General features: G+C 38.3%; 62 protein-coding genes, 1 tRNA gene and 3 pseudogenes (1 of these 66 cut by a window edge). 28 read left to right on the top strand and 38 right to left on the bottom strand.

What is annotated here, in order from left to right; translation table 11 throughout:
• The 13 genes from ACFIKQ_RS02005 to ACFIKQ_RS01945 all read right to left on the bottom strand — a co-directional run.
• A protein-coding gene (locus tag ACFIKQ_RS02005) for a type IV secretion protein VblB7 (protein ID WP_375632018.1) crosses the window boundary here: on the bottom strand, positions 1-15 show its 5' portion. The gene continues 273 nt to the left of window position 1, outside the view; only the first 15 of its 288 coding nucleotides appear in the window; the start codon lies at positions 13-15; the stop codon falls past the left edge of the window.
• Between the two features lie 6 nt (positions 16-21).
• A complete protein-coding gene (locus tag ACFIKQ_RS02000; RefSeq protein WP_375655748.1) occupies positions 22-957 on the bottom strand; it encodes a type IV secretion system protein in 936 nt (311 codons plus the stop codon).
• A 26-nt stretch (positions 958-983) separates the two neighbouring features.
• Positions 984-1,388 carry an EexN family lipoprotein gene (locus ACFIKQ_RS01995; protein ID WP_375655746.1) on the bottom strand — a complete coding sequence of 135 codons (405 nt, stop codon included), beginning with the start codon at positions 1,386-1,388 and terminating at the stop codon, positions 984-986.
• 65 nt (positions 1,389-1,453) lie between these two features.
• Positions 1,454-1,657 carry a hypothetical protein gene (locus tag ACFIKQ_RS01990; RefSeq protein ID WP_375655744.1) on the bottom strand — a complete coding sequence of 68 codons (204 nt, stop codon included), beginning with the start codon at positions 1,655-1,657 and terminating at the stop codon, positions 1,454-1,456.
• 26 nt (positions 1,658-1,683) lie between these two features.
• Positions 1,684-2,046, bottom strand: coding sequence for an EexN family lipoprotein (locus ACFIKQ_RS01985; RefSeq protein ID WP_375655742.1), 363 nt, complete (start codon positions 2,044-2,046; stop codon positions 1,684-1,686).
• Positions 2,047-2,048: 2 nt separating this feature from the next.
• Complete coding sequence (locus ACFIKQ_RS01980) at positions 2,049-2,441, bottom strand: EexN family lipoprotein (RefSeq protein ID WP_375644472.1); 393 nt, start codon at positions 2,439-2,441, stop codon at positions 2,049-2,051.
• A 2-nt stretch (positions 2,442-2,443) separates the two neighbouring features.
• On the bottom strand, positions 2,444-2,719 hold the full coding sequence (locus ACFIKQ_RS01975; RefSeq protein WP_375655740.1) for an EexN family lipoprotein: 276 nt from the start codon (positions 2,717-2,719) through the stop codon (positions 2,444-2,446).
• A 2-nt stretch (positions 2,720-2,721) separates the two neighbouring features.
• Entirely contained in the window at positions 2,722-3,096 is a 375-nt protein-coding gene (locus ACFIKQ_RS01970; protein WP_375655738.1) for an EexN family lipoprotein, read from the bottom strand.
• Positions 3,093-3,362, bottom strand: coding sequence for an EexN family lipoprotein (locus ACFIKQ_RS01965; RefSeq protein ID WP_375655736.1), 270 nt, complete (start codon positions 3,360-3,362; stop codon positions 3,093-3,095). The genes ACFIKQ_RS01970 and ACFIKQ_RS01965 overlap by 4 nt, the downstream gene beginning before the upstream one ends.
• 24 nt (positions 3,363-3,386) lie before the next feature.
• A complete protein-coding gene (locus tag ACFIKQ_RS01960; protein ID WP_375652739.1) occupies positions 3,387-4,160 on the bottom strand; it encodes a type IV secretion system protein in 774 nt (257 codons plus the stop codon).
• The gene (locus ACFIKQ_RS01955; RefSeq protein ID WP_375655734.1) at positions 4,157-6,517 is read right to left on the bottom strand and encodes a VirB4 family type IV secretion/conjugal transfer ATPase; all 2,361 of its coding nucleotides are present in this window, start codon (positions 6,515-6,517) and stop codon (positions 4,157-4,159) included. The genes ACFIKQ_RS01960 and ACFIKQ_RS01955 overlap by 4 nt, the downstream gene beginning before the upstream one ends.
• Complete coding sequence (locus ACFIKQ_RS01950) at positions 6,517-6,840, bottom strand: type IV secretion system protein VirB3 (protein WP_375644477.1); 324 nt, start codon at positions 6,838-6,840, stop codon at positions 6,517-6,519. Before ACFIKQ_RS01950 ends, ACFIKQ_RS01955 begins: the two co-directional genes overlap by 1 nt.
• Positions 6,841-6,867: 27 nt before the next feature.
• Entirely contained in the window at positions 6,868-7,218 is a 351-nt protein-coding gene (locus ACFIKQ_RS01945; protein ID WP_375635557.1) for a TrbC/VirB2 family protein, read from the bottom strand.
• Between the two features lie 158 nt (positions 7,219-7,376).
• Between ACFIKQ_RS01945 and ACFIKQ_RS01940 the strand changes: the two genes are divergently transcribed.
• Together ACFIKQ_RS01940 and ACFIKQ_RS01935 are read left to right on the top strand one after the other, a co-directional pair.
• On the top strand, positions 7,377-8,120 hold the full coding sequence (locus ACFIKQ_RS01940; protein WP_375655732.1) for a nuclease: 744 nt from the start codon (positions 7,377-7,379) through the stop codon (positions 8,118-8,120).
• A gap of 151 nt (positions 8,121-8,271) precedes the next feature.
• On the top strand, positions 8,272-8,679 hold the full coding sequence (locus ACFIKQ_RS01935) for a hypothetical protein (RefSeq protein WP_375635559.1): 408 nt from the start codon (positions 8,272-8,274) through the stop codon (positions 8,677-8,679).
• A gap of 19 nt (positions 8,680-8,698) precedes the next feature.
• Here the strand turns inward: ACFIKQ_RS01935 and ACFIKQ_RS01930 are convergent, their stop codons facing one another.
• Both ACFIKQ_RS01930 and ACFIKQ_RS01925 read right to left on the bottom strand, forming a co-directional pair.
• Positions 8,699-9,142, bottom strand: coding sequence for a hypothetical protein (locus tag ACFIKQ_RS01930; RefSeq protein WP_375635560.1), 444 nt, complete (start codon positions 9,140-9,142; stop codon positions 8,699-8,701).
• A 3-nt stretch (positions 9,143-9,145) separates the two neighbouring features.
• Positions 9,146-9,475 carry a YqjD family protein gene (locus tag ACFIKQ_RS01925; protein ID WP_273787730.1) on the bottom strand — a complete coding sequence of 110 codons (330 nt, stop codon included), beginning with the start codon at positions 9,473-9,475 and terminating at the stop codon, positions 9,146-9,148.
• Between the two features lie 1,003 nt (positions 9,476-10,478).
• Between ACFIKQ_RS01925 and ACFIKQ_RS01920 the strand changes: the two genes are divergently transcribed.
• Together ACFIKQ_RS01920 and ACFIKQ_RS01915 are read left to right on the top strand one after the other, a co-directional pair.
• Positions 10,479-11,363: a MotA/TolQ/ExbB proton channel family protein gene (locus ACFIKQ_RS01920; protein WP_375635561.1), complete on the top strand. Its 885-nt coding sequence runs from the start codon at positions 10,479-10,481 to the stop codon at positions 11,361-11,363.
• Positions 11,360-11,941: a biopolymer transporter ExbD gene (locus tag ACFIKQ_RS01915; RefSeq protein WP_375655730.1), complete on the top strand. Its 582-nt coding sequence runs from the start codon at positions 11,360-11,362 to the stop codon at positions 11,939-11,941. Before ACFIKQ_RS01920 ends, ACFIKQ_RS01915 begins: the two co-directional genes overlap by 4 nt.
• A gap of 838 nt (positions 11,942-12,779) precedes the next feature.
• On the opposite strand, the pseudogene dut (ACFIKQ_RS01910) reads toward ACFIKQ_RS01915, so the two are convergent.
• From dut (ACFIKQ_RS01910) to ACFIKQ_RS01900, 3 genes and pseudogenes are all read right to left on the bottom strand, one after another.
• Positions 12,780-13,245: pseudogene (dut, locus tag ACFIKQ_RS01910) on the bottom strand (dUTP diphosphatase).
• Between the two features lie 182 nt (positions 13,246-13,427).
• The gene (gene dut, locus ACFIKQ_RS01905; protein WP_375655728.1) at positions 13,428-13,958 is read right to left on the bottom strand and encodes a dUTP diphosphatase; all 531 of its coding nucleotides are present in this window, start codon (positions 13,956-13,958) and stop codon (positions 13,428-13,430) included.
• A gap of 245 nt (positions 13,959-14,203) precedes the next feature.
• Complete coding sequence (locus tag ACFIKQ_RS01900; RefSeq protein WP_375635564.1) at positions 14,204-15,013, bottom strand: VIT1/CCC1 transporter family protein; 810 nt, start codon at positions 15,011-15,013, stop codon at positions 14,204-14,206.
• A gap of 1,066 nt (positions 15,014-16,079) precedes the next feature.
• On the opposite strand from ACFIKQ_RS01900, the gene ACFIKQ_RS01895 reads away from it, so the two are divergent.
• A complete protein-coding gene (locus ACFIKQ_RS01895; RefSeq protein ID WP_375655726.1) occupies positions 16,080-16,586 on the top strand; it encodes a hypothetical protein in 507 nt (168 codons plus the stop codon).
• Between the two features lie 761 nt (positions 16,587-17,347).
• On the opposite strand, the gene ACFIKQ_RS01890 is transcribed toward ACFIKQ_RS01895, so the two are convergent.
• On the bottom strand, positions 17,348-17,716 hold the full coding sequence (locus tag ACFIKQ_RS01890; RefSeq protein ID WP_375655724.1) for a hypothetical protein: 369 nt from the start codon (positions 17,714-17,716) through the stop codon (positions 17,348-17,350).
• Positions 17,717-18,980: 1,264 nt separating this feature from the next.
• Positions 18,981-19,505, bottom strand: a complete 525-nt coding sequence (locus tag ACFIKQ_RS01885) for a type II toxin-antitoxin system PemK/MazF family toxin (protein ID WP_375635568.1) — start codon at positions 19,503-19,505, stop codon at positions 18,981-18,983.
• Positions 19,506-19,669: 164 nt separating this feature from the next.
• Between ACFIKQ_RS01885 and ACFIKQ_RS01880 the strand changes: the two genes are divergently transcribed.
• A complete protein-coding gene (locus tag ACFIKQ_RS01880; RefSeq protein WP_375652749.1) occupies positions 19,670-19,822 on the top strand; it encodes a hypothetical protein in 153 nt (50 codons plus the stop codon).
• On the opposite strand, the gene ACFIKQ_RS01875 is transcribed toward ACFIKQ_RS01880, so the two are convergent.
• Together ACFIKQ_RS01875 and ACFIKQ_RS01870 are read right to left on the bottom strand one after the other, a co-directional pair.
• Positions 19,819-20,391 (bottom strand): disulfide bond formation protein B, encoded by a 573-nt coding sequence (locus ACFIKQ_RS01875; protein WP_015856908.1) that lies wholly within the window; start codon positions 20,389-20,391, stop codon positions 19,819-19,821. The two genes, ACFIKQ_RS01880 and ACFIKQ_RS01875, sit on opposite strands and share 4 nt — an antisense overlap.
• A gap of 12 nt (positions 20,392-20,403) precedes the next feature.
• The gene (locus ACFIKQ_RS01870) at positions 20,404-21,009 is read right to left on the bottom strand and encodes a YqaA family protein (protein ID WP_015856907.1); all 606 of its coding nucleotides are present in this window, start codon (positions 21,007-21,009) and stop codon (positions 20,404-20,406) included.
• Positions 21,010-21,230: 221 nt separating this feature from the next.
• Between ACFIKQ_RS01870 and ACFIKQ_RS01865 the strand changes: the two genes are divergently transcribed.
• Positions 21,231-21,315, top strand: a tRNA-Leu gene (locus ACFIKQ_RS01865).
• Between the two features lie 1,419 nt (positions 21,316-22,734).
• Here ACFIKQ_RS01865 and ACFIKQ_RS01860 read toward each other — a convergent pair.
• From ACFIKQ_RS01860 to fumC (ACFIKQ_RS01845), 4 genes and pseudogenes are all read right to left on the bottom strand, one after another.
• Positions 22,735-23,625: an outer membrane protein gene (locus tag ACFIKQ_RS01860; RefSeq protein ID WP_375635570.1), complete on the bottom strand. Its 891-nt coding sequence runs from the start codon at positions 23,623-23,625 to the stop codon at positions 22,735-22,737.
• A 642-nt stretch (positions 23,626-24,267) separates the two neighbouring features.
• A pseudogene (gene fumC, locus ACFIKQ_RS01855) lies at positions 24,268-24,486 on the bottom strand (class II fumarate hydratase); the annotation flags it as partial.
• Positions 24,487-24,607: 121 nt separating this feature from the next.
• Positions 24,608-24,739 (bottom strand): hypothetical protein, encoded by a 132-nt coding sequence (locus ACFIKQ_RS01850; protein WP_375635571.1) that lies wholly within the window; start codon positions 24,737-24,739, stop codon positions 24,608-24,610.
• Between the two features lie 319 nt (positions 24,740-25,058).
• The gene (gene fumC / locus ACFIKQ_RS01845) at positions 25,059-26,447 is read right to left on the bottom strand and encodes a class II fumarate hydratase (protein ID WP_375635572.1); all 1,389 of its coding nucleotides are present in this window, start codon (positions 26,445-26,447) and stop codon (positions 25,059-25,061) included.
• Between the two features lie 226 nt (positions 26,448-26,673).
• Between fumC (ACFIKQ_RS01845) and groES the strand changes: the two genes are divergently transcribed.
• The 3 genes and pseudogenes from groES to groEL form a co-directional block, all read left to right on the top strand.
• On the top strand, positions 26,674-26,970 hold the full coding sequence (gene groES / locus ACFIKQ_RS01840; protein WP_005774667.1) for a co-chaperone GroES: 297 nt from the start codon (positions 26,674-26,676) through the stop codon (positions 26,968-26,970).
• Between the two features lie 58 nt (positions 26,971-27,028).
• Entirely contained in the window at positions 27,029-28,672 is a 1,644-nt protein-coding gene (gene groL / locus ACFIKQ_RS01835; protein WP_015856904.1) for a chaperonin GroEL, read from the top strand.
• A gap of 75 nt (positions 28,673-28,747) precedes the next feature.
• A pseudogene (gene groEL, locus ACFIKQ_RS09115) lies at positions 28,748-28,951 on the top strand (chaperonin GroEL); the annotation flags it as partial.
• 1,941 nt (positions 28,952-30,892) lie between these two features.
• On the opposite strand, the gene ACFIKQ_RS01830 reads toward groEL, so the two are convergent.
• Genes ACFIKQ_RS01830 through ACFIKQ_RS01815 form a run of 4 tightly spaced genes read right to left on the bottom strand, consistent with a single transcriptional unit; the run spans position 30,893 to position 32,129 of the window.
• Complete coding sequence (locus ACFIKQ_RS01830; RefSeq protein ID WP_375635573.1) at positions 30,893-31,105, bottom strand: hypothetical protein; 213 nt, start codon at positions 31,103-31,105, stop codon at positions 30,893-30,895.
• A complete protein-coding gene (locus tag ACFIKQ_RS01825) occupies positions 31,098-31,310 on the bottom strand; it encodes a hypothetical protein (protein ID WP_273788509.1) in 213 nt (70 codons plus the stop codon). The genes ACFIKQ_RS01830 and ACFIKQ_RS01825 overlap by 8 nt, the downstream gene beginning before the upstream one ends.
• Complete coding sequence (locus tag ACFIKQ_RS01820) at positions 31,234-31,467, bottom strand: hypothetical protein (RefSeq protein ID WP_375652752.1); 234 nt, start codon at positions 31,465-31,467, stop codon at positions 31,234-31,236. Before ACFIKQ_RS01820 ends, ACFIKQ_RS01825 begins: the two co-directional genes overlap by 77 nt.
• A complete protein-coding gene (locus ACFIKQ_RS01815) occupies positions 31,467-32,129 on the bottom strand; it encodes a lysozyme (protein WP_375635574.1) in 663 nt (220 codons plus the stop codon). The genes ACFIKQ_RS01820 and ACFIKQ_RS01815 overlap by 1 nt, the downstream gene beginning before the upstream one ends.
• Before the next feature lie 187 nt (positions 32,130-32,316).
• Here ACFIKQ_RS01815 and ACFIKQ_RS01810 point away from each other — a divergent pair, with 187 nt between their 5' ends.
• Complete coding sequence (locus ACFIKQ_RS01810) at positions 32,317-32,496, top strand: hypothetical protein (protein ID WP_375655723.1); 180 nt, start codon at positions 32,317-32,319, stop codon at positions 32,494-32,496.
• Positions 32,497-32,970: 474 nt separating this feature from the next.
• Here ACFIKQ_RS01810 and ACFIKQ_RS01805 read toward each other — a convergent pair whose 3' ends face one another.
• Together ACFIKQ_RS01805 and ACFIKQ_RS01800 are read right to left on the bottom strand one after the other, a co-directional pair.
• On the bottom strand, positions 32,971-33,900 hold the full coding sequence (locus ACFIKQ_RS01805) for a YopJ/AvrA family T3SS effector serine/threonine acetyltransferase (protein WP_026500412.1): 930 nt from the start codon (positions 33,898-33,900) through the stop codon (positions 32,971-32,973).
• A 374-nt stretch (positions 33,901-34,274) separates the two neighbouring features.
• Entirely contained in the window at positions 34,275-35,195 is a 921-nt protein-coding gene (locus tag ACFIKQ_RS01800) for a YopJ/AvrA family T3SS effector serine/threonine acetyltransferase (protein WP_375644489.1), read from the bottom strand.
• Positions 35,196-35,884: 689 nt separating this feature from the next.
• Here ACFIKQ_RS01800 and ACFIKQ_RS01795 point away from each other — a divergent pair.
• Positions 35,885-36,136, top strand: a complete 252-nt coding sequence (locus ACFIKQ_RS01795; RefSeq protein WP_375635576.1) for a hypothetical protein — start codon at positions 35,885-35,887, stop codon at positions 36,134-36,136.
• Positions 36,137-36,692: 556 nt separating this feature from the next.
• On the opposite strand, the gene ACFIKQ_RS01790 is transcribed toward ACFIKQ_RS01795, so the two are convergent.
• Positions 36,693-37,262, bottom strand: coding sequence for a hypothetical protein (locus tag ACFIKQ_RS01790; RefSeq protein WP_375655721.1), 570 nt, complete (start codon positions 37,260-37,262; stop codon positions 36,693-36,695).
• A gap of 2,214 nt (positions 37,263-39,476) precedes the next feature.
• Between ACFIKQ_RS01790 and ACFIKQ_RS01785 the strand changes: the two genes are divergently transcribed.
• The 11 genes from ACFIKQ_RS01785 to ACFIKQ_RS01735 all read left to right on the top strand — a co-directional run bounded on the left by ACFIKQ_RS01785 (position 39,477) and on the right by ACFIKQ_RS01735 (position 46,444).
• On the top strand, positions 39,477-39,983 hold the full coding sequence (locus ACFIKQ_RS01785) for a hypothetical protein (protein WP_375655719.1): 507 nt from the start codon (positions 39,477-39,479) through the stop codon (positions 39,981-39,983).
• Between the two features lie 8 nt (positions 39,984-39,991).
• Positions 39,992-40,543 (top strand): hypothetical protein, encoded by a 552-nt coding sequence (locus tag ACFIKQ_RS01780; protein WP_375635581.1) that lies wholly within the window; start codon positions 39,992-39,994, stop codon positions 40,541-40,543.
• Positions 40,544-40,591: 48 nt separating this feature from the next.
• Positions 40,592-41,161 (top strand): hypothetical protein, encoded by a 570-nt coding sequence (locus ACFIKQ_RS01775; RefSeq protein WP_375652754.1) that lies wholly within the window; start codon positions 40,592-40,594, stop codon positions 41,159-41,161.
• A 198-nt stretch (positions 41,162-41,359) separates the two neighbouring features.
• Positions 41,360-41,713 carry a hypothetical protein gene (locus tag ACFIKQ_RS01770; RefSeq protein ID WP_375652755.1) on the top strand — a complete coding sequence of 118 codons (354 nt, stop codon included), beginning with the start codon at positions 41,360-41,362 and terminating at the stop codon, positions 41,711-41,713.
• A gap of 802 nt (positions 41,714-42,515) precedes the next feature.
• On the top strand, positions 42,516-42,803 hold the full coding sequence (locus ACFIKQ_RS01765) for a hypothetical protein (protein ID WP_375655717.1): 288 nt from the start codon (positions 42,516-42,518) through the stop codon (positions 42,801-42,803).
• 279 nt (positions 42,804-43,082) lie between these two features.
• Positions 43,083-43,439: a hypothetical protein gene (locus ACFIKQ_RS01760; protein ID WP_375644495.1), complete on the top strand. Its 357-nt coding sequence runs from the start codon at positions 43,083-43,085 to the stop codon at positions 43,437-43,439.
• Between the two features lie 227 nt (positions 43,440-43,666).
• A complete protein-coding gene (locus ACFIKQ_RS01755) occupies positions 43,667-44,014 on the top strand; it encodes a hypothetical protein (RefSeq protein WP_375644496.1) in 348 nt (115 codons plus the stop codon).
• 12 nt (positions 44,015-44,026) lie between these two features.
• On the top strand, positions 44,027-45,178 hold the full coding sequence (locus tag ACFIKQ_RS01750; RefSeq protein WP_375644497.1) for a DUF6990 domain-containing protein: 1,152 nt from the start codon (positions 44,027-44,029) through the stop codon (positions 45,176-45,178).
• 88 nt (positions 45,179-45,266) lie between these two features.
• Positions 45,267-45,641, top strand: coding sequence for a hypothetical protein (locus tag ACFIKQ_RS01745; RefSeq protein WP_375644498.1), 375 nt, complete (start codon positions 45,267-45,269; stop codon positions 45,639-45,641).
• Between the two features lie 10 nt (positions 45,642-45,651).
• A complete protein-coding gene (locus tag ACFIKQ_RS01740) occupies positions 45,652-46,221 on the top strand; it encodes a hypothetical protein (protein WP_375644499.1) in 570 nt (189 codons plus the stop codon).
• A 46-nt stretch (positions 46,222-46,267) separates the two neighbouring features.
• Positions 46,268-46,444, top strand: coding sequence for a hypothetical protein (locus ACFIKQ_RS01735; protein ID WP_375628829.1), 177 nt, complete (start codon positions 46,268-46,270; stop codon positions 46,442-46,444).
• Between the two features lie 34 nt (positions 46,445-46,478).
• Here ACFIKQ_RS01735 and ACFIKQ_RS01730 read toward each other — a convergent pair whose 3' ends face one another.
• The 4 genes from ACFIKQ_RS01730 to ACFIKQ_RS01715 form a co-directional block, all read right to left on the bottom strand.
• Entirely contained in the window at positions 46,479-46,763 is a 285-nt protein-coding gene (locus tag ACFIKQ_RS01730; protein WP_375644500.1) for a hypothetical protein, read from the bottom strand.
• A complete protein-coding gene (locus tag ACFIKQ_RS01725; RefSeq protein ID WP_375655715.1) occupies positions 46,760-47,011 on the bottom strand; it encodes a hypothetical protein in 252 nt (83 codons plus the stop codon). The genes ACFIKQ_RS01730 and ACFIKQ_RS01725 overlap by 4 nt, the downstream gene beginning before the upstream one ends.
• A gap of 1,137 nt (positions 47,012-48,148) precedes the next feature.
• Entirely contained in the window at positions 48,149-48,664 is a 516-nt protein-coding gene (locus tag ACFIKQ_RS01720; RefSeq protein ID WP_375655713.1) for a short-chain dehydrogenase, read from the bottom strand.
• Positions 48,665-48,682: 18 nt separating this feature from the next.
• On the bottom strand, positions 48,683-49,246 hold the full coding sequence (locus ACFIKQ_RS01715; RefSeq protein ID WP_375644503.1) for an NADPH-dependent FMN reductase: 564 nt from the start codon (positions 49,244-49,246) through the stop codon (positions 48,683-48,685).
• A gap of 662 nt (positions 49,247-49,908) precedes the next feature.
• On the opposite strand from ACFIKQ_RS01715, the gene ACFIKQ_RS01710 reads away from it, so the two are divergent.
• The 5 genes from ACFIKQ_RS01710 to ACFIKQ_RS01690 all read left to right on the top strand — a co-directional run bounded on the left by ACFIKQ_RS01710 (position 49,909) and on the right by ACFIKQ_RS01690 (position 53,840).
• Entirely contained in the window at positions 49,909-50,139 is a 231-nt protein-coding gene (locus tag ACFIKQ_RS01710) for a hypothetical protein (protein ID WP_375635592.1), read from the top strand.
• A gap of 59 nt (positions 50,140-50,198) precedes the next feature.
• Positions 50,199-50,756: a hypothetical protein gene (locus ACFIKQ_RS01705; protein WP_375655711.1), complete on the top strand. Its 558-nt coding sequence runs from the start codon at positions 50,199-50,201 to the stop codon at positions 50,754-50,756.
• A gap of 552 nt (positions 50,757-51,308) precedes the next feature.
• On the top strand, positions 51,309-51,593 hold the full coding sequence (locus tag ACFIKQ_RS01700) for a hypothetical protein (RefSeq protein ID WP_375635594.1): 285 nt from the start codon (positions 51,309-51,311) through the stop codon (positions 51,591-51,593).
• Between the two features lie 695 nt (positions 51,594-52,288).
• On the top strand, positions 52,289-52,666 hold the full coding sequence (locus ACFIKQ_RS01695) for a hypothetical protein (RefSeq protein WP_375655709.1): 378 nt from the start codon (positions 52,289-52,291) through the stop codon (positions 52,664-52,666).
• Between the two features lie 10 nt (positions 52,667-52,676).
• Positions 52,677-53,840, top strand: coding sequence for a DUF6990 domain-containing protein (locus ACFIKQ_RS01690; protein ID WP_375652763.1), 1,164 nt, complete (start codon positions 52,677-52,679; stop codon positions 53,838-53,840).
• A 530-nt stretch (positions 53,841-54,370) separates the two neighbouring features.
• Here ACFIKQ_RS01690 and ACFIKQ_RS01685 read toward each other — a convergent pair.
• Positions 54,371-54,694, bottom strand: a complete 324-nt coding sequence (locus ACFIKQ_RS01685; RefSeq protein ID WP_375635597.1) for a hypothetical protein — start codon at positions 54,692-54,694, stop codon at positions 54,371-54,373.
• Between the last annotated feature and the right edge of the window lie 491 nt (positions 54,695-55,185).

The following is a 55,185-nucleotide window of genomic DNA, read 5'->3' as shown; positions in this document are numbered from 1 at the left end:
TTTAAATTCCCGCATTTGAACTTAGACCTTTTTTAATAGTGATGCTAGTTTTTTAACGCCCTTTGCTATCGTGTTGGCTGTTGCTTTAGCAGCTTTACCTGTTAGTTGAGCCGTTGTTTTAGCGACTGGTCCTGATCCTGTAAGAGAAGCTCCCCCAGAGGCTAAAGCTGATGCGATATCAGGGAGTCTGAGGAAAAGGTGAATACCACCAATACCAACAACCAAGAACTGAATTAAAGTAGTGAAGATATTTTTAATACCTTCTGAAAAAACGTCCATTGAAATCTTGACATATAAACCACCAAGCAGCACGACTAACACATATAAAATGATGAAGTTTGCAACTTGCCCTAACCATGCTTCTGTGAATTTTCTGGTTGAGGAAAATATATAGAGGCTTATGAAGAGTGGTCCTATTGATATGACAAGAAACAAACCCAATTTAGCAAATAATGAAACAACAAAACCGACTAGACAAAATAAGATAGCAGCAACTAGGCAGATAAAACCAGCAATCCATGTCGCAATAAACATCCCCATTTGAGTCAGACCTGTGTACTGGTTTGCTGCGTCCAAAACCTGTGCTCCAGCTTTGTTTATCATATTGTCCCATACATTTCGATCCACATGTGCTCCTTGTGTGACATTTGAAATGGCATTCGGCAGATCATGGAAAAATATACCACTGACCCACTCATTATAAAGAGCAGCATTTGTGGCAAGTGAAACAACGATGCCGAGTTTGAAAGTTGTTACTATAAATTCCCATAAGGGCATGGAAGAGCGCCCATAGATGATATTGTAGCCCATAAATATAATGTAAATTGTACAAGATAGCTTAAGCGGAGCACCTAAGCTTGATGAGAGGTTGTTAATGACTTTATCCATTGTCTCTGTGAGGGGCTCCATCAACATATTGTCGATATAAGAAAATATGCCTTTGCTTTCTACTGCCATTGAGATGCTCCGCTCTTCATTATGTCTTAATTATTATTCTGTTGTTCTTCTGCCGCGCGCTCTTTTGCTCTTCGTTCTTCTTCAGCGCGTTCTTTTGCTTTTTGTTCAGCTCGGAATTTTTCATTCTCAGCTCTCATTTTTTTAATTCTGGCTCTCATTTCAGCTTCGGAATCTCTAATCATTTTTTGAAACTTTTCATCATCTTCACGCTCTCTTTCTGCTGCTTTTGCTTCATATTCTTTCTGAAGTTCTAAAAATGCTAACCGCATGTTTTCACAATTTTTTGAAGTTCCTGCAAATCCACATTTCGCATCCCACTCGAAGCGTAAATTTTTATCTTTTTTAAATTCTGCAACGCTATAGGTTTTTTCACATCCAGCAGCGATAAGCCCTGTGCAAAGTAGCAATGTTGTTATGAGAACTTTATTCATCAATATTTCCCCTTTTTCCTTTCAGTTTTACAAGGTTTGAGCACAATCTTTAAATTATGCTTGTGTTATCGGTTTTTATAACCGGTGATGATAAATCTAGGGCAGAGACATAATGTTGCCATAAATATATTATAGAGTGTACAAAACTCTTTAAGTTGAGCAGCTAAAGCGCAATAGCGATGTGTAATGGTGCTATCTATTGCCTCTGCAAGGGGATCCATCAACATATCATCTATGTCAGTAAATACGCCTTTCGTTATTATTGCCATTTAGATGCTCCGCTCTTCATTATGTTTTAATGGTTATTTTGTTGTTGTTCAGCTTCTCTTTTAGCGCGTTCTCTTGCTTCTCGTTTAGCTCTCATTTTTTCAATCCAAGCGTCTTGTTCAGCTTTCAATTTTTCCATTGATTTGCGATTTTCTTCTTCAATTTTACGACTTCTTTCTGCTGCTTTTGCTTCATACTCTTTCTGAAGTTCTAAAAATGCTAACCGCATGTTTTCACAATTTTTTGAAGTTCCTGCAAATCCACATTTCGCATCCCATTCTAGGCGTAATTTTTCATCTTTTTTAAATTCAGCGACGCTGTAGGTTTTTTCACATCCAGCTGTGATAAGCCCTGTACAAAGTAGCAATGTTGTTATGAGAACTTTATTCATGATTAATGGGTGTCCTGTTGTTGTTTAGCTTTAGCGCGCTCTTCTGCTTTTCGTTCTTTCTCTTGTTGTTCAGCTTGCCTTCTTTCATATTCAGCTTGATTTCTTTGAATCTCCTCTCTCAATCTAATTCTGGTTTTTTCAAATGCTTTATCAAGGTTCTCTTGAGCTTTACGAGCTCTTTCTTCAGCTTTCGCTTCATATTCCTTTTCAAGTTCAAGTTGTGCTAATCTTAGGTTTTCACAATTTTTTGCAGTTCCTGCGAATCCACATTTAGCATTCCACTCTTCCATCAATTTTTTATCTTTTTTAAATTCTGCAACGCTATAGGTTTTTTCACATCCAGCTGTGATAAGCCCTGTACAAAGTAGCAATGTTGTTATGAGAACTTTATTCATGATTAATGGGTGTCCTGTTGTTTTTCGGACTCTTTTTGTTCTTGATTATCTTCAAGAAGTTCATTTGCAAGGTTATGGTAATATTCCTTTTGAAGTTCAAGTTGTGCTAATCTTAGGTTTTCACAATTTTTGGCAGTTCCTGCGAATCCACATTTAGCATTCCACTCTTCCATCAATTTTTTATCTTTTTTAAATTCTGCGACGCTATAGGTTTTTTCACAACCAGCTGTGATGAGCCCTGTGCAAAGCAGCAATGTTGTTATGAGAACTTTATTCATGATTAATGACTGTCCTGTTGTTGTTTAGCGCGCTCTTCTGCTTCTCGTTCGGCTTGTTCTTTTGCTTTTTGTTCAGCTCGGAATTTTTCATTCTCAGCTCTCATTTTTTCAAGTTTAGCCTTCATTTTAGCTTTAAATTCTTCATCTAGTTTGCGATTATGTTCTTCAGCTTTTTTCCGGCGTTCCTTTTCAAGTTCTAAAGCTGCTACTCTTAGGTTTTCACAATTTTTTGAAGTTCCTGACCATCCACATCTTGCTCCCCATTCTTCCATCAATTTTTCATTTTTTTTAAATTCTGCGACGCTATAAGTTTTTTCACAACCAGCCGTGATGAGCCCTGTGCAAAGTAGCAATGTTGTTATGAGAACTTTATTCATGATTTATTGTCCTGTTTCTTTTCAGATTCTTGTTTATCGTCATTTGTCGAGCCAAAGCCTCTCCATTTTTTACGGGTTTCAAATTCAGCTTGCTCTGCATTTTTACAATTTTTCGAATTCAAATCCCCTGACGTCAAACATTTCACTAATACTTCTTCCATCAGTTTTTTATTTTTTTTAAGTTCTTCTACGCTGTAGGTTTTTTCACAACCAGCCGTGATCAGCCCTGTGCAAAGTAGCAATGTTGTTATGATGATCTTGTTCATATTCAAGCCCCTCTTTTTTCCTGTTTATTGACCACGCATTTTTTGGGCCAAAGCTTTGGTTCGTGCTTTAAATTCTTCTATTTCACGTCTTTCTGCAGCTTTTTCTTCTGCTTGTTGAATCATCATGGCAGCTTGCATTTGTAGTATTTTTGCTTGGAGGTCTGCTTGTACCGCTGCTAATTGTGCTTGAATGCCTTGAATTTTACCCGCATCTTCAGTACTTCCAAGTTCGTCAAGGAGCTTGGTAATATTTTTTTGTGTTTCACTGGCTTCTTCGTAGACGTCTTGTCCTTTGGCTGCTTGTCCTACTACGCGCTGTTCGGCTTTTTTCACTTCTTGTGCGTAAAAAGCATCTACTGCCTCTTTTGAGTCTGCGCCCCCCGCGGGCTCTTTGTATTTAAGTTCTTCTTGCCATTTTTGCGTGTTTTTGCTGCCGCCACCGCCACCGCCACCGCCGCCACTGCCCATCGATTGTTGAAAGTGGTTAAAATCTGAAGGAAGGGCGCCACTGCTCCCTTGCTTGTTAAACATGTCTTTCAATCCCGAGATGTCAGGCTTGACATTCAAGGAGTTATATAATTGTTTCGCTTGATCGAGTTGGCTCTTTAATTGCTCAAGCTGTTGTGCACCTTGTTGAACTTGCTGTTTTGCTTTATCAACTTGTTGCTTCAATTGTTCAAGTTGCTTTCCCCCTTGCGTAAAAGATTGTAAATCGAATGTAGGCATTTGTGCAAAGGCATTTGTTTGAAAGCCAAATGAAGCTGCGCAAAGAGCTGTTGCCAATAAAAGTTTTTTCATTGTTTTGACCTTTCTTGAAAAATAGGAAGCCATTTTTCTGGAGATTCACCAACTTCATCCATAATGGTCTCTAGGAGTTCAATATTCTTGGTGGTGCCACTTAAAATGGCTATTTCATCATCAAAGCCGCGTAAATTCAGTTCTGCTACAACAGAACTTTGTCCTTGTTTGATGAGAAAACGCCGTGACTCACGGCTTAATTCTGATTGTATCAGGTTAAATTCTCTGTCCGATAATTTAAAACCTTCTACATAATCCCCATGATTGCCCTTTTGATTGGGAAAATAAATCTGTGTGGGGCATTGCTCTATAATGGTGTGAGCAATGGTTGAATTGATCGCATCTTTGGGAGATTGCGTTGCAAACAACATCAAACCATTTTGTTTACGAATAGTTTTCAGCCTGTCTTGCGCAAAGGCTTTAAAGGAATCATCCTCTAAGGCTTTCCAAAACTCATCAATGACAATGATAATACGACGTCCATCAATCAGAGACAAAATCCTATGAAAAAGATACATCATTAAAGGTGGACGAATTTCATCATTGTCTAAAAAATCCGTCATGTCATAACCAATAAATTTTGCATCAATGCCAATGTCGTCATCAGGATTGTCAAAAACCCACCCTAAGGCATTGCCTTTACACCATCTTTCTAAACGACCCGATATCCCCTCCCTATGCGTGGTGTCAAAAAACATTTGTAAGGCAGAGATCGTCCGTTGTTCTTTTGGCAACAAGGCAAGCTGCTCAACAGCCGCCGTAATGTCTTGTCTTTCTGATTCACTGATCTTTTGATCTTCAGAAGAAACAAGCTTTATAATCCATTGGCGTAAAAAAACTCTATCTGCTGGATTGTTATAGTCTAAGCCTTTTAGCGGTGCTATGCCTGTCGGTCTACCATTCTTCAAGGGCATATAAGTGCCGCCACCCGCTCTGACAAAAAGTTCTGCACCCCGATCTTTGTCAAAAAAGACCATATTGGGATCATGCTTTTGAAGTTGTGCTAAAAGAAAATTGACAATAACCGTTTTCCCAGAACCAGAGGGACCACAAACAAACGTATTGCCTAAATCACCAAAGTGAAAATTAAAATAAAACGGTGAACCAGCAGAGGTTTTCATCAAGGCTACCGCTGGTCCCCACACATTGCCATCTATTTTTCCAACCGGAAAAGAATGAAAAGGAGAAAGCGCTGCATAGTTGCGGCTTGTTATTGCACCAGAGCGGGTGCGATAAGCATAATTGCCAGGCAATTGTGCCCACCAAGCCGCCGCTAACCCTAAATCTTCCCGCGCAATCACAGCTCCACCATCTGTAAGACGAGAACGCGCTTTGGCAAGATTATCCGCTAACTCTTGCGGCGTATCAGCAAAAACTGCCAATGATAAATGATGCTCCCCTAAAACAAAACGATTGGATTCAAGATCATCAAGCGCATCATCTAGCTCCATAATTTGTGAGCCCGCACGGTCTCCTGCATTGACCATTTGGTTTTGTTTGCGCCCCATAATCTGCTTGGCAATGTTTTTGCTCTTGAAAACAAAAGATTGGGTGAAAATAAACTCAAAGGGAAGCGTGAGCAAACCATCCGCCATGCCTACCCTGGTTTTTGCTGGATATTCTTTCCAACCAAACATGCCCGCAAACCGTTGTTCCGCCTCATAGCGTATTTCTATGATCTCTTTCCCAAAAATGAGACGGTCTGAATAAACAGTTGAAGCTATCGTCCCCCATGTGAGGGGGATACGTTCACGACGACCTCCCACCAATTGGTGGATAAACTCACTTTGCTGCGAATAAATATTACCTTCATGTTCATAAAGGCTCAGTCTTTTTGCACCATAGCGCTCTAAATTTTGAATAAGATCTGTTGTAATATCTTCAAGCTTGCGAACGGACTCTGCATCAACTTCTGTCTTTTCTTGCTTGGCTTTGCCTAAACGTTTGAAAAACTCCACTAATTTATCCGTTTGATCAACGTGTGGATTCCACAAAATTGAAAGATAAAGATCATTGCGATAAAGTTCCTGTGAAACCATCCGCTCGCGATATTTATCATCTAATTGCTTGGCAAATGCCGATCTGAAAGTCCCATCCGGATAAACAGTTTCACGCTTTCTGATAATATGGCTATAAAGCGCTATCCGTTCATCCGCTATGTTTTTAAACAGATTATTGAGCTGTTCGTGAAGCACATTCAGATCAATAATATCCGCTGTCTCAAAGTTAATCCCTTCAAGTTTAATAACGCTCATGAGAGCGCGTGAATCCAGCGCAATGATGTGTTTATTGACATGGCGCACGTAAGGAATGATCGCCTCTGGCTGCTTTTCACGTTTGCGCTCTGTTCTATTCATTATAATTCCTCATAATTACGAATTAATCGTAATGGAGAAATACTTCCCCCACCCCATAGACTCGAATTTCTGGCAAAAATAGATGTCTTTTGCCATGTCAGAAGAATACGAAATTTGTTATGGTCATGCTTTAGGATTTCCTTGAATATGAAATGCGTCGTCACACCAAAGGTGATAAGAAAAATATTGCCTGTCATAATGAACAACATCATCGTTCCTATCGCATTTAAGCCCATAGCTTCCACCGTCACGCCCGCAATCATTGCAGGGCGTGTACAAGCAAGAAATAACGTATCTTCTGTTAGCTTGTCGTGCTCTTTCATGGCTTTGAAAGGCTAGAGTCAAGCGAATTAAGACATAAACATTGATGCGATTTGTGGTGCACCAAAAACAATGCCGATGCCAACACAAACAAAGAAAGCTTTACGCATTTCAACATAACCAGCAATCCATGCAAGCCCAATACCAGCAACCGCAATGGTTGCAATCGATTTTGCAATGTTTCCTGTTAAAGCTTTGACTAATTTATCAAGAGCAGTTTCAACTTTTCCAAAGTCACCTGCGGCAAATGCTGGCTCACTCAGTGCGATGAAGGCAATAAACAGCATCAATGCTGCTGTTAACCATTTCTTTTGTGTGTTGGATAGAGTAGTTTTTGGTAAGGTATGTTCATTAATGAACAAATTATTCATGTTTTTCATGAAAATTTCCCCGCTTTATGTTTAAGTTGATAATAAGATTAATATTCAAAATATTAATCAGGAATTATATAAATGAAAAAAATAAATTTTTCTATCGATAAATTAACAATATTTAATCTTTTCTTAATTAATAAACAAAAAATATACTAATATTCAAAATGATAATTTTAAAATATCTTAAAGCATCGCCTAAATATATTGTCTTAATTTATATTATTATTTTGGGATACTTTTATTTCAGTCAACATACTGAAAAACTTATGCAATCTTCTTTTTTTAAAGTGCCAGAAAAGACAATAGAAAACCTTGTTCAAAATCCGAAGTCACAATTGATAGATTATGCAAACCAACAAGATGCAAACCAACAAAATGTGGTGTTACATCCAGAACCACTCGCATCACAATTTTATGAAGAAAATGTGCCGGTTTATTCAGGTGCTATACAGGTTACAAGTGGTGTGACCTTTAAAATGATTACGCTTGTGGATGATGGATGGAGAAAAAAGATTATCCGTGATATCCGCTTATATGGTGTGGAAAGCTGTGAAATGAGGCAATTTGCTTCACGCAATGGAGTTAAGTGGCCGTGCGGTGCTTTTGTTACTGCGTGGCTTGTCTCAAAAACAATCGATAAAAAGGTTACTTGTCGGCAAGCACGTGTCATTCAACAGGTTCATTATGCACAATGTTTTGTGGATGGGGTTGATCTGGCACGTTTGGGGCTTGCAGAAGGGTTAATGGTGTTAACAAAAGATCAGCATAATTTTCCATCTCCAGCAGACTATAAAACTCTACAATCTGCTGCTCAAAAAGCACAAAATGGCTTATGGTCGAGCAAATTTCAACAACCAGAAGATTGGCGAAGAGATCACGGGAGCTATAATCCTATTGACCATTATTGATAAAACGTCCTCTCAAGCGCTATTTAAAAATCAAGACAATATTCCACTACGAACTTTATCAGAAAAAAGTTAATCATAGTCCACACAGTCCTTGGTGGACAACTCTCTTCAGTAAAAATTGTTGTGTTTAAAGCTCGTGTATGCATATAGGTTGCTTACTACAGCGCTATGTAAGAGCGCGTTTCCTTCCCCTAAACAGAATAGTCATTGTAACAAACATGAGTGTTCAGAAAAATATGAACACATTCAAATAGATGACGTGACCTTCGGTCATGAAAAAAAGGCTTATGAAAAAATAGAGAAAAGCAGAAACGAACTATCTCTATCTTCAAAAAATACTACATTGCTTCAAATCAAACCAGAATTTTTAATGCAAGCATTGCCTCATGTTGCTATGTTCATGAAACATGGATTGCAATCTGAAAGAGATTTAATCGGATCCATGGAATTTTTAGCGAAAATGAAAGGGATTTCCTTTCAGGCACTTGAAGAAGCTAAAGAGACTATAAGAAAAGATGTGCTTTCTTTTGCTATAAAAGAAAGCACATTGGGGGATTAGAGTGACAGCTTTACATATTTTACTTTGAAAAGCGGTCTTTTTTACCTTTTTTCCACAAAAAATAAGTTACAAGTCCCAGAATGGGAACTCTCAATTTGGCAAAAGGGAAATGTTGACTGAGAGCTGCAAGGCTGGAAACGGTTGCATCTGTCATTAGTTTTTGGCGTTGTTCTTCTGTCTTTTTTTGTTGGTCATAGCGTTGATAAGCCTTGAAAACCCGACTGATGATAAGACCTAATCCTGCAAGAGAAAGACAAATTAAAAACATGATACTCGCAGCGGCAAGAGGCTTCATAACAGAACATAACGCAATAAAAACGATGATACATAAAAAAAGCAAAGACATGAAGAATGAAATGCCAATAAACCCATAGCAAATTGCTTGAAGGCGTACTTGCTTGACAGTGCTTTTAAGCCCTCCACCGACAAGATGGTTTAAAAGAGGAGCGATAAACTTATGCATTGCTTAACGACGCAGTAATTGAGAAAGAATAAAACCAACCCCTGCGGCAAACAAAACGCTTTTGCCAGGATTTTTGCGAACGCATTGATTCATGGTTTGTTCAAGATCACTGATTTTGTCTTTTGCTTGAGACATCATGTCTTCACCACTTTCTTTCGCTGAATGATATAGTTTTTCCGCTTTGTCTTTGGCGGCGTTAAATTTGTTTGCACCAAGATCTGTCAGGGTTGAGGTAATCCCTGAAATTTCAGTGCGTAACTTTTCTAATTGTCCTTGTAGGTCTTTTTCTTCTACGGCTGTTTTATTGTGCTGTGTTGTTTTGTTCTGAGCCATGATATTCTTTCCCTCTCTTGATTTATTATATTTGTATTGGTGTGTTCATAGTGATCATTTGCATTGGAGTGAAAATTTTCACTGGTTGAGTAACGCCAAAAGTTTTTTTTGGTTCCTTTCATTTTGTCGAATTTAAAACTGTTTTTGATAAAATAAATCTTTCCTATACGATAGGCAATACCCGTAAAGGATTGCATCCGTTGAAAATTGTCTTATGCTTTTGCAGGAAGTTAGCACCATTCTTTAGTTTCTTGTGGCGCAGTTTTTTATAAAAGTTTTTTTAAAAGCGTGTTAAGATTTATTTTTGGGCTTGTGACAGATAACAAACATAGTTTTTGCGATTTTACGGCAGAAGTAATGTCATTTTTATGCTTTTGCAGAAGAAAAAGAAAATAATATTGTTGTTCGTTGCTCTCTATGTATTTGGGGGCTAAACGAGCACTCCCATTATACTTGTGGTCAGTTTAAGATATTGCGATAGTTCTTTTTTTTAAATGTAAGGTATATTTTTATTTTGGGATAGGTGGTACTTCAGTGCACTGGTTGTTAGAGATGTGCATATCCTTTTCTTCAAGAGTTTTATGATCTTTTTGCTGCTTATTCTCTGCAAGTAAATATTTTGTTGGGTTTAAAAGAGCTGCTGAAATGAGAGAAGCTTTGCGATATGAGGGATTCATTCAACAGAAACGATGATAAATTATTCTTATAAATTAAAATATTATATGCAATACTCCTTGCAAGTCTATCATTTTGCCAAATTTATGTAATAAATTGATTGGCTAAGATCAACTTGTTGAATTGTTAGAGAAAAATTTCTTGAGTGATTTCTTTAGAATAAGAGAGAGCTTGTGGAATAAAACTATACTTGATTTATCAAGTTTTCTTTCTTAAGAGGAATGCGAAAATGACGTTAAAAGGGTAGTGGCATTGTGGAACAGCGATGCTGTGCGGGGTGACGATCCAGCTCATAAAAAAGATAAGACCATAAGAATGTGAGATAGAAATGGAATCTGAAACAGTACCTTTAGATAATATGTCTGCTGTATTGACAGCGCATGATTTTTCTCCTTTTTCTATGTTTATGGCTGCTGATTGGGTGGTGAAAGCCGTTATCATTATTTTGTTACTTGCTTCTCTTATGTCTTGGACAATTGCTTTTGTGAAAATTATTGAGATCACTTTGGCAAAACGAAGAGTACGTCATGAACTTCAATTGGTTCTTAATGCTCAGACTCTTACACGTTTGGCAGCTAGCTTGAAAGAAAGCAAAGGGGCTGGTGTGTTTTTTCTCAAAGAAGTCCTTAAAGAGGTGTATCTTTCTACACAACAGGTTCATTTTTCTGCTCCTGAAGGGATAAATAAAAGCTCTGGGGAAAGAACCGGTGCAAGGGAAAGTGCACAAACGCTTGAAGACATTCTCTTTTATGAGGAGAGCAATCAATATGAAGATGTTTCCCGCGATGTTCGCGATGTTAAGGTTCGCGATGTTCATGAAGGTTTAAAAGAAAGGGTTCATTCGCTTTTGTCACGCTGCTTGTTGGCTGCTACACGCCGTGTTGCATGTGGAAGCACTGTTCTTGCAACCATTGGCGCAATTGCTCCCTTTGTTGGTCTTTTTGCAACTGTTTGGGGCATTATGAATTCTTTTATTGGGATTGCTCAGTCTCAAACAACGCGACTTGATGTGGTTGCTCCTGGGATTGCTGAAGCCTTATTCGCAACAGCTATTGGGCTTTTTGTAGCTATTCCCGCCGTTGTTATGTATAATAGCCTCATGCGTGCTTTGAATGGTTATCGCAATGATTTAGGCGATATCGCTGCGGCTCTTGAAAGGCTCTTGAGCCGTGAACTTGATAGACAAAGACAACAGAAAAGTCATAAAAAATGAAAGCAAGCCTTAATAATGATTGGGATACAGATGAGAGTGGGTTGCAAAGCGAAATCAATGTGACCCCTTTTATTGATGTTGTATTGGTGTTGCTTATTGTTTTTATGGTTGCTGCACCTTTGGCAACATCTGTCATTCCCGTTCAGCTTCCTTCTATAACTCAAGTACCTTCAGTGGTTCAGTCTGATGAACCTCTTTATGTTACGTTGCAAAAAGATCGTTCTCTTTACATTGGTGATCATTTTGTAGAACAAGCAGCTTTGAGAGAAGCTTTGTTGAGGGAAACTACGCAAAATTTAGAGACAAAAATTTTAATCAAAGCCGATAGCGAAATTGATTATGGTGCTGTCATCGATTTATTAAATCAAATACGCATGGCTGGATATAATAAAATCGGTCTTGTAGGATTGCAAAACTCTACCAATCTTACCTCAAGAGGTGTGATCAATAATAAAACCACAGGGGTAGCGGACGCTACTGTCGATGGAGCGGGTGGTAACGTTGTGGGGCATGTGGATGCCGTAACAACGGGCACTGCGGTAAATGCTAATATTTCAGAAGCTGCCTCTGACCAGTGATAAAAAACAGCCTTTGTTGCAGGAAGCAAAGCATATGACTCAAAATCGTAGAGTGAAATTGATAGAGGGTTCTTTCGTGGATTTATTAAACCAAATACGCATGGGGTTGATATTGCGCATGGGGTTCATATATTGAATCGGTTGTGTAGGATTAAGCTCTACTAATCTTGCCTCAAGAGGTGTGATCGAGAAAAACAGCAGGGGTGGTTGTTGTGTGTCTTAATACATCTTAAAGCCCTTTTTGCGACGGTGTTTATAAATGGTATGACGGTAAAGCCCCCCGTAAAATAATAAAAAATCTATTGAACCTCACTATCTTTATGCTTAACAAAAGAGCAAGTGAGCACCATTATAGTATTTATATTTTCTCCCAATGTTGTGACAGTGCTGAGTACAAGTATTCATTATAGGTATTTTTCCATTTTTTATCTACATTCTAGCTACGTTTGGAACGTGAGAGACATATTTTTTATTGATGTAATATAAATAGATTTGCAATGAAAGAATCTTACAGTATTGGGATTTCTCATTTGAGTTGCAAGATAATTAATTATTATAAATCAATATGATGTATAGATTGTAGACATTACAAGCGGTATGTGGGCTCTCAATGATTAATGCCAATGTTTTTGTTATGGGGGAGGGGTGTTTGGTGATAACGAAGTTTTGTATAGCGCAAGAAACGTAATTGAGAGATGATTGTTTAGAGGTTCCGTTTAGTAAAAAAACTTTGAGAGCACATGCGCACTCCTTCTACACTTTAAAAGCCCAAAGGACTTCCAGTGAAAGAGTGGTTGCGAGTGTTATATTTTGAGAGTAGCGATTTTTTCAGAGCTTCTTAAGTATGCCCCGTTGAACCAAAACCTCCTGTTCCACGGCTCTCGTTATGGCTTTGGGTATTTTGCTCTGGTTCAATGGCGCAAACATTGACTTGGGATACGGGAGCGATGACTGTTTGGGCAATGCGCATTCCCCGTTGGATAGAAAAGTCTTCTTGTCCTAAATTGATAAGAAGGACTTTGACTTCACTTCCGGATAATCACACTCAATCGTTCTTGGAGTGTTGAGGCATGTGATGGCGTGTTTTAAGGCTAAGTCAGAGTGTGGATGGATGCGTGCTTCAAGCCCCACGCGATAAATGAAAAATGAGATCTGTTGGAATAAGTGCCCGCTGCCCAAGGGCAAGAACAAGCGTTTCTTCTTTACCAATTGCTGTTTGTAAATCCAAGACCCGCAGAACCAGTCGTTGCGTAGTGAAGAAGTTTCCTTGTCCCAAGCGCAAGACGCTGAAGGGATAAAGTCAGGGCATGTGAAGATTGAGAAGAGACAGAGGAAGAGTAAGGATGATTGTTTAGAGGTTCCGTTTAGTAAAAAAACTTTGAAAGCAAATGCGCACTCCTTCTACACTTTAAAAGCCCAAAGAACTTCCAGTGAAAGAGTGGTTGCGAGTGTTATATTTTGAGGGTAGCGATTTTTTCAGAGCTTCTTAAGTATGCCCCGTTGAACCAAAACCTCCTGTTCCACGGCTCTCGTTATGGCTTTGGGTATTTTGCTCTGGTTCAATGGCGCAAACATTGACTTGGGATACGGGAGCGATGACTGTTTGGGCAATGCGCATTCCCCGTTGGATAGAAAAGTCTTCTTGTCCTAAATTGATAAGAAGGACTTTGACTTCACCACGGTAATCACTATCAATTGTTCCTGGAGTGTTGAGGCATGTGATGCCGTGTTTTAAGGCTAAACCAGAGCGTGGACGTATTTGTGCTTCAAAACCTGGTTGAAGATGAAAGATCAGACCCGTTGGGATAAGGGCGCGTTGCCCCGGTGTGAGGACCACGGTTTCTTCTTCTCCAATTGCTGCACGTAGATCAAGACCCGCAGAACCAGCCGTTGCGTAGTGAGGAAGTTCTAAACCTTGTCCGTGTGCAAGACGCTGAACGGATAAAGTCTGGGCATGTGAAGGTTGAGAAGAGACAGGATGATTGTTTAGAGGGGCGTTGGTTTCAGTGTGCGACATGATCAAGGCATTTCCAAAATATGAGGTCTAGAAAGAAATGATACTTTAACAAAAGACATCCATAAAACCAAGTCGATAAAGGTTTGTTAATACAGGTTGTCCCCAGAGCTTGCTGATCTAGAATATTCCAAAACACCATCTGACACCAATAATGGTATTTTTCAATAATGGCATCATCAATGACGGCTTATGCCTAGGGACATGCGCTTATTTGAGATCTAAATTATGTTTACAGATAAGATTTTTTAGATACTACCGATAAGAATACCCGTGGCAAAAACCAGAGCACCACCAATGATGACCTGTAAAGAAGCGCGCCAAAAGGGAGTTGACATGAATTTGTTTTGGATCCAGACGATTGCGCCTAGTTCGAAAAAAACAATGATAAATGCAATAACTGTCGCTACATAAAAAGAGTTGATCAAATAGGGAAGAGTATGGCCCAACCCCCCTAATGTTGTCATAATGCCGCTGGCAAGACCTCTTTTTAATGGCGAACCACGCCCTGATAATTTACCGTCATCGTGGGCTGCTTCTGTGAAACCCATCGAAAGTCCTGCACCAATAGAAGCTGAAAGCCCTATCAAAAAAGTTTGATGTGTGTCTCCTGTGGCAAAAGCTGCTGCAAAAATGGGGGCAAGGGTAGAGACAGAGCCATCCATTAATCCTGCAAGACCTGGTTGAATCCAAGTCAAAAGTGTTTGTCTTTGCGTTTTCGAAGGTTTTTTTACGGTGTTATTGGCCACTGTTGTTTTTTTAGAGGGATGGCTACTCTTGCTTTTTACAAGAGAAGTTCGGTCACATAATGAACCGATAGTGTTTGCACGATTATGGCAAGTAAGGCACAAAAGTTCCTTATAATTTTCAAGCTCTTGAAGCCCCATGGCGGTAAAAACCGCCGCTTCCTTAGAGGAATAAGATTCTAGAGCTTTTGCATATTTCAAATAGAGCGCTGCATGCTGCTCTTTTACTTTGAGCGCTTGAAGCATCATTTTTTGTGCTGAACGAAAGAACAGAGCTTTACGTTGTACAAATGAAAAAAACGATCTCAACATTTTCTGTCCCTCTGCACTTTAGAATAGTTCTAAACCATAAGAAAAATAAACCAAAAGTCAATCTAAAAGTTAAAAACTGAAAAATTGCAAAAAGGTTGCACTGAGAAAAAAGAGTGCTGGGAAGTCAAGAAAGCAAAGGAGATTTATCAAGAAGTATGGTCACATGAAAGAAATGATTGCGTGAAAAAATTAAGAGACAATGTGCTTTATTTTGCTAAAGGGGCGTTTGAATGAAGTGTTTCAATGTATTGATGCTCGAGAATGTAGGGAAAGAAATAGGCTTGGCGTCATCATTCATTTTATGCGTTCAAAAGACTGTAACAGCTCTTGGAGTTTGAGATGATTCTTTTAAAGGAGACCTTTTTCAAGGGACAAAAGCCCATTTCGCGAGGGGGCCCCCGTGAAGAGTATAGAAGGGTAGAGCGATAAAATTTCCATGAAATAATATAAACTCCATTGAGTCTTCTTAATCTTTACGCTTCATAAAAGAGCAAGCCGGCATCATCATACACCTTAGCTCCCAGTGTTGCGACAGTCTTTAGCACGGTTTATTATGGGTATGGCATTTTATTGTACAGTTTTACGCCACTCGATCCCGCTTGTGGAGATGTAAGACAGTATTCTTATGATATTTACGCGCATTTTAGCGTTGTTACAGCTTTTGCATTTAGGTGGATTTGTTAGCGTGTAACGAATTATCTTTTGTGCTGTAATTGCAGGGGCAGGTTTAAGGGTGGGAGTGCATACAGGTTTAAGGGGGGGAGTGCATAAATGAGAGAGACATTATCATATCAAATTGTTTGATCACGCATAAAAATTTATGCTTTATGAAGGGGCATTTATCGCCTTGTAACTTGCCTGATATCTTGTATGAAAGCCCAAAATTCAGTAGGATTCTCTCACTTCAAAACTTCTTATATTGAAACAATTCAAATCATTTTCTTGTGTATCACAAGGATGGGTGTGGGTGTGGGATTATTAAAAAGTGTGATAAGTGCGCAATGTGAGGGGAGTATAATCTCTGTGTAGTGAAGGAGAGAAGCGAGTACCGTTTGATAAAATTGCTTTGTTCCGAGCTGTTTATAGTGACATAGTAAGAGAAGCAAAAGAGGGAAAATTAAGGGTAGAATGGTACTATCTTAGTGGTTTTCGGGTGGGGCATTTGAACGATCCTATTGCTGAATATTCTTCTGTTTCCCTAGATGATTTGAGGAAATGGCTTTTATTGCGTGGTAAGAGACCTAAAATTCTTTTCCCTGAGGATGATGCTGCTGAGACTAAGGACCAAAAATATGCGTTTCAAGATCCAACGCATCCACGTTATGCTCCAAAGCTTGCAGCTATTGTTGCGGCATGGGAAGCGGTGAGTGAGGTTGAGGGTGGTAAAACTGTTAAAGGAACGCTTGCAAAATGGTTGCAACAGAATGCTGATCAATATGATTTACACAATAAGAAAAATGGTAAGTTAAAAAAGGATGTTATTGAGGAATTAGCGGCTGTTGCGAATTGGGAACCTACCGGAGGGGCTCCTAAGACACCTGCCAGCTCTCTTTTATCAAAAGAAAAAAAATAAAAAGATCACTAAAATTGTGCTGTTTTTTTGATAATTTTGAAGATAATCTCTTTTTCTGGGGGAGATTTTTACTTTTCTTCCCTAGATTATAAGTAATTGTTTTTCAATGAAAATAATTTTTATAGTGTTCCTCTGACGGTTCAGACGGGGAAAATAGATATTTTGGGGCAGTAAAATTTACCCTGTAGTTTTCGTAACTTACCTCTCTATTTTTGTTTGATTTTTTTGGTCATTTTTAAAATCCGTTATCAATTTAAGGAGTGCAACATGATTAAAGTTAATCTTTTTTTTACTATGCGTAAAAGTGTGAAAATTTTTCGGGGAAATGTACGGATATTTGGCAATGTGTTGCGGATGAGGTGGTACATAAATCATTTAGAATAGGCGTATTATCGTGTTGGTTAAAGTTTGAATGATCGCTGTTATTCAAATAGTCGAAGTTGAGCGTTGTTACAGCTTTTGCATTTAGGTGGATTTTTTAGCGTGTAACGAATTATCTTTTGTGCTGCAATTTCAGGGGTAGGTTTAAGGGTGGGGGTGCATAAATGAGAGAGAGATATTATCATATCAAACAGTGTTCAATTTATCGCATTGCATTTGTGTGAATATAGCTGATCAAATTTTATTTATCATGTAGAGTGGGGAAAAGTTAACAATATTAATTGAATATAAAAAAACATAAACTGTAATCTGAATTACAGTTTATGTTATTAAGTATTAAATAAGCTTACTGTTTAAACTGTATTTAAGTGAAACGTTGTTTAAACGAGCATCCACGCACTGTCTGCAAAAGCATCAAATGCTTTTTGACCCGGTGTACGATAGGGAGCCCGCTTTTTAGAAAACAACCATGAAAAATACGCAATAAGACCCCAAAGTGCTGGTGCAAGTCCCATCATAACTCCTACCTTTACAACACCTTTTTTAAAATCTTGTTCAGTGCTTTGTGTTGAAATATGATCCATAACCATATCAATAGCTTTAACAACTTTATTTTCTTTTGACACTGTAGAAGCAAAATTAGAACCTTGAGAATGACTATTCAAATAATAAGCATTAGCTTCCAAAACCTGTGAAAAGAAAAAGGCTATTGTAACAATATATAACGCGATTTTTTGAAATATTTTCATTATAATGATCCAAATTTAAAAGATTTAATCAAAAAAGTTTTTTCATTACACTCTTTAAACAAAACAAAAAAAGCACCGTGGCATCCTATGATGCATAATTTCATTATGTGTTTAATGTGCTGTTAATACAAAGTGTTCAATTGCACATTTTGTATTATACTTTTATGTAATTTCCATAGTTTATTGATTCTGTCAACTTTTCAATTTTAGTTTTTAACTTAAATTATAAGCTGTAGTTTTTTTGTTAATTTAGAAATAAGTTTAAATTATATTATTGTTTTTATTGTATCATCTGTTTTGGTAAGTCGTAAACGCAATTCTATATTATTAACGGAGATATTTTTAATATACAAAATGTTTTTTAAATAAACAAAATGTAGTTTTATTGTGGTGTAAATGACATATGTTCTGTATGAATTTTTCAAATTTCATAGTATTTTATAAAAATGCTATGGATTATTGATGCAATTTTTAATATATATTGCGGTGTGAAGTAATCGTTTTTTGTTATCTCGTAAAAACACTATTTTGTGGTATGGTGATGTAAGTTCTGTGTTTAGCGTTATCGTTATCAATCGGTTATCATATGGTAAGTAAACTAATATTATTCAGATTATATAAGCATTATTAGCTCTCTTTACAGAAATAGATGCGTTCAAAGATGAATGGAGTATTCTGTGTAGTCTTAAAGCGTTTGAATCATTAAATGCTCTTTATTTTTCTTTTCAAAAATGCTGGCTTTTTCATCCGCTTCATCCGTATTGAGGGACGTAAATAAACAAGTTGTGAGGTCGAATATCTTTTGGTAAATTGAGCGATTGAACACTTCAAGAGCGCGAAGAACAAGGGATTATTTGTTATGCCAAATTATGAAAAATTTTTTTCAATCTTGGAAAGATATTCCCATTGCGGCAAATCATATAAAGTTTAAGCAACGGCAGCACGGTTTTTTGTGCAATGAAATGATAAATATGTACAACATCTCGGTAATCTCCGTGGGAAACTTTACCAGATCAATAGTACGGATAGTGTCTTCTGCTTACCCCAAATCGCAGATATTTCAAAACAACAACGGTGGAGAATGAATGTTGGATATGTTCTAGGGAAGGTTGCAAAAAATGGCTAAAAAGTTCTCAAAAAAAATACCAAAAATGACGAAAGGAGCGGTTGCCCACTCCTTCGTTCCTATCTCCCCTTTCGGGGAAGCGGCCACCATTACTGATGCCGTATATGGTGATACATATACGCTTATTTTTTTCAAAAGTCAATAGTGTAAATGCGGTAAATGTTTGAGCATCAGAGCTACAACTTTATGAAAATCTTCGCTGGATAATCTTGGAACGGTACGTGAGCAACTTAAACGACTTACAGAAACTGTTGTGACATAATTGCAGATAATCCATGCTTTTTTATTTTCTATGGGAGATTGTATTGGATACGCAGCGGGATTATTGGGTTGTGATTTCGTTGAAAAAGGTAAAACTGTCACATTTCCATATAATTTTGCATTCTTAGAAAGCACTAAAACAGGCCGCTTTTTCCAAAATTCAGGGAGTATCGAATCATGAGGAAAATCGCACCAAAAAACTTGTCTGATGCGTGGTGCCGATTTGATTCGTGGTTTTATGTGAGGTGGTTTTTTGTAAGGAGCATTTAAATCTCTTTCTCTTATATGCTCGCGCCATGCATTATAATCATGTTCCATCATAACACATGGTTCTTCAAGTTTGGTTATATCTAAGGAAATAGGTGATAGGGTAGAAGGCGCTGTGTTCTTATCTTCAGCCATAGCAGACCATTTATATTTATCGGTCCCCTCACTTATTATTTTACGGCTTTTCTACCACGAGTTTTTATCAAAATGTTGCTCATAAGTACAGAGAGGTGAAACCATAAAATGGATATATCTGCTTATTTTTGTCTTTTGCGTACAACGCTAGAGGAGGGATGTTGGTGATAGGAGGGATATTGGTGATAGGTGGGTTGTTGGGTTGGTTTGGCGGTGGGTGGTTTTGGGTGGTGATTGGTGACTGGAGGGTTGTTGGTTTAGGGGGAAGCGATTGGAGAGAACGAGTGCACGCGGCTTCATTTCTATTTTATGGTTAGAGTTTCTTATTGCTTGAAAGGAGTCCTTTTGAGGCAACATAAAAACTGATAAGCATGTAAAATAGACTAGCAACGACATTCCAGCCGGCAAATGAAAGAAAAAGAAAGCGTGCGGATGCTTCAGAACAAGAAGGGGGATGAATGTTGTTTAATTGGTTAAGAAGCTGGTTAATGTCTGAGGTTTTTCTCACTGCGCTTAAACCACAACTGAGGGGGGCTGCCCAAAAGCCATATTCAACACCTGCATGATAAATGGCTAAAACAAGGCTTATACACATTAAGACAAAAACACACAAAAATAAAAGTTGTATCCAAGCAGACATGCGAAAAAAACATGCCCCAAAACCTGCTAAGAGCAAAAAGGGTATGGCACCATAATAGGGAAAACGCTCTATGAGACACAAATCGCAAGGAAGATACCCTCCAAAATATTCAAAACCAAGGGCAAGACCTATTGTAGCGGACAAGCAAAAAGCGAGAAAAAAAGCCCATAAACTTTGTTCTTTTCTGCTGGGTTCAAGATGAAGGTGCTTGTATAAAAGTGGGTGAGAAGACAAAACGCACGCCATTAAGTCTGTTCCTTATAAAAGCTTTTTGTTTAAAAAAGCTATGAAAATCCCATAAATTAAAACGAGACTAACACAACCAATGAGAATAATCCATTTGAAATTCTGTACTAGAAAATTCATTGCTTTTTGCCCAAAATGTTTAATCAGCCACGCGAGAAGATAAAAACGAGCGCCTCTAGAAAAAATACAAATAAGAATGAAAAGTTCAAGACGTACACTCATTACACCGGCCAAAATTGTGACAATTTTGATGGGGGGAAGATGAAAAAAACCTGATGTTATCAGTAAAATGACTAGAAATTGCAGGGTTGCACTATTTTTCAGAGATTCAAAACTTTCAACCTTACCATAAATTTCTAAAATGGGTTTGGCAAGAGTATCATAGGCAAAATGTCCGATAAACCAACCGGCAATGCCTCCTAATACAGAACAGATAGTCGCAATCAAAGCATAGCGATAAACTCGCTTTTGATGGATAAGCAGCATCGGAATATATAAAACATCTATGGGAATTGGAAAAACAGAACTTTCAATAAAGGCAATGAAACCAAGCCAGTGTGGTGCAGTACGCCGATTTGCCAAAGAAATCGTCCAAAGCTTTAATTTGTTTAATATCATGAGGCTTTCTATAAATTTAAGAGGTAAAGACTTTACAAATGAGATTGTTATAAATCCGGTAGAGAAATCCAATAAAGAAAATATTTCATAAAACAGATAAGAAAATGATATGAATTCTTAAAAAATGAGAAGTCTGCTGTTGACGAATCTGTGCTTCTTCATATAGTGCAAAGGAATAATCGACAAGTCTGTATTTTAAGTACTGTCTTTTGTAGCAATGTGCGGGTGTGGTGGAACTGGTAGACGCGCCAGACTCAAAATCTGGTTCCGAGAGGAGTGTCGGTTCGAGTCCGACCACCCGCACCATCTCATAGAGATTTTCCTTTATCCTGTTATGGCGTATCATGTTAATTTATAAAACATGTGGGATTTATAAATAGTGTTCACTGTTTTGCATGTTGAATGAAAAACCTCGAATACCATAGGATTCTTTCATTTTAAGTTTGTTTATTTTAAGTTTATTTATAGTAAATTAACCGAAATCATGTCTTTTGTACATTGCAAGCTAGATGCGCTATTGTGGAATGAAATTTTACAAAATGTGGAATGAAATTTTACAAAAAATGAATAAAAATGCCTCTTAATAAACCGTTTCAAGGGCATCATTGGGGGGTAGGAGTATATGATGGATGGTGCCAGCTTGCACTTTTATCTTGCACTTTTATGAAGTGTAAAGATGATGCTCTATAGATTTTATATTCTTGTGGGCGTTATTGCAAAATGGGCGTCAGGGTTTTGAGAGATGTTTCTTGAAAACACGCATGTGAATTACCAACCCAAGTGTCTTGGATTTGAGTGTGTTTGGGATTTGAGTGTGTTTGGGATTTGAGTGTGTTTGGGATTTGAGTGTGTTTGGTTTGGAGCGCTGTCGTATGACATGAGGGGCGTGATCCAAAAAAGTCCCGTGAGAAACACAAGCATGAGGCAATGCGTAAACTCCTTTCTTTAAAAGACAGAGCTGTAGAGGCCTAAAAGATAGTGCTTTAGAGGCTTTGAAAGTCGTAAAACCGAAGTAAAAAGAAATAGTAAGGTTGGAAATTGGTTTTTGCCTTGACAACTTCATATTCTCCCCAAATGAAGCTGTCTCCCCGTTACAGAAATTACATAAACAGAGAACCGCAATATCCTCTCTCTACTCTGGTATACAATAGCTGTAAACACTGTCATTTGAAGTGTGGTCATATAGGGTCTGTAAACTTCCTTGAAACGTTACAGTAATTTTTTTTCAGTGTGTGTTGGATATTCTTAAGAGTGTTTGTTTTACTTTAGGTTTAAGGGCATTCCATGGGGAGGCGCCAAGAGGAGCCTGCCCCAAGAGTCCCCAAGAGTTGTTGTGTTTTTACAAACGGACATGATTTTAGAAATGGGTTTTAGAATCTTGATCCTTTGAGAGTGGGGAGGCAAGTCAACATCATCCTATAAAACTGCAATTGATGCACAATATCCATAGTTCTTTTAAAGAAACATCTCTTAATAACTGCTCTCATTTATTTTACGATGGTAGCCAGTGGTATGATGGTAAAGCTTTTATATTCTAAATGTATACATGAAAGGGGGAGAGGATAGGAGCTTGCTTTAAAAGAGGGAGAGGCTTTATTGTTTTGTGACGATTTGTTTACAGTTTAGTCTTGGTTTTTAGAATCTGCGTCTTTTTAGGAGGAAAAGAGGCATAAAAAAAACCCCGTTTTAACAGGGTTTTTTAAGAGTTCAATTTTTCTACAAAACTTAGAATTTATAAGCGATACCAAAGCGAACATCATGCGTTTGAGAAGAGATTTCAAGGTTATCGTCTGCAAATTTCTTTTTCAAAAAATCTGAATAACGATATTCTGTACGCATGATGATATTATCTGTCATTGCAAGATCAAAACCACCACCAATAGTGTAACCAAACATTGTTTTTGTTTTATCTAACACATCGCCAGAAGCAAAAACTGTCGAATCTTCTTGTGATTTTGATAAAAGTGACATGATATATTGCATTTGTGTATAGGCTATACCCCCTGCAACATAAGGCATAAGACGATGGGAAGCAAAACCAATACGCGCGCGTGCAGCACCAGACCATTTTTCTTTCAATGTTACACTGCTGACAACAATGTCACCATAGTTGGGTATCGTTTCATCCTGAGCTGCAGGTTTTACGATAGGAATCCCAGCTTCTTTAAAGGCAATGTTAATAGAGTCTAATTCATCTAGAATTTTCTTTCCATTGTCTGTTTGGGTGCTTTTCCTCCCAGACCAGACTATGTCCGTATCAAAACCGAAAACAAGGTTCTCTCCCAGATCAATATTAGAACCTGCATACAAACCTGCTCTCAATCCTGATGGTTTCGGTGATAAATCTCTATCAACCCAAGCCCATTTTCCGTCCCTGGCTTCTTTTGCGTAATCTAGAGTATTTTTACTGGAAAAATATCCAATTTGTCCTCCAAAATAAAAACCAGACCAAGAAAAAGGCGCAGAAACAGTAACCGGTGTGATACGTGACGATGAATCATTTTGCAATGAAACCTTCGGTTTTGATTGCTCAAAGATTACCGTATCTGCTGCTTGCGCTGTTGAAGTGGTAATGAAAGTGAAAATAGATAGTGCGATTAAATATTTTGTTTTCATAAAAACATCCCCAATTCATTTCGGATACAAATCGTATTATATACAAATTGGTTAAAAAAATCTATAGTTAATATCATTATGAAAACTAAAATACGTATAAAATCTATAATTAACCATATTAAAGTGTTTTTAAAACTTGTTTTCGTGCTATTATTCCGCGTTTTTCTTAATTTTTCAGGGTTTGTATATATTCCTTCAGTGTTTTCTATGTTTTAGAAAAAAATATAGTATAGTAAATAAGATTTTAATTTTTTTAAAGAACCATTATTATATATATATTAAAAATACTCTTTGTTATTCAGTGTTAAATATATTGTCTATAATGATTGATATCATTGTGCTTAATATTCAATTGATCGTAAAAAATGCATATTGGCACCATCACATTCTTTGCTCGTTTCTGATATTGCGTAGCTTTGTATTGCGATAGCCTTTTGAGCACTTGAGAGGATGAGCGACTTTATTTCTTTATTTCTTTTTTTATCTATATGCCACTTTTGCTTATAACAATCCAAGCGAATAGTTTTGATTGATTGAATGGGATATGAAGAATAAGAAGGAGCAAAGTGCGAGAATCTGATGTTTCATGAGGTTTCTCATGCACCATGTAAAACGATAAATTCTTCTTTTCGTTCGCTTAAAGCCGGAACGTGGATGAGCGCCTAAAAACTGAATGTCGTTGGCAATTTTAAAGAGATTAGCGCGTGCACTCAGGTTTTTGTGGAAATGGGTGAGGGCGCCATGATAGGTAAATGCCTCAAATTTTTTGCGAACTGTCAAGGGTATCCCCGTCAGAGAGCTGATTGTTTCAGTAAAGGCCAAAACCTTTCGGTGCATTGAGTTTTTTCCAACAGCTGTTCCTCTATTGAGCACTTCTATCTTCACGCTTCATAAAGGAGACATTTCTCAATGCTCCCAAACCCATTTCATGGCGGTGGCTCGTGAATGGTATAAAGATAAAGCCATTGAGCCCCCCTTATCTTTACGCTTCATAAAGAATCAAGCCGGTACGATCATTATATTTACCAGCTCGTGGGTGTTGTGACAGCCCTCTCCACAATGTTGTGACAGTTCTTGGCACTTGAGGCGGTTCGTTAGAGGCGTTTTTAGTCATTTCTTATTTTATACAACTTCTATCCATACATTTATCCCGCTTGTGATGTGGAAGTAAGTGATTTTGATTGATTTAACATGGGACAGATTTAAAATGAGAAAATCCTACGGTATTCAGGATTCTCATTCAATATGAATGACGCGAGATTATCATTATAGATAAATACATTATCTCATTGAGACAAGAGCAGAAATATGGACCAGAGCCTAAAATGAACGCTGTGGGTAATCGTTATCGGTCATCGTCGGGGTGTAAACACCCCGATCTTTTGACAGAAAGATTTGTTTTAAGACGTTTGCATCTTTTTTTAGTGAGTTGTTTATTGGGGAGAAATCATCTTTTTGGGATCAACCAGCCGGTCATAATCAGCTCCAGAAACGCCAGCTTTTATTGCTTCTGCGCGCAAAGTTGTATCATTTTTATGCGCTGCTTTGGCAATTTCAGCAGCTTTTTCATAGCCAATTTCTGGTGCAAGAGCTGTGACTAACATGAGTGAGCGCTCCATGAGCGAGTGAATATGAATGCGATTGGCTCGTAATCCTTGAATGCAATGTTCATCAAAAGAGCGCATGCAATCACCAAGAAGGGTAATTGATTGTAAAACGTTATAGCCAATAACAGGTTTATAAACGTTGAGTTCAAAATGTCCTTGGCTTGCGGCAAAGGTTACGCTGGTGTGATTGCCAAAAACTTGGCATGCGACCATGGTTAAGGCTTCACATTGCGTGGGATTAACTTTGCCTGGCATGATGGAAGATCCGGGTTCATTTTCGGGAAGACTGAGTTCCCCTAAACCTGAACGTGGTCCTGAGCCCAAAAATCGAATGTCATTAGCAATTTTAAACAGATCAGCAGCAAGAGCATTCAAGCTCCCATGGAAATGCGCAAGGGCTCCATGATGGGCGAGTGCTTCAAATTTATTGCTGGCAGTTTGAAACGTTATTCCTGTGAAAGCGCTCACTGTTTGCGCAAAAGCAATGTCAAAACCTTTTGGCGCATTTAGTCCTGTGCCAACAGCCGTGCCACCTTGAGCAAGCATGTGGACATCGGTTAGAGCATTTTCAATGCGCTGAAGATTGGCTTCTAATGCGGCACGATAGCCTGAAAATTCTTGTCCTAAGGTTAAAGGCGTTGCATCTTGGGTATGGGTGCGGCCGATTTTAATGATGTCTGCAAATTCTTGCTCTTTTTGTTTTAGTGTAGCAATAAGAGCTTCAAGGATTGGCAGTAAGTGTTGGCGTGTTTGCAACGTGGTGGCAATGTGAAGCGCTGTGGGAAAGGAATCGTTCGATGATTGACTCATATTGACATGGTCATTGGGATGAACTGGTTTTTTGCTTCCAAGTTTTCCTCCCAAAATCTTACTGGCACGATTAGCAATGACTTCATTGACATTCATATTGCTTTGTGTACCAGAACCTGTTTGCCAGACGGAGAGTGGGAAATGCGTATCAAAATCGCCGGCAAGCACTTCATCGGCGGCGGCAATAATTGCTTTTCCAATATTTGCTGGTAGTTTTCCTTTGTCCATATTTACAACAGCTGCAGCTTTTTTGATAAGGACTAAGGCATAGATGATGGCAAGAGGCTGCTTTTCACTGCCAATATTAAAATTATGCAGTGAACGTTCAGTTTGTGCTCCCCAATAACGATCTTGACGTACCGAAATCGTTCCAAAGCTATCCGTTTCCTGACGTGTTTCAACCATGATAAGATCCTTTTTTGTTCACGGGTTCTTAAAAAAGCTAAATAACGCGAAAGTGCAATGAGAGGCAAGACTTTGAAGCTTCATTTAGAGAAATTATTTTATGGCTATTCTTGACATTAAGAGATGCAGATTTTATATCTAACTTATACTAGCACTCTCAAGCTATGAGTGCTAGCAAGAACTTTTAAGATTAATGCAATTATGTTCAGTTTTAAGGATTTAAAACATGGCTAATATACAATTCCGCCCACTTCACGACCGTGTCGTTGTCCGTCGGGTTGAATCTGAAAATAAAACGGCTGGTGGGATTATCATCCCTGATACAGCAAAAGAAAAACCTCAAGAAGGCGAAGTGATTGCTGTTGGCAATGGCGCTCTCGATGATAACGGAAAGCGTGTGCCTTTAGAAGTCAAAACAGGAGACCGTATCCTCTTTGGAAAATGGTCTGGAACTGAAGTCAAGATTAATGGGGAAGACCTCCTCATCATGAAAGAATCTGACATTATGGGAATTATGGGCTAATTGAAGCGCTTAACTTTTCATTGTGTACTATTTTGAGAAAACTCCAAGGAGAAATTAAATGGCTGCTAAAGAAGTCAAATTTGGCCGTGAAGCGCGTGAGCGTTTGTTGCGCGGTGTCGACATCCTTGCTAATGCTGTTAAGGTGACACTCGGCCCTAAAGGTCGTAATGTGGTGATTGATAAATCATTCGGTGCGCCTCGCATCACAAAAGATGGTGTATCCGTTGCAAAGGAAATTGAACTTGAAGATAAGTTCGAAAATATGGGTGCACAAATGTTGCGCGAAGTTGCTTCTAAAACCAATGATATCGCTGGTGATGGAACAACAACAGCAACTGTTTTAGGACAAGCTATTGTGCAAGAAGGCGTTAAAGCTGTTGCTGCTGGCATGAACCCAATGGATCTTAAACGCGGGATTGATGCTGCTGTGGATGAAGTGGTGGCAAACCTCTTCAAAAAAGCAAAAAAAATCCAAACTTCAGCAGAAATTGCACAAGTAGGAACTATTTCTGCTAATGGTGCTGCTGAAATCGGTAAAATGATCGCTGATGCTATGGAAAAAGTGGGCAATGAAGGCGTCATTACCGTAGAAGAAGCTAAAACTGCTGAAACGGAATTAGAAGTCGTTGAAGGAATGCAATTTGACCGTGGGTATCTTTCCCCTTATTTTGTCACAAATGCTGAGAAAATGGTCGCTGATCTTGATGATCCTTACATTCTCATTCACGAAAAGAAATTGTCTAATTTGCAATCTCTTCTTCCAGTGCTTGAAGCTGTTGTGCAATCTGGAAAACCACTTCTCATTATCGCTGAAGATGTGGAAGGTGAAGCTTTGGCAACGCTCGTGGTTAACAAGTTGCGTGGTGGTTTGAAAATTGCTGCTGTAAAAGCACCTGGATTTGGTGATCGCCGTAAAGCCATGTTAGAGGATATCGCAATCTTGACATCCGGACAGGTTATTTCTGAAGATGTGGGCATTAAACTTGAAAATGTCACTTTGGATATGCTTGGACGTGCAAAGAAAGTGAATATTTCTAAAGAAAACACCACCATTATTGATGGTGCTGGACAAAAGTCTGAAATTACTGCTCGCGTCAATCAAATCAAGGCTCAGATCGAAGAAACAACTTCTGACTATGACCGTGAGAAATTGCAAGAAAGACTTGCTAAACTCGCTGGTGGTGTTGCTGTTATCCGCGTGGGTGGTGCAACAGAAGTTGAAGTGAAAGAAAAGAAAGACCGTGTTGATGATGCTTTGAATGCAACACGTGCTGCTGTTGAAGAAGGTATTGTTGCTGGTGGTGGTACCGCATTGTTGCGTGCAGCAAATGCGTTGACCGTTAAAGGAAGCAATCCTGACCAAGAAGCAGGTATTCATATCGTTCGTCGTGCTCTTCAAGCGCCAGCACGTCAAATCGCAACCAATGCCGGTGAAGAAGCCGCTATTATTGTGGGCAAAGTGCTGGAAAATAATGCTGACACTTATGGTTACAATACTGCCACGGGTGAATTTGGTGATTTGATTGCTTTGGGAATTGTTGATCCAGTGAAAGTTGTGCGTTCTGCTCTCCAGAATGCGGCTTCAATTGCTAGCCTTCTGATTACAACAGAAGCAATGGTTGCTGAAGTTCCAAAGAAAGATACACCAATGCCTCCAATGCCTGGTGGCGGAATGGGTGGAATGGGCGGAATGGATTTCTAAGCTCTTATTCCATAGAAGTAATAAAGAAACGGGCTTTCTGTGCCCGTTTTTTTTAATGCTTTTTCACGTTTTGCAACCGGTGAATTTGGTGATTTGATTACTTTCAAGAATTGTTGATCCAGTGAAAGTTTTTGCGTTCTGCTCTCCAGAATGCGGCTTCAATTGCTAGCCTTCTGATTACAACAGAAGCAATGGTTGCTGAAGTTCCAAAGAAAGATACACTAATGCCTCCAATGTTTAGGTGGCGGAATGGGTGGAATGGGCGGAATGGATTTCTAAGCTCTTATTCCTTAGAAGTAATAAAGAAACGGGCTTTCTGTGCCCGTTTTTTTTAAATGCTTTTTCGCTTTTCGTACAGTTCTTCCTTTTATGATAGTGATCTTATAGCATTTTGTTATTTTTCATTGGTTGATGTATCGCCATTGTGAATAGATCTCTCTCTTTATTCATGACTTTTTCTCTTGTATTTATGAGATGTTTTTATTGTGCGGGGATCGTGGTTTTCTTTGAAAATATTTTATTGATAAAAATACAACTTTTTGATTTATAGTCATTTCTTTCTTGTACAGTTCTATTTTTTCATTTTAAGTTTATGTATGCACCATTAAAAAATCTTGTGTTTGTACTTTCGTGTTTGCGCTTTAGAAGGGCAAATAGTTTTTATGAACCAACGCAAGAGTTCGTGCTCATTGAAAGTTGAAGAGAGAAAGTTGGACAGAGCATGTTGGGTCTTGTTTGTTTTTTTATGAATAAGATGCTGGTGTTTAAGATTTTGTATGAAAACAAAATTTAAGGTTTGCTCTGTTAAAGGGCTTTTGTATACTGGGACAAGCATATCTCTGTTTGGTTAATCTCTGCAATAGAAAGACAGCCTCATTGAGGAAGAATGTAAAGGCATATAATCACTCTTCTTGTCATCATCTTTTTGCTTTACGACTTTTAAAGGTATTTATAGTAATATCTTATTAAATAATGAAGATGATGCCTCAAACTTTTGTTGCTTGCGTATCTTTTTTTGTGAAATCCCTCACGGAAAGCAGAAAAGCCGCAAATATATTTGTCTCCAAATATACATTTTTTCATATTGACGTGTTTTTTAAGAGACATCTCGCTCGTCACACCGATTTCGCAATGGACTCGTGAATGGCATAAGGGCAAAGTTCTCATGAAGTGCATAAAACTATAGGGCACGATCATCTTTACGCTTAATAAAAGAATACGCGAACGTTATCATACATGTTTTCAGCTCTCAATGTTATGACAAGCCGTTAGTTCGTGAGACGGTGAGGCATGCCTTGCTTGTATAGTTTTGACCCATACACTGTAATGTGCAAGCGACATGGTTTGGATTGTTTCAAAAGAAACAGGTTTGGAAATGAGAGAATCCCACGATATACAGGGTTTTAATTCAAGTTGAAGAGTGCTTAATGATAGTTATAAATCAATGTGATGTGGTTTTACGGTTTTCAAGAGCATTGCATTCTTGCAAATAACGATAATCATGTGTTGCTTCACATTTTTTAATGGGTTTTAATGGAGCAACGCTTTTATTTATAATAATAATTCATTGTTTTGTATGTTGAATAAGAGATTTTTATTGCGGTGGATTTTTTCATTTCAATTCTCTCTTATGTTGAAACAATCTCAATCATTTTCTTATACCTCACAAGTGGAGGGAGCTAGGGTAAAATACTTAAAGAAAATAAAAATGCCTCTCATGAATATTCTCAAATAGTCAGTTTTTTATAAACAGAGTTTTTATAAATATTGGGGATTGGTAATGCGTAGGGTGGTGTCTGATTGCTCTTTTTTTAAGTGTAAAGAAAGGGGATTTTAGGCAAGTTAATGCTTTTTGCGTTGTTTACTTATGCAATTATTAAAAAAATATCTCTAAATATTTTTAAATTTTTTCGCGATGGTATCTTCCCGATGGGATTTGTGAAGAGTATACAATATTTTTGAGGATCAATAGGTTATTAAAAAAATGTGCGTTGGTATGATCATTTTCTTATGTTAGCAAAGTTGTTGACTTACGCGTTTGTTAAAAATCTCTCTTCATGCCCCTAAATTCATTTCATGAAAGCGTTGGTGAAGAGTGTGTAAAAATTTTCTATGAGACGTGAAAAATCATCAATAAAATCTCCGTGTTTTCAAAAAATAACGAATGGCTTTTTATATTTTTAAAAAAAGATTTAACACGTCTCATGTTTTTTATTTATTTTAGAGCTGAATATTCGATTTTTGTGTAAAAATATTTGCCAATGCATCCACGATACGTGAAAAATCAAGCGCTAATAAGAAAATGATGAATATAATCCACTTCGTATAGCGTGACATTATTTTTACACTTTTATAAGTCGTGATGATTTCTTGTAGGATTTCTTTTTCCTGTTCTGTCAGCTCTGTTTGTTTTTCTGTTTTTTTTCTAGCCATGTTTCCACCCACACAAGCCTTCCCCTTGTTTGTTATGCTTTAAAATATCTCTTGCGAGATTTGAGCTGATGATATTGAGATCTTTTTTGTCTAAATAAATGGGCATCCAACCAACGCAAGAAAAAGGTTCATTTATTGTTTTTATCGCGCAACCAGTGAGTAAGAGCAGCGCGTACATCAGGATCACTTTTTTGATTAATTTCATTTTCCACCTCTAGCCGTGTTGTTGATGACTTTAGTGTTTTTTCTATTTGCTTTTGTTGTTCAATCTTTTTTCCAAGAGTGAAAACTTTTGCTAAAGCGATAAAAAAAGCGGTCAGAGCCGCTCCTGTTATCATCAGATTTTTTTTCATCCCCCACATTATAAGCGCTGCTCCCGAAACCGTTTTGCCACAAAGAAGATGCCAGCACAGGCGGCTAAAACCATAATGGTTGCCAATGCCCATTGGATGGGACCATTGCCTGCCAATAAGCCTCCAAGTCCAGAAAAAGAACCAATAATCGGTGTAAGCGCTTCTGCTTTGAAAAATCCCATTGGTGCTTGCGTTTCTACGGTTTGGTAGTTAGGAGAAACATAAGCACCTTTTGCCCATAGTCCTGCTTCGGCTGCACGACGGTGCACTAAACCGTGAAGACGTTTTCCTCCTGCTTTGGTCCACTTTTGTAATTCAGCAGGGACGGCTTCATATTCGCCGTTATTGAGTTTTTTGAGCAGGGTCGAATTACAAAAAGCCGAAGCTCCTATATTATAGCAAAACGATACGAGCGCGGCGAATTGTTCATCCGTTAAGGAAACCGTCACATTTGTTTCAACAGTATTTTCAAATTGTCTTAAATCTTGAGAAAGAACTTCTTCTGCTTGTTTTTCAGTAATGATCATGCCCTTGTGAACGAACGGTTTTCCAGCAGCGCTGGTATGTCCATAGCCAATTGTCCATACCCCGATGGCATCTTTATAGGCGTTCAAACGCAATCCTTCCCATTGTTTAATGAGTGCAAGCCCTGCTGATGATATTTTTCTCATTTGCTTCTCCATAAAATAAAGCCTCACGTTAACGTGAGGCTGGTCGACATATTAAAAATGAAATTTTTCACTCTTCAAAAACAGAAGAGACGTTAAACTTCAATAAAATCAAAAGGTTAGTTGTAGCATCTTAAGGGATGGGATAATAGTTGGCCAAGTGGGATAATGGTTTGGCTGGTGTTTTCCGTTGAGAGATGTTGTTGGTTTTGAGACTTGGTGCTGGTTTGTTGATAAGGTCTTATTGGTGCCGGTTTTGTTGGTGCTGGTGAGGTTGGCGATTGTGTTGATGTACGCAATGGCATTACGGCGGCATTACGGTTGTGTTAGCGGTGGCATGAGAGGTGTGGTTGGAGGGGGTGCACAATGATTTGTGTTAGCATTGGTGTTGGTGATTGCGGTTGTTTTGGCAGGGGTTGTGAGGGGGAGAGATGGGGAGAGCGGATGGTGTTGATTGTGAGGGATAAGAGAGCGGCTGTTTGCGGTTGTTTTGGCAAGTGGTACTGATGTGGAGGCGCTTGAGATAAAAGCGGACACTCTTAGAAAAAAGCTACAGGAGGAGGTGGGTGCTTTTATTTAACATCTAAAACCATAAAATATTCTATGCATTCAGCCTTCTGTCTATTCAAATATGGAGAAGAGCTTTGGACTTTTGATAAAATTTTAAAATCGACTGATTTTGATAGAACAGTCCTGTTTTGCCTTTTGTCTTTAAGAGGTCACGTTGCTTGTTGTTTGCATCTTTACCTGCTTACAAAGGGACAAGAAGATTTGCTAACAGCAATTTGCACCTCACCGTCAAGCAGCAGAGCCTCGTTCTTTATGGGTATGGAAAAAACCTCAATTACATCATCAAAGATTTGTATTCAGTGAGCCTTTTTTGGTGGGAGGAAACGGAAACAGTTTTTCCTTCTGTTGTTCTTAAGTTTTTTTCAAATCTCTCTCTCAGAGTTTCACCTTTTTTGTTTACTGTTTCATGTTCAGCATCCGGATTGGTTTTTAAATATTGTTCTAGACGTTTTCTTCCTTGCGCATGTTTGTATAAACTGATGGGAAGATAGGAATCTAACTTTTCAGCAGATAAAGATGAATTGGGTTCACATAATACACCCTTAACATTATCTTTGTGCAATCTTGCTAATTTATCAGATTCAAGATGAAGCTTTTTGGCGAGGCTTAAGCTGAACATCCCACATTCAGAAGAGCTTCGCTGAATATCCATTTCTGCCGTGGTAAAAGAATAAGGAGGCAGTTGAAGACATTGAAGGGTTTGATTTATTTTTATCCCTAGTTTGCAAGCAGTGATATTCTGAAATGTTGTAGGTTCAAGCATAATCAAAGAGATTTTGTCATCAACTTTTTGATAATCAAGGACTGCAAAGTGGATTTTGCTTCCCGAATTTACTATAAATCGAGCAGATTTTGCGTCGCTCTCAACCACTTCCTTTAGTGCGTGCGAAAACTCTTCTGCTGTAAGAGCCAATTTGAGATTCATTTCTGGATATTTGCTGTTTGCTTTTTCTACGAGAGCCGGCATCAATCTAATATCTATATTTTCATAGTAAGAGTTAATCCAACGGCCGGTGACGAGATCATCCTCTAAGTCTGTAATAATAGCTTTCAACTTTTCCTGACTCAAGGTGCTCTCTTCTTTTTGAGGAGCGTTGAGTTGTTCTAAACGGGCAATAAGGCTTTCTAAGGATTCATTTTCGATGTTACTTTCTGCTATTTGTGAGGCATGAGCGGCAGTATCTTTTGAATCTTGTGGCTTCATAATATGAACCTCCGTGGTTATAATTGGGAGGCAATATTATTTTCTTATATTTTGACCAAATAATGTTTTGAAAAAGAACCTTTATCTCTTGAAGATTAAGGAAAAAATCATTTTTCGGCTGCTTTATAAGAAAGTGCGGGCAGGTCTTTTCAAAACTTGCGTGTTTTATGTTTGTTCAAAGTCTTAAAATACGGGCTTTAAAATGGGCTGCTTTTAATAGAATACTATTGTTTTGCTTTTTGTTTGAAGAGGTAATTGCTCACTTTTTGCATTGTTACTTCTTTCAAAGGGAAAAGAAGATTGGCTGACAGCAAGCTATACCTCACTGTCAAGCAACAGAGCTTTACTCTTTATGGATATGAAAAAAGTCGCAATTACATCATCAGAGATTTGTATTCCGTCGCTCTTTTTCTATGTTGTGAAACAGAAACAGTTTTTCCTTCTGCTGAACTTAAGCTTCTTTCAAATCTCTCGGTTAGAGTTTCGCCTTTTTTGTTTACTTCTTCATGTGCTGCTTGTGGATTGGCTTTTAGATATTCCCCAAGACGTCTTCTCCCTTGTGTGTGTTTATAAAAAGTGGTTGGAAGATATGTATCTAACTTTTCAGCAGATAAAGGCGTATCTGGTTCACATAACACACCCTTAATATTATCTTTGTGCAGTCGTTCTAATTTTTGAGCTTCGGAATAAAGCTTTTTGGCGAGGCTTAAGCTGAACATTCCACATTCAGAGGAACTACGTTGAATGTCCATTTCTGCCATGGCAAAAGAACAATTAGACAATTCATGCGCTTTAATGGCCAGTTGTGTCCTTAATGCTAGCACCGCTGATCTCATATTGTTAAGTGTTGTAGGTTCAAAAAATATCACGGACGTTTTGTCATCGATGGTTTGATGATCAATCACTGAAAAATGAATTCCTCTATCCTTTGTGTGAATGATAAATCTAGAAGATTGAATGCCGTTTTCGATGGCTTCTTTTAGTGCAAGGGCAAAGTCGTGAGATGATGCTACCAATTGAAGACGCATTTCAGGATATTTACGATTTGCTTGTTCTACCAAGGCTGGCATCAGTGTAAGATCTATGCTTGCATAATCAGCTGTGAACCAACGGCCAGTTGAGATGTCATCTTCTAAACGGGCAATGATATTTTTTAATTCCTCATGACTGAATGGGATATTTCTTTCTTTTTCGCTGCTGGGTTGTTCTGAATGTGCAGCAAGATTGTCTAATGATGCATTTGCCATTCCTAGTGTTTGTGAGGAATGAGGGAGAGAAGAATCTTGTGGCTTCATGATATTAGCCTCCATATTAATAATCAATGGACGGCATTATTTTCTTCAATTTTGGCTAAACAATGTTTTGAAAGAGAGCCTTTGCATTTTGAAAGATGAGGCGATGAGAGCATATTGTTGCCGTTTTCATATTATTATTCGTATATTGCTCATCATTTCTGAGATGTATTGCATCGATATTTTTATTGGGGTATTTTGTTAGAGCGTTTTATTGGGAGCCCTTATTGGATACTGCTTGTTTTGAAAATCTCAAAATTATAGGGCTGTTGGTGATGCAAATTGGATGATGCAGAAGAAAAACAGTCAGAGAAAGACGAAAGATACCTTCAAACAGGAGACTTCTGAAGATTGTCGCGAAACACACTGTTTGATAACAGTCTATAATAACTCAAACATCTGATGATGAAATCTGGGCACAAAAAACCCGTTACCGCACCTGTCATTAAATACGATTTTTCATATTCTGTCAACAGCAAAACGATTATTTTTTCCTTTTTTATTGTGGCAAAAAATCTACAGAAAAAAGCTCATTCATTAGCTATGCAGCAAAATATGTTGTTTTAATGGGAAAGTTTTTGATGCGGCAAAAAACATTTTCTCCTTTGAGAAAGGAGGGGGCAAGATGAAGGGAGAGGAGAGAATTGTGGTTTTGAAATCCGTGGTATTTTATTAATGGAATTAGGAAGGCGGTGGTTGGCAGGTGTTGCGGGGGTAAAGCGGTAGGTGTTGGCGATTGGGGCTGTGCTGTCTGTCATATTAGCGGTGGCGTGATGAGTGGATGGTTACCGGTACAGTTGTTGATGAGGGAGGAGATTGTTGGTGGGGGCTTTTTCTTTCGTTTAAGGGATGATGCTTTTAATTTTGTAAAAAAATCAATGGGGTGTCTTAATGATGAGCTATTGATTTATAATGATGTTTTAGTCGTTATTGATCTTGAATGAGAAATCCAGATTATGCTGCAGTCAAAGCCATGTCTCTTGTTCGTCATAAGATCAGGAAAGCCGTATAGAATTGTACAAGAAAAGACGCACAATGACTATAATGAATTGTCTCAAGAGCTAAGGGGATGTCGCGATATTGGGGGAAAAGTGGATGATGAGGGCGGTTTGTTACAATGGGAGGTGATGGGGAGGGGGGGATGGGGAGAGTGTTGCTGTTTGGAGAGGGGACAATATTTATCTTGCCTATGTCGTGAAATATGCTGTGAATTATTGTCCTTTGAGGCATGGGTAGATATATAGTTGAGGTATGGTGATAAGTCTCTTTGACAGGTTGAAGCGTTTTTTAAAGGGCGTGGTGGATATTTTAAAGCTTGTTTGTTGCGTGCTTTAAGCTCGTCAATCCCATGAATTTCTATGAAAGGCAAGTCCAGTGGATTTCAAGTGTAATTTGCCAAGAAGGATTGTCTCTTTACAACGGAGCTGGTTACAAAGAGGCATGTTACAAAGGGGGTTTTGGAATCTTTATCCTGTGAGGGAGAGGAAACGATGGGTGTTTTTAGCCAATGCTCTTTTTGCTAGAATAGTCAAGATGTTTATAAAGGGCATCAAGAATAATACGCAACGAACCAACAAGAGTAGGCAGCGGTTGATCTTCTATAACAAGATATTGTAATGCTGCATGAAAGTTGTGTTGACGATGCAAATATTGTGCTTCTTTAATCGCTTCTTGCATATCTTCATAGTGTTTCGTCGCTCTTTGAACCCATTGCTTTTTTGTTGTCTCATCTGATGCGCTGTGCGTAAAACCATCGTAATAGCCATTTGGTAAGCCTTTTGCACATAAATAGTCGTTTCTGATTTGCAAGTATCGTTGCGCCGTATCATATTGCTCTTTACTGATGCCTGATGAATCCCCTTTATAGCCAAGCAAACAAAGACGCCCAATATAGGTCCCGACAAGCGGATTTTTCGCTTCTTCAAGGCTTAACCCAAAGTGTTTTGCACGCATTTCAATCGCAGATTGAAGCGCAGATTCGCTGGGGCTTTGGGCACGTGAAATACGGCCATTGGGCTCTCTGAGTTTGTCTGTTATTCTCGGTCTACCGCGTTTTTTACGTATTTTCATGAACTTAACCATTTAAATGAAAAATAAACTGTCTGTTGATGGGGGACAGTGATGTAAAAAGCACTTTGAGCAAATACTGGGGGGGGGAGCAAATACTGGGTGGGCAAATACTGGGGGAATATGAGCTGTTGCAGATCAAAGGAGAAACGGATACTAAAGGCGTCTTTCAGCACAAAGAACAGCAACGGGGTGGGGCGAAAAAATCATCTTTAAGGTGTTTCTTGCCATTTTTATCTTACCCCTATCAGTCTTATTTCTCGCCCCTATCATGCTTATTTTTTCATGGATAGTGGCTTATTTGCTTTCTAAAGATTTCTCAACTGCTCTGGAACAGTTGAAAAGAAACTTTTGTCACATGTGAATAAAAAAACAAGAATGATGTTTTATGGGTATGGCGTCGTCTTTCTAATAGGAAGTCTTTTCTAATAGGATTATTGCCTTCTTTCTCATGAGCGCTTTGTGGAAACTTTTCAGTTTCACCTTTGAAAAGTCATTGTTTTTATTATTCGTGGATTTTTATCATGCGTTGAGCTTTGTTTTTGGGAGGCATATTGGGTTTTCTTATTGGGCGCTGTACCAAGATGTCTGATGTAGATTAAGCTGTGAAACATATCTTTATCCTTTATAGAGGATTTTATCTTTTTTTTGAGCGGCACAGAGCTTAAAAAAACAAACTTTTCAATGTCCTTATAATAGCATAAGATCCTTATCTTTTCAAGTAAAATATGGTTCATCAGTTCAAAATAACAAAATAAACTGTGGAGGGTCAAGCAATTTAGAGTTATCGTTTATGGAGGATATTTTTTGTTTTTGTTGTTTTAATGGATTTCATCATAAAAAAGGGAGGTGGTCACTTAAAATGATTAAATGACGGGATGCAATATTCAAAGAAGCTTTATAAGCGGCAGGTAACTTGATAAAAGAGGCGTTTATTAAGAGATGCTTTTATAAAGGTGGGGGCTATGAGGTGTAAGACATTTCTTTTTTAATTTTAAAATAGGGACTTTTTTAATCAAAAAAATTTAAAATGAGAATTGAAAAATTTCAAAGCTGCTGTAGGCGCATTTTAGATAATCGGTTGTTTGGTTTGGTCTGTGGGGCGTGCTTATTGCTTCACGCTTTTGTTTATCGCGTTCTTGTTTATCATATTCTGGGGGCACATCTCTTACGTCATACACAATGCCTCAAACGGAATATACTTATTGCGGCATATTCACGCGCTTGTTTTTAAGAGACATCTCTTACATGTGCTCGAGCCCATTTCACGACGGTGGCTTAAGAAGGGTATCATGGTAAAGCTTTCATGATAATATAACTTTATTGAATATCATCATTTTTAGGCTTCATAAAAGCGTAAGCTGGTATCATCGCATACTTTGCCAATCCCAATATGTATTTACAAGCTCTTGGCATTTGAGACGGTTTATAAGAGGCATTTTCATTGTACAATTTCACTCCGTATGGCTCCTCCACTTTTTACGTACAAGCAAATAATTTTGATTGATTCAACAGGGGACAGATTTGAAATGAGAGAATCTTACAGCATTTGGGATGTGTTGATTATCAAGATACAAAGCGCTTGTGAAAATGTTTTTTATCTTGTTATGCCATAAAATACTGTCATTTGAGGAGGGGATGGGAAGGCTTATGAGGCATTACAACATTTGACGCATTAAGTGTTAAAAATTAGGTGCCAATGTTAAGGAAGGACTTTTGTTAAGGAAGGAAGTTGTCCGTAGAGCGCTTTATGCAAGTGGAGCCCATAAAGTGCTCAGCAGGTAGAGTGCACTTAAGAGCAATGGGATTGTTTACAAACTGAGGTGGGTTTTAAAATCTTTATTCTTTGAGGCGAGCAAGGAATATCATCATCCTTTGTTTCATATATACTCGGCTTCATTTAAGCGGTGAAAACACTGTCGTTTATGGTGGGTATGTCAGTTTTCCACATGGGATGTTTTTTAGATTAAATATTTGTTGGATTTTTGTAAAACGGTGTCTTTTAGGGGTATGTGATCGATAAAGGGAGGAAAAGGGGAATTTTGGCTTGTAAGCGCGTCATGTATAAGCGCGTATAGGGACTAAGTGAATAAAATATTTAGAGGGTATTATAGTGCTTGCTTTACTCTGAGAAGAGTGCTAAGCGAATTCACCGCCTTGGTGGCGTGCTATCAAATATTGAAGAGTGGGAATTTTAGAAGTGGGGGGAGTATCCGTATGATCGAAGATAATTCACAACACCAATCTGCCCATAAGGGAAATAAGGCTTTTGTATCGAAGCCAGTGTTGGATCAGTGTGCGGTTTTCAAAAAATGGATGGCTCTCTCAACAGGCGATTATATCATCATTTGTTGTTTGGCTATCCTCTTGTTGGTGCTTTTTTCCGCGACTGTCTATATGAGCCCTTTGGAATTTTTTCACGTTATATCCAAGGAACAGCTCCAAGCACTGGGAAAAATGAAACAAGAAAGTTTTCAGGAAAGTCTTAAACACCCATTCCAAAATCCTATAATTCAGCATGTTCTTGATGCGGGGTGGAATAGTGTTTGGGCTTTTTTATGTCTCTTACCGCAAATGATTTTTGCCGTTCTTTTTGGGTTGTTTCCGCTCTTTTTTGTCTTTAACGCCGTATTTAAACGGGATGTGAAGGAAATGATGCTACAATGGGAAACATTGCCAGAGCAGCAACAGCTAAACAACCAATCTCTTAACAGAAGACAATAGGGGGAAAAGTGACCGCTTCTTTAATCATTGGAATGTTGATTGCCGTAGGGACGGCAATTTTTATTTGTTCTGCAATTTTTATGGTATTCCTTTCTACCGTGGTGACAATCGTTGCACTTTATTATTCGTTGATAAAACGGACAATCTTGTTATTGGTGATGCAGCGAAAATTAAAAAAGGGTGCAGCGCAGAATTTGAGGCATTATCAGGCAGAGGGTAGGGGACAGAATACAGTTCTTGCAACAAAGTTCAGTGCCTTTTCTTTTCAAGAATCTTTGCTTCTCTCAAAAAAAGATTATTTTATGATCTTTTCTATCGCCTTCGTTATGGTTGCACTTTGCACAGGTGTTGTCGTTTTTTCAGCTTTTCTTCCAAAATCTGCGGTTTTTTTGCACAATTACGTGCCTATGATAGTGCTTCACATTATTGATTTTGTCATGCGACTGCTGTTTTGGGTCTGGACATGTATTGTTGTTTCTTTACCTGTCATTTTAATTCTCCATAGTTTCCTTCATTATGGCGTGAAAAAAACAGTAAAGAGATTAGAAACATTTGTTTGAGCAGAGAATAAAAATGATGATTTCACATCAATGCGATAGGGGAAAAAAGTGAGCATTATAATACTACAACATTTGGCTTTTTTAGGGTTCATTATCATTGCCATTTTAATGGTTATGGTTATGGTCAGGCTTCCTTACCTGTTGATCAAATATATCAGGTTATCTTTTAAACTCGCTCAAGACTTGAAAAAGAGTACGACGCAACAAAAACAAGCCATACAACAATTGCGCAATGATTGGGGAGAAATGAAAAGACACAATCTCGCGCTTGAGACACTTGATGCGAAAATGCGCTTTCTTAACTTCAAAGAATCTCTGCCCTTTTCTTCAAAAGAATGTAAAATAATCTTTTTTATCCTTATTCTCTTTTCTGTTTTGCAATCTTCTTTCTCTATCGCAAATTTTGTATGGTGGAAAAATGATAGTGTTGCCTTTATCATGCAGCTGTTGAGCCTTATATGGTTAGGGATTCTTCTCTTTTCTCCGATCATTGGGATGATGTGCATAAAATTAACGAGAAAATTGAACAAAACGCTTCAGCAATTGGAAGAAGCGATAAAACAACGCGATCAGGCAATCCGTATGCAGAATGTGGTAGGGGGACAAAATGACGAGTAGTCTTATAACATTAATAGCCATTTCTTTCCTGTGTTTTACGCTTTTAAATGTTTTAATATGGGTGCCGATTTTTATCATTTATTACCTGTTTATCAAGCGTGCGCGGTTGTATTGCCGCGTGAAAAAGGAACTGAAACGCGTGCTGAATGAACGCGATATTGCCTTAAAACAGATCTCCCAAAAATAAAAAACAGCAGAATGTTTGATAAAAAACAGCTTTCTCTTGTTTGGCAAGACTATAAAAAAATATTCTATATTTCTACGATCATAGTGATAGCTCCAATAGTTATAACTGCTATCGTTAAGCTATGGAGGGGAAAGGGCTTTATTTCTTTTGTCGTATTCAAGCCACTGGTATGGATGCTTGCCTGCGCTTTTTTATTCTTACCGATTGTTTTTATTATGCTTTTTATTGTAACCCGTCAGTTGAAGAAAATGGTGCGGCAATTGGAAGAAGAGGTTGAGCAGAAAAAAGTTCCAGTCATCCTATACGATGTGAATGAGGGAAAAGTGAACGAGGGAAAAAGTGAAGAGAGGCTTTTGTTGCCATAAGCCTTGCTTTTGATTTGTTCATTAAGGTGCATGGGGGACACTTCTCGTTTTATGCTTTTTTATATTTGTGTCGTGTTTTTGAGAAAAATTGAGGCTCTTGCTTGAGTTGGTGCTTTTGCTTGAGTGCTGAGGGGGAAGTGAAGAGGGGCTGCTCTTGGGTTTCACTTGCTGTTTCTGTTCTCTTAAAGAGAGAAAATCTTGTAACTTATTTTCTTTTTTATCAAGCATAAAAATGTGTTTTACCAAGCGATATTGAGAGCGAAAAATCTATACTTAAAGCAAAAGATATTCTGGTATTTGGGGCAGAAAAATCCATTTTCGAGAAACTGAAGAGGCAAGGCGCATAAAGAAGGCGCGCCAAAAGCTCAAGTTTTTAATTAAGACGTTTTCCCCATGGAAAGTGCAACAGTGCTTTTAAAGAGCTTGGGTTGGAGGAGAGAAATTGAAAGAAAAGGGGGACACTTATTTATTTACGAGACTGCGAGGGGCAGTTTCTCTTTCTGGATGAAAAAGGTTTTGTGCAATTTGATTATGGAATTGTGGGAGGTGCTGGTATACATGCTGCAGCTTGCCAAATAATTAATCCTTATTATTTTGGGGCTTTGCCAGATTTATAACTGGACTTTGAAGCAAAGGGGTGGATTTTAAGGCAAAGGGATTGAAAATTTTTGAGGAAAAGGTAAGCGCCCAGTGATTACACCGTGTGCTTGAGGAAGCTTTAGATAAGGGCGATGAATGAGGTTGATCTGGGAACGAGGTTGATTTTGGCAGTGTGCTTGGCTTTCAAAATGGGGGCATCGCCTTGGAAAAAGGAAATAATGATATCTCTCAAGGGACTTCTTCTTTGCTGTGCACCCTTGGGGCTTTGGTATTGAGGGCTGATGTTAACATTTGGCAGCTTTCTCATAAAAGCTTTATGGAAGATGAAAGTTTGGGCTTTGAAAAAAATATCAAAAAAGTCCATTTGGGCGGCTTTTTTGGTGGTTCAAATCGTCATAAAGACAAAGCAATTTCGTTACGATTTTCTTGCACTAGTTTGCTTCTTTTTTGGAAAGCAGCTTATCTTCCTGAAAATAAAAAGAGCACTTAGAATTTTAGAGCCATAGACCTAAATTTGTGCAATAGAAGAAGATATTTTTATGAAAATTTAATCGACGAGAAAAGAGAAGCCTTAAGACAATAGGGGGTACACTGTGAGTGATGAAAACATGATGTTTGAAGGTGATGGAAAAAAATGCAACCCTGATATTGTTTTCATAAAAGATGAGGGATACAAGCGCTTGATATTGATGAACCCTCATTCATTGTGAGGACGAAAGCTTCGGTTCATGAAAATGGCTTAAAAATTGAGACAAATGAGGGATAAAAAATGAGGGGCAATGGAAAAAATGCAATATTGGATGAAGAACCACGGTCGTTTTCGCTTGAAGAAGCGTTTCTGACACGCAAAAATTATAAAGTCATCTTTTGTATTGCTTTCATTATTAGCGCTTTTAAAGTGGCACTCTTTATATTTTTTGAGTGGGATTTGACAGAGTGGTGGAATTATATCCTGTTCATTTTAACATTAATATTGGTTTTTATATCAGTGCTTCTTTTTGTGTTTATTCCTGTTGCCTTTGTGGTCCGTATCATTTTTACGCGTTTGTTGAAAAAAAAGATCGATAAGTTGGATCAAGCAATTTGGCAGCGAAGAAAAACCGCTTCTCAACAAAACAGTGCATGAAGGGAGGGCAGAAAATGAATACAGGCCTTTATATATTCTCATGCGTTGTAGGAGCACTTCTATTCGTGCGATGTTTGAGGTTGATGGAAAAAATGCAACCCTGATATTGTTTTCATAAAAGATGAAGGATACAAGCGCTTGATATTGATGAACCCTCATTCATTGTGAGGACGAAAGCTTCGGTTCATGAAAATGGCTTAAAAATTGAGACAAATGAGGGATAAAAAATGAGGGGCAATGGAAAAAATGCAATATTGGATGAAGAACCACGGTCGTTTTCGCTTGAAGAAGCGTTTTTGACAAGCAAAAATTATAAAGTCATCTTTTGTATTGCTTTCATTGTGGTAACTTTGAGAATGGTTCTCTTCGTACTAATGTGGAGTGAGTGGAAAGGGAATGTCATAGCAGCTCTCTTTTCTATTGGGGAGTTTATATTAGATTTAACTTTTGTGCTCATTCCTGTTGCCTTTGTGGTCCGTATCATCTTTACGCGTTTGTTGAAAAAAAAGATCGATAAGTTGGAGCAAACAATCTGGAAGCGGGTAGCTGCTACGTATCGACAAAAAAGTGAATAAGGGGTGGGGAAAATGATAGATATTAAAATGATAGATATTATTGTTATATTCTCGTGGGGTGCGGGCTTGACGCTTTTCACGCTGCTTTCTGCTGTAGTCATGATGTTTATTTGGGCATTGTATTATTCTACTTTCAAGCGGGTGAGACTGTATTGCCAAGTGACAAAAGAATTAAGACGCGTGCTTGAACAACCTATCGCTTTTGAGCCGTCCAGTGGGGAAATACCGATGATTAAGCCGTTATCTGAAGAAAAAGAGTTTTCTCTTTCTGATGAGGAAATCTTAACGATGGAAAGTGCAACGGCGCTTTTAAAGAGTTTGGGATGGAGGGTGGAAATTGAAGGAAAAGGAGATCATTTGGCCACCTATTATTTACCAGATCGTGAAGTGCAGTTTCTTTATAATGCTGAGAAGGGGTATCCGCAATTTGATCGTGCAATTGTGGTGGGCTCTGGTATCCATGCGGCGGCTTGCCAAACGATAGACCCTTATAATTCTGGAGGCTTGATTGCTCTTGACTTGAGTTTTGATGTGAAGGGGTTGGAAATTTTTGAAGAAAAGGTAAGCGCCAAGCGTTTACGTCGTGCACTCGAGAAAGCTTTAGAAAAGGCAATGACTGAGGTTGATCTTGGCAAGATGCTTCACTCTCAATATCGCATTCTTCCTTGGGAAAACAAAATTGTAGTTCCTCAATTGACTCCTTATTCGCTGCGCTATCTTGCAGCTCTGGCTTTGATGGGCGATGTTGAAACCTTACACGCTTATCACAAAAGCTTTCTGGAAGGTGAGAGACTGGGCTTTGAAACAAGCATCGAAGAGGAGCATCTGGAACGCGCGATGATAATCGCTAAGGCGGTAGAAAAAACAAAGCAATCCAGTTACGATTTACTTAAACATGCGGCAAAGGATTTTTCCATGGAGGTGGAGAGCTATGAATATTTTAGAGCCACAGATCCCAGTTTGTGCAATAGAAGAAGAGATTCTTATGAAAAATTGATCGAGGAAAAAAGAGAAGAATTAAGACAACAGGGATATTTCGTTTACGAAAAGGACGCGATTTGTAAGGTTGATGGAAAAAACTATCGTCCCGATATTCTTTACATAAAGGATGGGGAGTTAGAATATATGGATGTAGAAATTAGGATTGATGAAAAAATTTATTGAGAAAAATAAAGAGTTTAGATAAATTAAAAAGAGCTTAAACCTAAAAATAATGCGTAAAACACGCGAAGTGTAAAAGCAGAGGGGAACAATGCAGGAGAAAAAAGCAACATTTGAAGTGTCTTTCTTTTTATTCAAAAAATTTACGGTGTCTTCAGTGGAAAGGCGTAAAGGGGTGGGGAGTTGTGAAATAATAGGGCGCTGCTTTTTCACTATGTTTTGCACATGTCTTATCATGATGGCTTTAGAAGTTCCTGCTGGTGCAAAATCTCTGGTACAGCCGTTGCAATGGATAAAATGGGAAGGAATTGGTTATCTTATTTTTCTCTTACCGGTGTTGATTTGGTTTTGTCTTCTCACTCCTCTTCCGATCCTTTGGGGGGTTGATCGTTTTAAAGAGCGCAGATTGGAAAAAATAAAGAAAAAACTAAAAGAAAAAATAAAGCAGCAAGAGATTAATCAATGAGACTATAGCTATGCAGGGTGAGATCGCGCTTTTTATTTTGTTTCTGCCGTTTGGATATTTTCTTCTAAATGCAGTTACAGTTTTTGCCATTTTCGTGAATATGATTATTGTGGCGCCTTATTATTCTTTAATCAAGCGTTTGAGGCTCTATTACAGAGTGAAAAAACAAAGACGTTTGATGAAAGAACATCCACAGCGTTTTGGTTTCTTTGAAAAAAGCGGAAAAGAGAAAGAGAGAGTGCAGCAAAACTTAGAACTAGAAACACAGATAAGTTCCCATTCGTTAAAAAAATGGCTCGCTTTTTCACGCAAAGATTATATCCTCCACGCATGCCTCTCTTTCATCATTATGTTTTTCAAAGCTTATGTCTATGTGATTTACTGTAAAGGGATAGCTATAGCTGCTGAGATAGATGAGAGCAGATTTGAATATATTGCCATTCTCTCGTTTTTCTGGTTTTTTTTATCTGTATCTATTTTTGCAACGATCCCTGTTATTGTGATCCTTCGTGAAATTTTAACTTCTCGGTTGAAAAAGAAAATTCAGCAATTGGAAGAAGTGATTGAAGCAACCCAATAAATCAATTTATACCACACAAATCAATTTATAAAGAGAAGGGGATAAAATGCATTACGAAATGGCGGCAGCTTGGACGGTGGTTTTGATCATTCTGCTGGGGGGTGTTTTTGATTTTTTCTTAACAATACCCATTGTGGCACTGTATATTTCTTTTATAAAGCGTTTGATATCGTATTACAAGGTTACGCGGCAATTAAATGCAGCGCTGAAAAAGCGCATGTAGTGCTCATGTCATGGGGGGAGGTATGAGTTTTAGATCATCCCATTGCTTCACGGCTTGGGAGGAGGGCATGGATTATTTTTCTCATTTTACGCTGATCTCTGTTTGAAAAGGGCTGATGCCAATTAATAGGCTTGTAATAGGCTTCAATGGGGTTGTTTATCGGAGGTTTGCTTGTTTTCTGTGAATTTGCAAAATCGTAAAAACGTGGAACTGTAAAGTCTAGGATGTGTGGTTGGTTAAGGGCCGTGAGGGTTGTGGGGCGGTTGAGGAGAAGAGGGGGGCAATGAAGGCGTAAAGGTTGGATTGTGAAATGCGTCATTGGAATAAGGTCATTGGAATAAGGGAGTTTGGTGAAAAGGGCTGATGCCAATTAATAGGCTGGTGATAGGCTTCAATGGGGTTGTTTATCGGAGGTTTGCTTGTTTTCTGTGAATTTGCAAAATCGTAAAAACGTGGAACTGTAAAGTCTAGGATGTGTGGTTGATTAAGGGCCGTGAGGGTTGTGGGGCGGTTGAGGAGAAGAGGGTACCAATGGAGGCGTAAAGGTTGGATTGTGAAATGCGTCATTGGAATGGGGGAGTTTGGTGAAAAGGGCTGATGCCAATTAATAGGCTTTGGCTGTTTATCGGAAGGTTTCTTTTTTTCTGTGAATTTGCAAAATCGTAAAAACGTGAAACTGTAATGGCTAGGATTTGTGGTTGATCAAGAGCCGTGAGGGTTGTGGGGCGGTTGAGGAGAAGAGGGTGCCAATGGAGGCGTAAAGGTTGGATTGTGAAATGCGTTAAATTTGAGAGAAGGTTTTCGTATCTTTGGTATATCTTGTATATGATCAGTGGGTTTTATTTATAAGGCTTTAAATTTAGCTCAATCCACCACTTGTTTTTTGAGTTTAATGGCTTGAAAGTTGACGGTTTTTTATTTTACGTTTTCTTATTTGCTGTCGTAAAAATGAATTTAAAGCAGGTGTGCGTGCTAATTGTGTTTTCTTATCGGTTTTTTTTCGGTTTATTGCGATACTTTTTTATTATGCTTAGCATTGAGGGTGCTTTTTGTATGCTGGCTGTAAGGGTGTCTAATTTTCATTCGGTTCTGATATGGTGTTTGTTATAATATATCATCCCATGACGTCATAAAATTCTGTTTTGATATAAGCTTTCTTGGTACGTTTAAGTGTTGTTTTAAGGAGCGCGTTGAAATTTCTTTAAAAAAGCTTGTCGAGTATGAGTATTACGGGAAGACTATGAGCGGGAAGTCAAGTCGAACCTGCTAAAATTTGGACTGTTGAAAGAGAAGTTTTTCGTGGGAACCTTACGTCCCGTAGAAATCGTTGTTCTTTGAGGTGTGGGGAGAAAGGTCAGCTTTAAAATAGACAAAAAATTCTAAACACAATTTGCTGTTTTAAGTTTTATGCCATGACGCCTTATAACATAACGCCCCATAAGATTATGCTGTCTAAGTCCCGTGAGAAGGGGATAAGCCCGTGTGAAGATCATAAACTGTCAGAGGGGGATAAGCCCGTGTGAGAAGGGTAAAAACGTTTGGTTTTGGGGCTGTTGATATAAGGATGCTGTTTGAGAGGCGCAGGGAGGGGGATTGTTCGTTCGCAAAGCCTATGATGTAAAGAGTATGGGGGGACTCAAGAGGATGTTCGGGTATGGATAGAGATTGAAGGGGCACGGCTTCTTTGAAAAGCATAGGTATTGATCATAAGTTTTGTTTATTCATATGATTTTTTATGGCTTCCAGTATCTGTTGGCTTATCTCCTGATGAGTCAGCCATCGTGAACCTTTTGGGGTTGTTTTTTGTCCTAATTGAATGGGGATGAAATCAACCTTGTTTTTGCGCGCGCACTCGATGACCATTTGATCATGAGTGTTGGAACCAAAAATATGAAGAATACATGGTGGTGTAGGCAAAAGAGCTAACTGCTCAATTAATGCGCAAGAAAATGTATGGGCGGGCGAATGAATCCATAATATGCAATATTTTAGATCATGCCATTGCTTTACAGCTTCTAAAAATTGTGCCTTTGATGTCGCACAATCATAATCCAACGGCACGCACAACTGTTTGTTGTGCAATGCCTCAAGCTGGACTTTATGAGAAAAAAAGCGTGCAGCAATAATCATTTCTTGCGGCTCGAGTGATTGACACAAAGGGGCAAGCATCCCTGTGCCCCCTACCACTAAATAACGATAGTGCGCACCCTTTTTTTTCATCCCCCCTCCCTTTTTGCTTTAAATCACACTTCGGTGCTTTAAAAATGTACACATTTCATCAGCAAGCCTTTCACAACGTGTTTGTATCTCTTCACTGATAACTTTCCAAGTACGACCGTCATCATCTGAGGAAAAATCTTCGGGGGAAGAGGCGATTTGACATTGGAGTGCATAACCATAAAGCGTGCTCACCACCGGCAATAAATGCTCACACGGTTGTGCGCATTTTTGGGCGGTACTCCCATGAGAGATAAGCCCAACAGGTTTATTTAAAAAGGCATTATAAGCTAAATTATCAAGAGCATTCTTTAAAACACCCGAATAAGACCCTTGATAAACGGGGCTTGCTAGAATAACGCCATCAGCCTCTGCAATGGTTTTTACAAACTGGCGAACCGCAGCACTTGGATTAGCCTCAACCTGCTGATGATAATCTGGATCTGTCATCGGTAAGGGCTGTTCACGCAAATCAACCCAATGAAGTGATGCACCCCGCTTCATGAGGCAATCTGCTAAATAACTGGCTAAAGTTCTTGTTAATGAAGGTTGACGCACAGACCCCAAAATAATTGCTATATTCAATAGGATTCTCCTTTATCTTTTCCAGAAAAGCCTATAACGCAAGGCTTAAAAAGAATTGTGAGTGAAATGACGCGTATCATTATGCTGTTTATAAAGAGCAGTTGTGATGATACCGCATAGTTATAGAATCAGTCCATGCTAACAAGATTGTTGACAAAACAACACCTCAAACTTGAAGAGAATGTTAGTGCTTTCATTAATATTAAAACACTTGATCTCAAAAGTAGCGGCTGTCTTATTGTTTTAAAAGCGTTTTTTATGAATATATTCTTAGCTATTGGCTTGCAAGATTCCCAATGAAAAAAGGAAGATATCGCCATATTTTGATTTATAATGATCATTGATCCTTTTTGATTGGAATAAGAGAGTTGTAAGATTTTCTTATTTCAAATGCTTTTATTGCGCGATCATTTGCGTATCAATGGAAGTTCCTTTTTTCATATCTTAAGTGGGGGGCGGAAAACAATTGAGAAAAGAATAAAAATGCTTCTATTTTTATCAAGTTATAAGGGCTATCGTAGAAGCTAGATATGGCTGTTGTAGGAGCAGGGCAGGCTTTGTCGTAGGGGGGAAGCCCCCTTAGGGTAAGGCTATCGTAGAGGCAGCAGCGGGCGGGCGTATGTGAATGGCGCCGGATTACACTTTTTATTGAAACAATGGTGGTGATAGATTTTATCGTAAGGGGATATATTCATGAGGGCGCTATTGTTATTTCCTTCATGGGTGCTGTTCATGAAATGGGGTGGACGCGCGTTGGTTTGGAAGTGTTGAGAGATGCTTCTTTAAAACAAGCACGTGAATTGGCAAAATTGAAGTATTGGCAACATAAATATGCAATACGAGTGTTCTCTGGAGGTGTTCTGTTTGACGACAATGGACGGAATTTTACTTGAGAGATTGTTCGTGTCCTTATAAAAGTCAGGACAAACAGTTGTATAAAAAGGAAGAGCAAATGAAGGGGGAAAATTCCACATTTTATAACAAACTGTGCTCTGTTGTTTTTGGAAAATCATTTCGTTCTTATAAAGACCATATTATCATTTGTCTTATTTCTATCCTTATTGGGATAGGTCATAAAGCTCTTTTGATCCCATTAGAATCCGAGTGGTCGTTGAGTGTATCGCAGGATAGCGCTCTTTTGGCGCTCTTTGTGCTGCGTGAAGTTATCATGGTGTGTGTTGTTGCCTTGATGCCTGTTTTATTGGTGCTTTATCTCATCTTAACGTATTTGTTGAAAAAAAAGATTCAGCAGTTAGAAGAGGCTATCCAGCAACGGGGTCACACAACCGATCAACAAAATAATCCAGTAAAAAAGGATAGAGAAAAAATAAGCAGTTTTTTTATCGCATACCTTTGGTTGATATTTCTGCTGGAAGTCTTTTTTCCTGCGGGTGTTATCATGATCATTTTGGAATTTTATTATTTTGTTTTCAAGCGCGTGAGAACGTATCGTAGAGTAAAACGGGAATTAAAACGCGTAAGAAAAGAGCGCGACAAGGCGCTTGCGTAGCTATCGTGAGGGGGAAGAGGCAATGTTTGGAAGCTCGTGACACAAGAATAGGGGATGAATGGTTGAAGAATCATCAGGCAAAGAGGCTAGCCTATTTTCGTTTGTAATGAGGAGGATGCTCTTCATCATTTGGAAGAGCAATAGCGCTTTTAGAAAGTCGGGTTTTTTTGTTGAAAATAAGGGAAGTGCCATGCATCGCACTTTTAGTGCTTCTTAAAAGAGCGAGCATGAGATAAAAAAATGCGTTTTTCATAAAAAAAAGGAAGAGCAATGAAGGGGAAAAATTCAGCATTTTATAATGGACTGCGCCATTTTTTCGAAAAAAGTGTTTTTTCTGAGCGAGAGTATGTTGTCATTTGTTTCCTCTCCCTCATTATTGAGTTGTGCAACAGGATTGTCTTTCTCTCATCCTTAGGTAGCAAAGAGAACTTGACAGGGTGGCAGGATACACCCCTTTTTCTCTCTCTGTGTGCGTTTTGGCAAGTTATTACAGTGTGTGTTTGGGTCTTGTTCCCAGTTATGTTGATACTCTGCATCATATTGTGGTGTTTGTTGGTAAAAAATACTCGAAAATTGAAAGAAATAAACCAGCAACGGGGTAAAATAACCGATCAAAAGGATCGATATAAAGAAAAAGTGAGGTGGAAAATGGACAATATTCTTGTCGGGATATTTGGTCTCGTGCTTATATTCGTGACATTTTGGGTTGCTTTTATTCCCGTGATGATTTTGGAACTTTATTATGGTGTCTTTAAGCAGGTGAGAACGTATCGCTGTTTAAGAAAAGAACTGAAAAACGTCTTGCAAGAACAGGATACAGCGCTTGAGAAGTCATGAGAGGGAAAAAATAATGAAGAAATTATGAGAGATTCAGCCTTTATAGGGATTGCTCTCTATACCATTTTGCCTCTGATATGTTTTGGTGCTCTTTCATGGGTTGTCCGTAAACATTGCTCTAAGGAGCAGTGCTGAGGATGGCATTGAGGGGAAGAAAAGCCGATTATGGACCATTGTTGATTAAAGGGAATGAGAGCCGTGGGGTTTAGAGCCTAGAGTGAGCGTTTGGGACTTACTTCATCGTTTGAAATGTGAGGAAGGGAACGGTTTTTCTAGCAGGTGATCGCGGTATATGGGGTGTTTTCGTATTTTTAGGTGCCTTGTTCATTCAAGCTTTGAAATGAATCCTATTGAAGTGGGGATGCAGGGTCATTTTCTTGAAAATAGGGGAATTTGTTTGAAAAAAAGCTGAATTGTGACTATCGGTTACAGATTGGCGCGGTTTGAAAATCTTCACTGTTTGAGGTGTGAGGAAGGTAAGGGGGTAGTGTGGTACCACGAATATTATTATTTTTATTATGACGCAAACCATAATGGTCTGTGTACTTTTCTTAATTCCAGTGATATTTGGGTTTTGCATCATCATAATGCGTAAATTGGAAAAAAAGATCTAGAAACGAGAAGAGGCAATCTCTGTGTGATAGCAAATAAGCTCTCTGTCGCACGGGTCTTTTCAAAGAGTGAGAGGGGAATACATGAAGGAGCAAAATTGGGCACCAGAGCAAGAAACGCATAAAAGAGCGCATTCTTTTTCGCTCCAGCAAGCGTTGCTTTCAGCAAAGGATTATAAAATTATCTTTGCTATTGCTGTTATCATTATCATCTGGAGAATGGTTCTAGAAATACCAGATGTATTAAATTGGCAGCTGACAGGGTGGCAATATGTTGTGCATGCCGTTCTCTTTAAAACAACGCTCGTCATAACGGTCTGTGTCATTATTTTTATTCCGGTTATGTTACGGCTTCGCACTAAAGTGACGGGTGACTTGTACAAAAATATTCAGAAACTAGAAGAAGCAATCTCTGTAGGAGAGCACATAAGCTCTCTGTCGCACGGGCTTTGTAAAGACTGAGAGGGGAAAAATGAACAGTGATCCTATAGCCGTATTTCTATTAGATCCCGAGTTCTGGGTATTTATTGTTATTTGCATGATCATTATCATGCTTGTTTTAGCTCTTTATACCTCTGTCTTCAAACGGATGAAAATGAATTTCCAAGTGAAAGGCGAGCTGGAAAGAGTGCTTAAAGAAAATGATCTTGCAACGCAGCAGTTTTGGAAAGATGAAGCCGTGGTGCAGGAGAGGCGTTTGCAACTAAAGGAAAAAGAGTTCTCTGCCGATTATGATGATGATGAAATTCTCACGATAGAAAGTGCAACAGGGCTTTTAAAAAGCTTGGGATGGTCGGTGGAAATCGAGGGAAAGGGAGATTATTTGGCAACCCTCTTTTTACCAGATCGCGAAGTGCAGTTTCTTTATAACGAGCAACGAGTGGAAGAATTTTCGCCTTTTGATCGCGGACTTTTAATTATGAGTGGTATTTTTGCTGCGGCTTGTCAGACGATTAATCCTCATAATTCTGGGGTTGTGCCAACGGTATTTATGAATTTTGTGCCTAATGGATTGGAAATTTTTGAAGAAAAAGTGAGCGCCAAGCGTTTAAAGAAAGCACTCGATAAAACTTTAAAATGGACAATGGAAAGTGATTCTTTGCATGGAATGTTTCGCTCTCAATATAGTCTTCCTCCTTGGGAAAAAGACTCTTTATCTTGGGCACCGGATGATGACATAGAGCTCGCACCTTATGCTTTGCTACATCTTGCTGCTCTTGCCTTGTTGGGCGATGTTGAGACTTTAGCTTCTTATGATGAAAGTTTTACGGCAGGGGAAAAGCTTGGCTTTGATGAAACCATTGAAAAAGTCCATTTGGAACGCGCTTTAATGATCGCTCAAGAAGTGAAAAGGGAAGGAAAGTTCAGTTACGATCTGCTGGAACGGGTTGCTGAGAAGTGGTCTATAGCCATGGACTATCAGCTTTTCAGAGTGAGATCCCCTAATACGTGTAATCAAAAACGCGCTTTTCATAAAAAATTAGTCGAGGAGAAAAAACAAGAATTAAGGGAACAAGGATTTGAAGGGGTGAGTGATGAACAGTTCGTGTTTGAAGCAGAGGGGGTAAAATATTCTCCTGATATTACTTATATTAAAGATGGTAAAATCGCGTTTATGGATATAAGAATTGATTAGTGTTGTACTCTCCTGTTGAAGAAAAGCACTTTTATTTAAAAGATGTGAAAGCGCTATGATTGAGGCGCTTTCATACCTTTCTTACCAGAGCAAAATAAAGTGCTCGAAAAATCAAGAATAATAGCCAAGATTTTAAAAAAATAGACTGAAAATGGCTTGATCCTCAAGAATAGGGAAGAAAAATCGATTATAAATTCTTCTATCTTCTTAAAGGCGGTCTCTTTTTTGTTAGAAAATGCTCATAAATTATCGCTTATTCAAGCGGTATGAGGGAAGTCTATTAACTAAAGTGGTATGAGAGGGGGGAGCTTAGGGGGAGAGCCTTCATTATTTGAGATGTGGGACAAGTAAAAAATGTCATTTTTGAAGGCGGTGATATTTAGCCAATAAAAATAAAAACACAACAAAAATTAAATTAAAACATCGGAAAAATTAAACTAAAAAAGGCCCCATTTTAAAAGGGCCTTTTTATTTAAATTTTACAATATACACAAAATGTATATAACCTTATTTTAAGAAATTTTTGTATCTTATACTCTAGCGGAAACCAATTGTATAAAATATATAATAATTGATCCTAAAAAACCAGCTATTGCATTCAATAAACTTTTTCCTTTTTCGTATATATCGTTTATTGATGCTTGTTCTGATGCGCTTCTATTATTTACTCTCAGTATATTCAATGTATCCGATGTGTCCCTTACTTGTTTAACAAACTGTAAATTTGTTTTTTCAATAGTATAAGGTGCAACAATAGGAGAGGGTTCTTTATTGACTATACGATCAGATTTTTGAATCGCGAGAGCTAAACCGCTTGTAATTGCCCCCGCTATGAAAAAATATCTGATATTCATAGTTTTTTCTCCTATATTTATTTCTATAAATAAATATCGATATGGATCATACATAAATTCGATTTAAATAACTATAGTAAAAATACAACAGTCATAAAAAAGAATAAAGTTTGTCTATATTTTGACAAAATTTACCCTTAATTGCCTTAAAGAATTCTTTCAGATTCTATTTTATGAGGGTGTAAAAAAGTTTGAAAGCTCTGTAGGGAAGTGGAATCCCATAAGATGGGTGATACAATAGTTGCTAGCAAACTTCTTTTTTGTGCTTTTTAGCAAAGATTCATAAAAATGAGGGTTCATAAGAATGAGATGCGATGAAACTTGAGTAAAACCCCTGAGGGGAATGGTGCACTCTTTTGAGGGCTTGGAGTGCATCCTCTACAGTTTGGATGCTGCTTCATGAGGGTGGGCGGCATCCGTTGAGGGGAAGGATGCACTCTTTTGAGGGCTGGAGTGCATCCTCTACAGTTTGGATGCTGCTTTATCAGGGT

The sequence above is a fragment of the Bartonella sp. MR63HLJHH genome, assembly GCF_042194155.1.
GTDB lineage: Bacteria > Pseudomonadota > Alphaproteobacteria > Rhizobiales > Rhizobiaceae > Bartonella > Bartonella grahamii.
The sequence above is the reverse complement of the archived record's forward strand: the minus strand, read 5'-3'. Positions and strand labels throughout refer to the sequence as shown.

Excerpts from the sequence above, each read along its gene's own strand:
- ACFIKQ_RS02000 (WP_375655748.1), bottom strand. The coding sequence starts at position 957 with ATGGCAGTAGAAAGCAAAGGCATATTTTCTTATATCGACAATATGTTG.
- ACFIKQ_RS01995 (WP_375655746.1), bottom strand. The coding sequence starts at position 1,388 with ATGAATAAAGTTCTCATAACAACATTGCTACTTTGCACAGGGCTTATC.
- ACFIKQ_RS01990 (WP_375655744.1), bottom strand. The coding sequence starts at position 1,657 with ATGGCAATAATAACGAAAGGCGTATTTACTGACATAGATGATATGTTG.
- ACFIKQ_RS01985 (WP_375655742.1), bottom strand. The coding sequence starts at position 2,046 with ATGAATAAAGTTCTCATAACAACATTGCTACTTTGTACAGGGCTTATC.
- ACFIKQ_RS01980 (WP_375644472.1), bottom strand. The coding sequence starts at position 2,441 with ATGAATAAAGTTCTCATAACAACATTGCTACTTTGTACAGGGCTTATC.
- ACFIKQ_RS01975 (WP_375655740.1), bottom strand. The coding sequence starts at position 2,719 with ATGAATAAAGTTCTCATAACAACATTGCTGCTTTGCACAGGGCTCATC.
- ACFIKQ_RS01970 (WP_375655738.1), bottom strand. The coding sequence starts at position 3,096 with ATGAATAAAGTTCTCATAACAACATTGCTACTTTGCACAGGGCTCATC.
- ACFIKQ_RS01965 (WP_375655736.1), bottom strand. The coding sequence starts at position 3,362 with ATGAACAAGATCATCATAACAACATTGCTACTTTGCACAGGGCTGATC.
- ACFIKQ_RS01960 (WP_375652739.1), bottom strand. The coding sequence starts at position 4,160 with ATGAAAAAACTTTTATTGGCAACAGCTCTTTGCGCAGCTTCATTTGGC.
- ACFIKQ_RS01955 (WP_375655734.1), bottom strand. The coding sequence starts at position 6,517 with ATGAATAGAACAGAGCGCAAACGTGAAAAGCAGCCAGAGGCGATCATT.
- ACFIKQ_RS01950 (WP_375644477.1), bottom strand. The coding sequence starts at position 6,840 with ATGAAAGAGCACGACAAGCTAACAGAAGATACGTTATTTCTTGCTTGT.
- ACFIKQ_RS01945 (WP_375635557.1), bottom strand. The coding sequence starts at position 7,218 with ATGAAAAACATGAATAATTTGTTCATTAATGAACATACCTTACCAAAA.
- ACFIKQ_RS01940 (WP_375655732.1), top strand. The coding sequence starts at position 7,377 with ATGATAATTTTAAAATATCTTAAAGCATCGCCTAAATATATTGTCTTA.
- ACFIKQ_RS01930 (WP_375635560.1), bottom strand. The coding sequence starts at position 9,142 with ATGCATAAGTTTATCGCTCCTCTTTTAAACCATCTTGTCGGTGGAGGG.
- ACFIKQ_RS01925 (WP_273787730.1), bottom strand. The coding sequence starts at position 9,475 with ATGGCTCAGAACAAAACAACACAGCACAATAAAACAGCCGTAGAAGAA.
- ACFIKQ_RS01920 (WP_375635561.1), top strand. The coding sequence starts at position 10,479 with ATGGAATCTGAAACAGTACCTTTAGATAATATGTCTGCTGTATTGACA.
- ACFIKQ_RS01915 (WP_375655730.1), top strand. The coding sequence starts at position 11,360 with ATGAAAGCAAGCCTTAATAATGATTGGGATACAGATGAGAGTGGGTTG.
- dut (WP_375655728.1), bottom strand. The coding sequence starts at position 13,958 with ATGTCGCACACTGAAACCAACGCCCCTCTAAACAATCATCCTGTCTCT.
- ACFIKQ_RS01900 (WP_375635564.1), bottom strand. The coding sequence starts at position 15,013 with ATGTTGAGATCGTTTTTTTCATTTGTACAACGTAAAGCTCTGTTCTTT.
- ACFIKQ_RS01890 (WP_375655724.1), bottom strand. The coding sequence starts at position 17,716 with ATGAAAATATTTCAAAAAATCGCGTTATATATTGTTACAATAGCCTTT.
- ACFIKQ_RS01885 (WP_375635568.1), bottom strand. The coding sequence starts at position 19,505 with ATGGCTGAAGATAAGAACACAGCGCCTTCTACCCTATCACCTATTTCC.
- ACFIKQ_RS01875 (WP_015856908.1), bottom strand. The coding sequence starts at position 20,391 with ATGGCGTGCGTTTTGTCTTCTCACCCACTTTTATACAAGCACCTTCAT.
- ACFIKQ_RS01870 (WP_015856907.1), bottom strand. The coding sequence starts at position 21,009 with ATGATATTAAACAAATTAAAGCTTTGGACGATTTCTTTGGCAAATCGG.
- ACFIKQ_RS01860 (WP_375635570.1), bottom strand. The coding sequence starts at position 23,625 with ATGAAAACAAAATATTTAATCGCACTATCTATTTTCACTTTCATTACC.
- ACFIKQ_RS01850 (WP_375635571.1), bottom strand. The coding sequence starts at position 24,739 with ATGACTAAAAACGCCTCTAACGAACCGCCTCAAGTGCCAAGAACTGTC.
- fumC (WP_375635572.1), bottom strand. The coding sequence starts at position 26,447 with ATGGTTGAAACACGTCAGGAAACGGATAGCTTTGGAACGATTTCGGTA.
- groES (WP_005774667.1), top strand. The coding sequence starts at position 26,674 with ATGGCTAATATACAATTCCGCCCACTTCACGACCGTGTCGTTGTCCGT.
- groL (WP_015856904.1), top strand. The coding sequence starts at position 27,029 with ATGGCTGCTAAAGAAGTCAAATTTGGCCGTGAAGCGCGTGAGCGTTTG.
- ACFIKQ_RS01830 (WP_375635573.1), bottom strand. The coding sequence starts at position 31,105 with ATGGCTAGAAAAAAAACAGAAAAACAAACAGAGCTGACAGAACAGGAA.
- ACFIKQ_RS01825 (WP_273788509.1), bottom strand. The coding sequence starts at position 31,310 with ATGAAATTAATCAAAAAAGTGATCCTGATGTACGCGCTGCTCTTACTC.
- ACFIKQ_RS01820 (WP_375652752.1), bottom strand. The coding sequence starts at position 31,467 with ATGTGGGGGATGAAAAAAAATCTGATGATAACAGGAGCGGCTCTGACC.
- ACFIKQ_RS01815 (WP_375635574.1), bottom strand. The coding sequence starts at position 32,129 with ATGAGAAAAATATCATCAGCAGGGCTTGCACTCATTAAACAATGGGAA.
- ACFIKQ_RS01805 (WP_026500412.1), bottom strand. The coding sequence starts at position 33,900 with ATGAAGCCACAAGATTCAAAAGATACTGCCGCTCATGCCTCACAAATA.
- ACFIKQ_RS01800 (WP_375644489.1), bottom strand. The coding sequence starts at position 35,195 with ATGAAGCCACAAGATTCTTCTCTCCCTCATTCCTCACAAACACTAGGA.
- ACFIKQ_RS01790 (WP_375655721.1), bottom strand. The coding sequence starts at position 37,262 with ATGAAAATACGTAAAAAACGCGGTAGACCGAGAATAACAGACAAACTC.
- ACFIKQ_RS01785 (WP_375655719.1), top strand. The coding sequence starts at position 39,477 with ATGATCGAAGATAATTCACAACACCAATCTGCCCATAAGGGAAATAAG.
- ACFIKQ_RS01770 (WP_375652755.1), top strand. The coding sequence starts at position 41,360 with ATGTTTGATAAAAAACAGCTTTCTCTTGTTTGGCAAGACTATAAAAAA.
- ACFIKQ_RS01760 (WP_375644495.1), top strand. The coding sequence starts at position 43,083 with ATGAGGGGCAATGGAAAAAATGCAATATTGGATGAAGAACCACGGTCG.
- ACFIKQ_RS01755 (WP_375644496.1), top strand. The coding sequence starts at position 43,667 with ATGAGGGGCAATGGAAAAAATGCAATATTGGATGAAGAACCACGGTCG.
- ACFIKQ_RS01750 (WP_375644497.1), top strand. The coding sequence starts at position 44,027 with ATGATAGATATTAAAATGATAGATATTATTGTTATATTCTCGTGGGGT.
- ACFIKQ_RS01745 (WP_375644498.1), top strand. The coding sequence starts at position 45,267 with ATGCAGGAGAAAAAAGCAACATTTGAAGTGTCTTTCTTTTTATTCAAA.
- ACFIKQ_RS01740 (WP_375644499.1), top strand. The coding sequence starts at position 45,652 with ATGCAGGGTGAGATCGCGCTTTTTATTTTGTTTCTGCCGTTTGGATAT.
- ACFIKQ_RS01735 (WP_375628829.1), top strand. The coding sequence starts at position 46,268 with ATGCATTACGAAATGGCGGCAGCTTGGACGGTGGTTTTGATCATTCTG.
- ACFIKQ_RS01730 (WP_375644500.1), bottom strand. The coding sequence starts at position 46,763 with ATGACGCATTTCACAATCCAACCTTTACGCCTTCATTGCCCCCCTCTT.
- ACFIKQ_RS01725 (WP_375655715.1), bottom strand. The coding sequence starts at position 47,011 with ATGACGCATTTCACAATCCAACCTTTACGCCTCCATTGGTACCCTCTT.
- ACFIKQ_RS01720 (WP_375655713.1), bottom strand. The coding sequence starts at position 48,664 with ATGAAAAAAAAGGGTGCGCACTATCGTTATTTAGTGGTAGGGGGCACA.
- ACFIKQ_RS01705 (WP_375655711.1), top strand. The coding sequence starts at position 50,199 with ATGAAGGGGGAAAATTCCACATTTTATAACAAACTGTGCTCTGTTGTT.
- ACFIKQ_RS01695 (WP_375655709.1), top strand. The coding sequence starts at position 52,289 with ATGAAGGAGCAAAATTGGGCACCAGAGCAAGAAACGCATAAAAGAGCG.
- ACFIKQ_RS01690 (WP_375652763.1), top strand. The coding sequence starts at position 52,677 with ATGAACAGTGATCCTATAGCCGTATTTCTATTAGATCCCGAGTTCTGG.
- ACFIKQ_RS01685 (WP_375635597.1), bottom strand. The coding sequence starts at position 54,694 with ATGAATATCAGATATTTTTTCATAGCGGGGGCAATTACAAGCGGTTTA.